Origin of the sequence: Dietzia sp. Alg238-R159 (genome assembly GCF_900537145.1) — a bacterium.
Lineage (GTDB): Bacteria > Actinomycetota > Actinomycetes > Mycobacteriales > Mycobacteriaceae > Dietzia > Dietzia kunjamensis.
This window is the reverse complement of sequence record NZ_UNRI01000006.1, coordinates 114,178-171,848: the sequence shown is the minus strand read 5'-3', so window position 1 is coordinate 171,848 and position 57,671 is coordinate 114,178. Positions and strand designations below refer to the sequence as shown.

At 69.7% G+C, this 57,671-nt stretch carries 49 protein-coding genes and 1 tRNA gene (2 of these 50 only partly in view); 29 read left to right on the top strand and 21 right to left on the bottom strand.

Going from position 1 to position 57,671, the window contains the following annotated elements:
• On the top strand, positions 1–3,339 hold the 3' portion of the coding sequence (cydC, locus tag G6R20_RS14305; protein ID WP_141763932.1) for a thiol reductant ABC exporter subunit CydC. The gene continues 66 nt to the left of window position 1, outside the view; the window shows 3,339 of its 3,405 coding nt (coding positions 67–3,405); its start codon lies off the left edge, out of view; the stop codon is at positions 3,337–3,339.
• Between the two features lie 33 nt (positions 3,340–3,372).
• Here the strand turns inward: cydC and G6R20_RS14300 are convergent, their stop codons facing one another.
• Both G6R20_RS14300 and G6R20_RS14295 read right to left on the bottom strand, forming a co-directional pair.
• Positions 3,373–4,206, bottom strand: a complete 834-nt coding sequence (locus G6R20_RS14300) for a M56 family metallopeptidase (protein ID WP_163376772.1) — start codon at positions 4,204–4,206, stop codon at positions 3,373–3,375.
• A 14-nt stretch (positions 4,207–4,220) separates the two neighbouring features.
• Entirely contained in the window at positions 4,221–4,580 is a 360-nt protein-coding gene (locus tag G6R20_RS14295) for a BlaI/MecI/CopY family transcriptional regulator (RefSeq protein WP_163376771.1), read from the bottom strand.
• Between the two features lie 143 nt (positions 4,581–4,723).
• Between G6R20_RS14295 and G6R20_RS14290 the strand changes: the two genes are divergently transcribed.
• Both G6R20_RS14290 and cydB read left to right on the top strand, forming a co-directional pair.
• A complete protein-coding gene (locus G6R20_RS14290) occupies positions 4,724–6,304 on the top strand; it encodes a cytochrome ubiquinol oxidase subunit I (protein WP_070719689.1) in 1,581 nt (526 codons plus the stop codon).
• Positions 6,305–6,324: 20 nt separating this feature from the next.
• Positions 6,325–7,380, top strand: coding sequence for a cytochrome d ubiquinol oxidase subunit II (gene cydB, locus G6R20_RS14285; protein WP_070719690.1), 1,056 nt, complete (start codon positions 6,325–6,327; stop codon positions 7,378–7,380).
• Between the two features lie 254 nt (positions 7,381–7,634).
• Here cydB and G6R20_RS14280 read toward each other — a convergent pair whose 3' ends face one another.
• The 3 genes from G6R20_RS14280 to G6R20_RS14270 form a co-directional block, all read right to left on the bottom strand.
• Positions 7,635–8,078 (bottom strand): hypothetical protein, encoded by a 444-nt coding sequence (locus tag G6R20_RS14280; RefSeq protein ID WP_163376770.1) that lies wholly within the window; start codon positions 8,076–8,078, stop codon positions 7,635–7,637.
• A gap of 235 nt (positions 8,079–8,313) precedes the next feature.
• The gene (locus G6R20_RS14275; protein ID WP_107749164.1) at positions 8,314–9,102 is read right to left on the bottom strand and encodes a recombinase family protein; all 789 of its coding nucleotides are present in this window, start codon (positions 9,100–9,102) and stop codon (positions 8,314–8,316) included.
• A 165-nt stretch (positions 9,103–9,267) separates the two neighbouring features.
• The gene (locus G6R20_RS14270) at positions 9,268–9,657 is read right to left on the bottom strand and encodes a heavy metal-responsive transcriptional regulator (RefSeq protein WP_007928756.1); all 390 of its coding nucleotides are present in this window, start codon (positions 9,655–9,657) and stop codon (positions 9,268–9,270) included.
• Positions 9,658–9,762: 105 nt separating this feature from the next.
• Between G6R20_RS14270 and merA the strand changes: the two genes are divergently transcribed.
• Positions 9,763–11,163 carry a mercury(II) reductase gene (merA, locus tag G6R20_RS14265; protein ID WP_069388808.1) on the top strand — a complete coding sequence of 467 codons (1,401 nt, stop codon included), beginning with the start codon at positions 9,763–9,765 and terminating at the stop codon, positions 11,161–11,163.
• 84 nt (positions 11,164–11,247) lie between these two features.
• Here the strand turns inward: merA and G6R20_RS14260 are convergent, their stop codons facing one another.
• Both G6R20_RS14260 and G6R20_RS14255 read right to left on the bottom strand, forming a co-directional pair.
• The gene (locus G6R20_RS14260) at positions 11,248–11,844 is read right to left on the bottom strand and encodes a cadmium resistance transporter (protein ID WP_069388809.1); all 597 of its coding nucleotides are present in this window, start codon (positions 11,842–11,844) and stop codon (positions 11,248–11,250) included.
• Positions 11,841–12,200, bottom strand: a complete 360-nt coding sequence (locus G6R20_RS14255) for a metalloregulator ArsR/SmtB family transcription factor (protein ID WP_069388823.1) — start codon at positions 12,198–12,200, stop codon at positions 11,841–11,843. Before G6R20_RS14255 ends, G6R20_RS14260 begins: the two co-directional genes overlap by 4 nt.
• Before the next feature lie 197 nt (positions 12,201–12,397).
• On the opposite strand from G6R20_RS14255, the gene G6R20_RS14250 reads away from it, so the two are divergent.
• The 3 genes from G6R20_RS14250 to G6R20_RS14240 are packed head-to-tail and all read left to right on the top strand — an operon-like array spanning position 12,398 to position 15,193.
• Positions 12,398–13,000 (top strand): recombinase family protein, encoded by a 603-nt coding sequence (locus tag G6R20_RS14250; protein WP_094364518.1) that lies wholly within the window; start codon positions 12,398–12,400, stop codon positions 12,998–13,000.
• Between the two features lies 1 nt (position 13,001).
• Positions 13,002–14,381 carry a Mu transposase C-terminal domain-containing protein gene (locus tag G6R20_RS14245; RefSeq protein WP_163376769.1) on the top strand — a complete coding sequence of 460 codons (1,380 nt, stop codon included), beginning with the start codon at positions 13,002–13,004 and terminating at the stop codon, positions 14,379–14,381.
• Between the two features lie 2 nt (positions 14,382–14,383).
• Entirely contained in the window at positions 14,384–15,193 is an 810-nt protein-coding gene (locus G6R20_RS14240; protein WP_163376768.1) for an AAA family ATPase, read from the top strand.
• Positions 15,194–15,460: 267 nt separating this feature from the next.
• On the opposite strand, the gene G6R20_RS14235 is transcribed toward G6R20_RS14240, so the two are convergent.
• The gene (locus G6R20_RS14235) at positions 15,461–16,420 is read right to left on the bottom strand and encodes a TIGR03620 family F420-dependent LLM class oxidoreductase (protein WP_163376767.1); all 960 of its coding nucleotides are present in this window, start codon (positions 16,418–16,420) and stop codon (positions 15,461–15,463) included.
• 147 nt (positions 16,421–16,567) lie between these two features.
• Between G6R20_RS14235 and G6R20_RS14230 the strand changes: the two genes are divergently transcribed.
• The 12 genes from G6R20_RS14230 to G6R20_RS14175 all read left to right on the top strand — a co-directional run bounded on the left by G6R20_RS14230 (position 16,568) and on the right by G6R20_RS14175 (position 30,401).
• Complete coding sequence (locus G6R20_RS14230) at positions 16,568–17,929, top strand: acyl-CoA dehydrogenase family protein (protein ID WP_163376766.1); 1,362 nt, start codon at positions 16,568–16,570, stop codon at positions 17,927–17,929.
• A gap of 55 nt (positions 17,930–17,984) precedes the next feature.
• Positions 17,985–18,461, top strand: a complete 477-nt coding sequence (locus tag G6R20_RS14225; protein WP_163376765.1) for a hypothetical protein — start codon at positions 17,985–17,987, stop codon at positions 18,459–18,461.
• 6 nt (positions 18,462–18,467) lie between these two features.
• On the top strand, positions 18,468–19,724 hold the full coding sequence (locus G6R20_RS14220) for a D-arabinono-1,4-lactone oxidase (protein ID WP_163376764.1): 1,257 nt from the start codon (positions 18,468–18,470) through the stop codon (positions 19,722–19,724).
• On the top strand, positions 19,721–20,104 hold the full coding sequence (locus G6R20_RS14215) for a sensory rhodopsin transducer (protein WP_163376763.1): 384 nt from the start codon (positions 19,721–19,723) through the stop codon (positions 20,102–20,104). The genes G6R20_RS14220 and G6R20_RS14215 overlap by 4 nt, the downstream gene beginning before the upstream one ends.
• On the top strand, positions 20,104–22,119 hold the full coding sequence (locus tag G6R20_RS19040; protein WP_163376762.1) for an SDR family oxidoreductase: 2,016 nt from the start codon (positions 20,104–20,106) through the stop codon (positions 22,117–22,119). The genes G6R20_RS14215 and G6R20_RS19040 overlap by 1 nt, the downstream gene beginning before the upstream one ends.
• Position 22,120: 1 nt before the next feature.
• Positions 22,121–24,037, top strand: coding sequence for a glycoside hydrolase family 15 protein (locus G6R20_RS14205; protein ID WP_163376761.1), 1,917 nt, complete (start codon positions 22,121–22,123; stop codon positions 24,035–24,037).
• 3 nt (positions 24,038–24,040) lie between these two features.
• Positions 24,041–25,003, top strand: a complete 963-nt coding sequence (locus G6R20_RS14200) for a TIGR03885 family FMN-dependent LLM class oxidoreductase (RefSeq protein ID WP_163376760.1) — start codon at positions 24,041–24,043, stop codon at positions 25,001–25,003.
• A gap of 165 nt (positions 25,004–25,168) precedes the next feature.
• Entirely contained in the window at positions 25,169–26,908 is a 1,740-nt protein-coding gene (gene atzF, locus G6R20_RS14195; protein ID WP_163376759.1) for an allophanate hydrolase, read from the top strand.
• Positions 26,902–27,858, top strand: a complete 957-nt coding sequence (locus tag G6R20_RS14190; protein ID WP_163376758.1) for an ABC transporter substrate-binding protein — start codon at positions 26,902–26,904, stop codon at positions 27,856–27,858. The genes atzF and G6R20_RS14190 overlap by 7 nt, the downstream gene beginning before the upstream one ends.
• 45 nt (positions 27,859–27,903) lie before the next feature.
• Positions 27,904–28,785, top strand: a complete 882-nt coding sequence (locus G6R20_RS14185; RefSeq protein WP_163376757.1) for an ABC transporter permease — start codon at positions 27,904–27,906, stop codon at positions 28,783–28,785.
• Between the two features lie 96 nt (positions 28,786–28,881).
• Complete coding sequence (locus tag G6R20_RS14180; RefSeq protein WP_240341482.1) at positions 28,882–29,709, top strand: ABC transporter ATP-binding protein; 828 nt, start codon at positions 28,882–28,884, stop codon at positions 29,707–29,709.
• Complete coding sequence (locus G6R20_RS14175; RefSeq protein ID WP_069389458.1) at positions 29,706–30,401, top strand: GntR family transcriptional regulator; 696 nt, start codon at positions 29,706–29,708, stop codon at positions 30,399–30,401. The genes G6R20_RS14180 and G6R20_RS14175 overlap by 4 nt, the downstream gene beginning before the upstream one ends.
• Positions 30,402–30,496: 95 nt before the next feature.
• On the opposite strand, the gene G6R20_RS14170 is transcribed toward G6R20_RS14175, so the two are convergent.
• The 7 genes from G6R20_RS14170 to glnT form a co-directional block, all read right to left on the bottom strand.
• Entirely contained in the window at positions 30,497–31,687 is a 1,191-nt protein-coding gene (locus G6R20_RS14170) for an FAD-binding oxidoreductase (protein ID WP_163376756.1), read from the bottom strand.
• A gap of 52 nt (positions 31,688–31,739) precedes the next feature.
• The gene (locus G6R20_RS14165; RefSeq protein ID WP_163376755.1) at positions 31,740–32,972 is read right to left on the bottom strand and encodes an allantoate amidohydrolase; all 1,233 of its coding nucleotides are present in this window, start codon (positions 32,970–32,972) and stop codon (positions 31,740–31,742) included.
• A gap of 187 nt (positions 32,973–33,159) precedes the next feature.
• Positions 33,160–33,816 carry an XRE family transcriptional regulator gene (locus G6R20_RS14160; RefSeq protein WP_069389466.1) on the bottom strand — a complete coding sequence of 219 codons (657 nt, stop codon included), beginning with the start codon at positions 33,814–33,816 and terminating at the stop codon, positions 33,160–33,162.
• Between the two features lie 52 nt (positions 33,817–33,868).
• The gene (locus tag G6R20_RS14155; protein ID WP_163376788.1) at positions 33,869–35,206 is read right to left on the bottom strand and encodes an FMN-binding glutamate synthase family protein; all 1,338 of its coding nucleotides are present in this window, start codon (positions 35,204–35,206) and stop codon (positions 33,869–33,871) included.
• Positions 35,207–35,293: 87 nt separating this feature from the next.
• Entirely contained in the window at positions 35,294–36,037 is a 744-nt protein-coding gene (locus G6R20_RS14150) for a protein glxC (RefSeq protein WP_163376754.1), read from the bottom strand.
• Positions 36,038–36,098: 61 nt separating this feature from the next.
• Positions 36,099–36,995, bottom strand: a complete 897-nt coding sequence (locus G6R20_RS14145) for a glutamine amidotransferase (protein ID WP_163376753.1) — start codon at positions 36,993–36,995, stop codon at positions 36,099–36,101.
• 58 nt (positions 36,996–37,053) lie between these two features.
• The gene (glnT, locus tag G6R20_RS14140) at positions 37,054–38,466 is read right to left on the bottom strand and encodes a type III glutamate--ammonia ligase (RefSeq protein WP_163376752.1); all 1,413 of its coding nucleotides are present in this window, start codon (positions 38,464–38,466) and stop codon (positions 37,054–37,056) included.
• Between the two features lie 274 nt (positions 38,467–38,740).
• Here glnT and G6R20_RS14135 point away from each other — a divergent pair, with 274 nt between their 5' ends.
• Positions 38,741–40,063, top strand: coding sequence for an ammonium transporter (locus G6R20_RS14135; protein ID WP_163376751.1), 1,323 nt, complete (start codon positions 38,741–38,743; stop codon positions 40,061–40,063).
• Positions 40,064–40,199: 136 nt separating this feature from the next.
• On the opposite strand, the gene G6R20_RS14130 is transcribed toward G6R20_RS14135, so the two are convergent.
• The 4 genes from G6R20_RS14130 to G6R20_RS14115 all read right to left on the bottom strand — a co-directional run bounded on the left by G6R20_RS14130 (position 40,200) and on the right by G6R20_RS14115 (position 45,410).
• Positions 40,200–41,657: an NAD-dependent succinate-semialdehyde dehydrogenase gene (locus G6R20_RS14130; RefSeq protein ID WP_163376750.1), complete on the bottom strand. Its 1,458-nt coding sequence runs from the start codon at positions 41,655–41,657 to the stop codon at positions 40,200–40,202.
• 225 nt (positions 41,658–41,882) lie between these two features.
• A complete protein-coding gene (gene pntB / locus G6R20_RS14125) occupies positions 41,883–43,304 on the bottom strand; it encodes a Re/Si-specific NAD(P)(+) transhydrogenase subunit beta (RefSeq protein ID WP_163376749.1) in 1,422 nt (473 codons plus the stop codon).
• Between the two features lie 4 nt (positions 43,305–43,308).
• Entirely contained in the window at positions 43,309–44,895 is a 1,587-nt protein-coding gene (locus tag G6R20_RS14120) for a Re/Si-specific NAD(P)(+) transhydrogenase subunit alpha (RefSeq protein WP_163376787.1), read from the bottom strand.
• Positions 44,896–45,327: 432 nt separating this feature from the next.
• Positions 45,328–45,410: transfer RNA gene (locus G6R20_RS14115), tRNA-Leu, on the bottom strand.
• Between the two features lie 189 nt (positions 45,411–45,599).
• Between G6R20_RS14115 and G6R20_RS19035 the strand changes: the two genes are divergently transcribed.
• From G6R20_RS19035 to pknB, 7 genes are all read left to right on the top strand, one after another.
• Positions 45,600–46,487, top strand: a complete 888-nt coding sequence (locus G6R20_RS19035; RefSeq protein WP_120285685.1) for a DUF3662 and FHA domain-containing protein — start codon at positions 45,600–45,602, stop codon at positions 46,485–46,487.
• Positions 46,488–46,572: 85 nt separating this feature from the next.
• Positions 46,573–47,031 carry an FHA domain-containing protein gene (locus tag G6R20_RS14105; protein ID WP_067716492.1) on the top strand — a complete coding sequence of 153 codons (459 nt, stop codon included), beginning with the start codon at positions 46,573–46,575 and terminating at the stop codon, positions 47,029–47,031.
• Positions 47,028–48,566: a PP2C family serine/threonine-protein phosphatase gene (locus G6R20_RS14100; protein ID WP_154830888.1), complete on the top strand. Its 1,539-nt coding sequence runs from the start codon at positions 47,028–47,030 to the stop codon at positions 48,564–48,566. Before G6R20_RS14105 ends, G6R20_RS14100 begins: the two co-directional genes overlap by 4 nt.
• A 3-nt stretch (positions 48,567–48,569) precedes the next feature.
• On the top strand, positions 48,570–50,051 hold the full coding sequence (locus G6R20_RS14095) for an FtsW/RodA/SpoVE family cell cycle protein (RefSeq protein WP_163376748.1): 1,482 nt from the start codon (positions 48,570–48,572) through the stop codon (positions 50,049–50,051).
• Between the two features lie 7 nt (positions 50,052–50,058).
• Positions 50,059–51,531: a penicillin-binding transpeptidase domain-containing protein gene (locus tag G6R20_RS14090; protein WP_163376747.1), complete on the top strand. Its 1,473-nt coding sequence runs from the start codon at positions 50,059–50,061 to the stop codon at positions 51,529–51,531.
• Positions 51,528–53,159: a serine/threonine-protein kinase gene (locus G6R20_RS14085; protein ID WP_163376746.1), complete on the top strand. Its 1,632-nt coding sequence runs from the start codon at positions 51,528–51,530 to the stop codon at positions 53,157–53,159. The genes G6R20_RS14090 and G6R20_RS14085 overlap by 4 nt, the downstream gene beginning before the upstream one ends.
• On the top strand, positions 53,156–55,243 hold the full coding sequence (gene pknB / locus G6R20_RS14080; RefSeq protein WP_163376745.1) for a Stk1 family PASTA domain-containing Ser/Thr kinase: 2,088 nt from the start codon (positions 53,156–53,158) through the stop codon (positions 55,241–55,243). Before G6R20_RS14085 ends, pknB begins: the two co-directional genes overlap by 4 nt.
• Positions 55,244–55,291: 48 nt before the next feature.
• On the opposite strand, the gene G6R20_RS14075 is transcribed toward pknB, so the two are convergent.
• Positions 55,292–55,972: an aminodeoxychorismate/anthranilate synthase component II gene (locus G6R20_RS14075; protein ID WP_163376744.1), complete on the bottom strand. Its 681-nt coding sequence runs from the start codon at positions 55,970–55,972 to the stop codon at positions 55,292–55,294.
• An 88-nt stretch (positions 55,973–56,060) separates the two neighbouring features.
• Here G6R20_RS14075 and crgA point away from each other — a divergent pair, with 88 nt between their 5' ends.
• Both crgA and G6R20_RS14065 read left to right on the top strand, forming a co-directional pair.
• Entirely contained in the window at positions 56,061–56,327 is a 267-nt protein-coding gene (gene crgA / locus G6R20_RS14070; protein WP_067716511.1) for a cell division protein CrgA, read from the top strand.
• A gap of 345 nt (positions 56,328–56,672) precedes the next feature.
• Complete coding sequence (locus tag G6R20_RS14065) at positions 56,673–57,140, top strand: PH domain-containing protein (RefSeq protein WP_163376743.1); 468 nt, start codon at positions 56,673–56,675, stop codon at positions 57,138–57,140.
• Positions 57,141–57,206: 66 nt separating this feature from the next.
• Here G6R20_RS14065 and G6R20_RS14060 read toward each other — a convergent pair whose 3' ends face one another.
• On the bottom strand, positions 57,207–57,671 hold the 3' portion of the coding sequence (locus G6R20_RS14060) for a rhomboid family intramembrane serine protease (RefSeq protein WP_163376742.1). 270 nt of this gene lie beyond the right edge of the window; only the last 465 of its 735 coding nucleotides appear in the window; its start codon lies off the right edge, out of view — the gene reads right to left on this strand; it ends in the stop codon at positions 57,207–57,209.

Sequence of the window (57,671 nt, the reverse complement as noted above, 5' to 3'; positions counted from 1 at the left end):
CGGACTGTGCAGCGGATTTCCACGCGCCCGGACCTCGGGCCCGCACCGAGATCCTCCCTCGTGGCGCTGGGGCTGTTGGCAGCCCTGCGGGCACTGGGCCTGGTGCTGGTGGCGGAGGCTGTCGCGCGAGGGATCGCGGGACTGGCGGTCGGCACCCTCTCGACCGGGTCGGTGCGGGCGATCCTGGTACTCGGTATGAGTGGTGTGCTGCTGCGGGCCGCTGCCGAATGGGCGACCGAGACGAGTGCACGCAGGGTCGCCATCGCCGTCAAGCAGAACCTGCGGGGTCGGCTGTGGCGCCACATGGTGCAAGCGCACGATCCCCGGGGCGGGACCGCGGTGCTCGCCACGGATGGCTTAGACGATCTGGACGAGTACTACCTGCAATCCGTGCCGGCCATAGTCGCGGCGATCGTGGTGCCCCCGCTACTGCTGGTACGCATCCTCGCCGCCGACTGGGTCAGTGCACTGGCGATTGTAGTGACGATCCCGCTGGTGCCACTGTTCATGGTCCTGATCGGCCGCCACACCGGTCAACGCACAGATGCGGCGTTGCGTGCTCTGGCCAGGCTGTCTGACCATCTGGCCGAACTGGCCCGCGGACTGCCAGTGCTGGTCGGGCTCGGCCGCGTCGAGGAGCAGACGGACTCGCTGGACACCATCCAGCGGATTTACGGGCGCCGCACGCAGGAGACGCTGAGGTGGGCGTTCCTATCCGCCCTGGCACTTGAGCTCATCGCGACGATCTCTGTGGCGGTAGTAGCGGTCTTCTTGGGTCTCCGCTTGCTTGGCGGGTCGATGGACCTACAGCCCGCACTGCTCGCGCTGCTGCTCGCGCCAGAGTGCTTTACCGTGTTTCGCCGGGTCGGGGTGGCATTCCATGCGTCACAGGATGGCCTCGCGGCTCTGCACCGAGTGCGCGAACATCTCGAGGTAGCACCCGGGACTGACCTGCGAGAAGCCCACGGGGCCACGGTCCGCGTCGCAGGGCTCGAGGTTCGCTATTCCGGTCGCGGGGCCGCGGCATTGACTGGTCTCGACGCAGAGCTGAGCGGCATTGTCGCCGTGACCGGGGCCAGTGGAGCCGGTAAGTCCACGTTCCTCTCGGCGCTGGTCGGGGCGCTGCCGGTCGATGCGATAGTGCATGGTCGAGTCACTGGAATCGAGGCTGACCTCGTGGGGTGGTCACCCCAGTCGCCGCGAGTATTCGGTGCCACCCCACGGGCGGAACTCGCGTTGTATGGCGCGGATCCCGCGGCCGCTCTGGCCGAGGTCGGACTATCCCGGGTCGCCGAGTCGGCTGCCGCCGAACTCAGCCCGGGGGAACTCCGACGCCTGTCTGTGGCGCGCGCACTGGCCCGCGTGGACGCCGGCGCCCGCCTGCTGGTGCTCGACGAGCCGACTGCCCACCTTGACCACCATGCCGCTGAGCTGGTCAGGGACGCGATCGTGCGCCGGGCCGAGCGTGCCACGATCGTGCTGGCGAGCCACGAACCGATGACACTTGATCTCGCCACGAGCACTATTCGGATCTCTGGGCAGGCCGGCCGCGCAGACGATGACGCATCCGCGCTCACCGAGGCCGCTCGGGACGGTGATCTCGGCGCCTCCCCGGTCCCCGCTGTGGACGGGAATGCCGATCAGGGTCGTTACGGGCGGGGACCAGAACAGGGAGTCTGCGCGGGGGCGGACGAGCAGGTGTCGGACGAGACAGGCGGCGCCCAGCGTCTGTCACTCGGTGCGCTGATTGGTGCCCACGGCAGGCTCTGGGCGGGGGCGGTAGGCATCTCGGTGCTCGCCACCTCGCTGGGCTTGGCGCTCACCGCGCTGTCGGGATGGTTGATCGTCCGATCGAGCGTCGAGGAGTACATCATGTATCTCCTGGTGGCGATCGTCGGAGTTCGAGCGTTTGGGATCGGACGCTCGGTGGCCACATACGCCGAACAATTACTCACCCATCACGCCGCCTTTCGAACCATCGATGACCTTCGGCTGCGGCTCTGGCGAGCGATCGCAGCACGAGGAACCGGATCCCGGCGGCTGCTCGAGGGTGGGGCGCCCCTGGACTACCTCGTGACCCAGGCCGATGAACTGCGGGACCAACTCCCCAGAGTCGTTACGCCCGTGATCTCCGGAGTCGCCGTACTGCTGGGAGCCACACTCACCACCTGGTTGGTCACCCCCGAGTTCACTGTGCAGGTGGGGGTGAGCCTGAGCGCGACCATGGCCCTCGGCGCGGTCCTAGTGGCAACGGTCGAACGTGGGGGCGATGTGGCCAGGGTTGCTGGTCGGTCCCACCTGATACGGGGGTCGGCCTCATTGAACGCGGCAGCGGCGGACCTACGCGGTAATGGAGTGGCAGCGGCGGCGGTCGACCAACTCGACGAGCTGAACCGGAAACAGGCCGCCGCCGAACGGCGCGCCACCCGCGGCACAGGGCTCGGAACGGCGGCGGTGACAGCAGGCACGGGCCTCCTAGCGGTGCTCGTGGCAGTGTCCGATCCGTCGGTGGGTGCAGAACGAGCCAGTGTGATTGCCCTCCTGTGCCTGGCGCTGGGTGAGTCTCTCGCCGCGTGGGTCTCGGCAGTGCACCGAGTGCCGTCCGTGCGATCACTGCTGCAGAGCCTCGGCTCCGTACTGGGCCCCTTCCCGCAGACCGCATGGGGCGTTGGCGCGCCGAACGGCCCCGTGAATTCGGTGACGCTGGAGAAGGTTACTGCTCGGTATCCGCACACTGCGCGACCGGCCGTGGCGGAGGTGGATGCTGTCGCGCGCACGGGGTGCTGGTTGTTCCTCGACGGGCCGTCCGGATCGGGTAAGTCCACGCTGCTATCCGCCGTGATGGGGGCACTGCCCCTCAGTGGCGGCACGATCTGGGCCGAGACCTCTCCGATCACGACGTTCGCCGAAAAGGAATGGCGATCCCGCGTGGCCTGGTGCCCGCAGGACGCCTACGTCTTTGACTCCACCCTGCGCGGCAATCTCCTCCTATCCAGGCCGGCCGCCCAGGCCCCCGATGACGCCGCACTGCGGCGGGTTCTCGAGCGGGTCGGTTTGACCGTTCTGCTCGACGCGCTCCCCGACGGTCTGGACACCCGGGTCGGGGCCGGCGGTCGGGCCCTATCAGGAGGGGAGCGTCAACGATTGGCGGTGGCACGGGCACTGCTCACGCGCGCCGACGTTCTCCTGCTCGACGAGCCGACTGCGCACCTAGACGCGCCGACAGCCGACGCCATGATGGAAGATCTCCGTACCGCCGCCCACGACAAGGTGGTGATCCTGGTTTCACACCGCCACAACGACCGGCGGCCCGAGGACCAGGTGGTCCGACTCAGCTGAACGAGCCGGAGCGAGCCGTCAGATCCGCATCGTTCACTCATGGCCGGGGGCCGGGGCACCGAGACGGCGGAGTCGATCGCTCATGCGGCCGCCGCGGCAGGAGGCCTGGTGGCCGCAGCCGCGCTCGTTCCTGCTGCTCCCGCTGCGGTCGTCGTCGCCGACGCTGTCGGTCTCACCGCTACCGTCGGCGGCACCGACCCGCAGGATCGCGCGGGCCACCACCTCGTCGCGTACTTCGCGGCGAGCTTGGTCGTCGGCCAACATCTCCACCATCGCGGCGACCTCCGTCTCCGCGAGGACCGCTGTGGGCAGCCCCGGTAACGCTGACCGCCAGGCCCGGAATGCCAGCTGCAAGATGTCGTGCCGCTGCTCCACGTGCGCGCGTTCGTGGGCGATCACGGCCTCGAGCTCATCTGGATCCAGGTTGTCGAGAAGTCCCTGGGAGAGCACCGTGACAGAACCGGCGCCACGGGGGATGCAATATGCCACTGGTGCGGCCTCATCGATAACCCGCGTTCGCGCGCGGGTCGGGTGGGGCGCTGTGAGTAGTTGGAGCAGCGTCAAATGTCGGCGCCGTTGCCGCGTGACCTGGACGACGGTCGCACCCAGGTGCGCGAGAAGGTAGCAGCCCAGCAGGATTGCGGGGACGACCGCGGCCAGGGGATGGATCGGCGCGACCGCGCGGCCGATCAGCGCGAGTGCCCCGATCATCGAGACCCCGCCGGCCAGGCCGATGGCCTGCCAGAGAAGGAGCGCGCGGGCCGGGGCGTGCATCGGCCAGCGTGCGCGAGCCAACAGGACCGGCACCGGCCAGGCCAGGGCCAGGGCGACCCCGGCCAACAGGAGCCCCACGGCGCCGGTGGACATCGCCGACTGGGGGATCAGCCGTTTCCCTTCAGTAGGGTGCGTAACGCCGCCGCCTCATCGTTGGAGACCCCGCCGACGAACCGTGCAAGTACCGCGTGCCGGTCCCGGGAGTCTCCAAGGACTTCGTGCATGAGTTCCGCGGTGTACTCCTCCCGCGTGGCCACAGCGCGGTAGCGGTGGGGGCGGGCGGTGCGATCCGAGACGACCAGACCTTTGCGTGCAAGGCGGCTCAAGACCGTGAGCAGGGTGGTCACGGCGGGTGGGCGCTCCCGGGAGCTGTCGAGCACGTCCTTGACGTCGTATGCCGTCACCAGCCCACTGTGGTCCCAGATTACGTCCATAACGGCACGCTCCAACTCGCCCAGGGTCGCCACGGTGATCCTCTCCTCCTGCTGTGTAGCCGGATTCTATCAGTGGCGAAAGAAATTCGACTCTCGGTAGAAATATTTCTACGCTATGTAGAATGCCGATGGCGGGTGAACACGACACCCGATCCGGTGAAAGGGGTTGGCGTCCTATGGACGTTGTCGAGATCGCACGCTGGCAGTTCGGCATCACGACCGTCTACCACTTCCTCATGGTCCCGCTCACTATCGGACTCGGGGCGATGGTTGCCGTGATGCACACCGCCTGGGTGCGCAGCGGCCAGGAGAAATTTCTCCGGATGACCAAATTCTGGGGAAAGCTCTACCTCATCAACTTCATCCTCGGCGTGGCCACGGGCCTGGTCCAGGAGTTCCAGTTCGGAATGGCCTGGAGCGAGTACTCCCGGTTCGTCGGGGACGTGTTCGGTGCCCCGCTCGCGCTCGAGGGTCTGCTCGCCTTCTTCCTCGAATCGACCTTCCTCGGTATCTGGATCTTCGGCTGGGGCAGGCTGCGCAAGGGCGTGCACCTCGCGGCCCTGTGGTGCGCGGTGATCGGATCCTGGGTCTCGGCGTACTTCATCATCGTCGCCAACTCGTGGATGCAGCACCCCGTGGGCGTCGAGCTCGGCGAGGACGGCCGGCCGGTCATGACTGACGTGTGGGCCGTGCTCACCAACAACACCGCACTGGCAGCGTTCACCCACGCCGTCTTTGGTGCGCTCGTGGTGGGAGGGATGTTCCTGCTCGGGATCGCCTGGTACCACCTGTGGCGCCGCCGGCATGACGGGATCGACACCGTCGACGAGCGCGGGCACGTGATCGTGGGGCAGGCCCAGGACATACCAGGACGCGACCGCACCGACCACGGCGTCTGGATCTGGTCCCTGCGATTCGGCGCGATAGTCGCCATGGTGGGGTTCCTCGGCACAGTCGTCACCGGCGACATCCAGGGCAAACTCATGTACGAGCAGCAGCCCATGAAGATGGCTGCCGCCGAGGCCGCCTGCCACTCCGGCTCCTCCTTCTCGGTGCTCTCGCTGGGCAACCCGGGATCCACGGACTGCCGCGACGTCACCACTCTCATCGAGGTCCCCGGCGTTCTCGGCTTCCTCGCCACCGGGGAGTGGGGCGTCGACATGCCGGGTATTCGCGACCTCGAACCCGAGTATGTGAACCGCTACGGCGAGACGATTCCGGACGACGCCCTGTACGGCGACCGGGCGGGCGCGCAGATCGAGTACGTCCCCGTCATGTGGGTGACCTACTGGGGCTTTCGCCTCATGATCGGCCTCGGCGGGATAGTCGCCGCCGCCGGAGCGGTTGCCCTGTGGCTCACCCGGCGCGGCACCGTCCCCGGATCCCGCGGGCTCATGCGACTCGCGCTCGCCGGAATCCTCGCACCGTTCGCCGCGAACATCGCCGGATGGATCTTCACCGAGATGGGCCGACAGCCGTTCGTCGTGGCCCCGAACCCCGCCGTGACCGGAGCCGACTCCGTGTACATGTACACCCAGGCCGCCGTATCTCCCGGTGTGACCGCCGGGGAGCTGCTGTTCTCCCTCATCTCCCTGGGCTCCGTCTACGGGGTTCTGCTGGTCGTCGAGGTGTACCTGCTGGTGCGGTATACGCGCGGTGGAGTCGCCAGTGCGATGCCCGAACTCGTTGGTCAGGACGACGACGACGTCGACGACCCGGACGGCGAGCACGACGACGTGCTGTCGTTTGCCTACTGACCACGAGACGAGGAACAACCATGGAACCCCTTGCAATCATCTGGTTTGTCGCCATCGCCCTCCTGTGGACCGGGTACCTCCTGCTCGAGGGATTCGATCTGGGCGTGGGCATGCACATGATCTTCTCGACCCGCAGCGAACGCGACCGCCGCGTCATGCTCAACACCATCGGCCCCGTCTGGGACGGCAACGAGGTGTGGCTCATCACCGCCGTCGCTGCCCTCTTCGCCGCGTTCTCGCCCTGGTACGCCGCGCTACTGTCCGCCCTCTACGTGCCGCTGACCCTCGCGTTGCTCGGACTCATCGTGCGGGCCGTCGGTATCGAGTACCGGGGCAAGGTCGGCACAAGGGTCTGGGCGACGTTCTGGACGTACATGATCGGCCTCGGTTCCGCGGCCGTCGCGTTCTTCATCGGCGCGCTGCTCGCGCTCACCTCGATCGGACTGCCTATCGACGGCAACGGCGACCGCGTCGGCGGTCCCTTTGCCTGGCTCTCGTGGCCCGCCCTCGTCGGTGGCCTCGCCGTGGTGGGATTTGCCCTGGCCCACTCCGCCACGTTCCTGGCGCTCAAGGCCGACGGCCCAGTGCGGCGGCGCGCATCCGGTTTCGCCGTCCGGTGGGCTCCCCTCTGCCTGCTGCCGCTGCTCGTCTGGATTGCGATGGTGCAATTCGAGCACGGTGCCGGACCGGCGGGGTGGACGGTCGCCCTTCTCGCCGTGGTCTCCGGTGGCGTCGGATGGGCTCAGGCACGCGCGGGCCGGGAAGGGCTCGCGTTTACCGGCTATGCCGGCACCGGCCTGTTCGGGCTGGCCGCGATCTTCCTGGCCATGTTCCCGGTTCTGCTGCCGTCCACTATCGACAGTGCCTTTGACATCACGGTGCAGTCCGCGGCGCACAGCACCTATACCCTCGGCGTACTGTCCGTCATCACGGTCGTGGCGCTGCCTGTGATCCTCTGTTACCAGGCATGGAGCTACTGGGTGTTCCGGCACCGCGTCACGCCCGGGATGATCCCCGAGCCACACGTGGTTCTGCCGGCGATTCTGCGGGCCGAAGACGCCGGGCGCCAGGTGTAACCACCCATCAGCCGACTGCGACCAACCTGATGGCCGGGTCCGTCGTAGACGGCAGGACCGCCTCGGCAGACTGGCCCCCATTGAATTCGAGACCATCATGACCGACGAGGCCCTTCAGACCGCGTGACTAACCCTGTCACCTAACCGTGCATCAGCTCCCGGCGCTCGGTGGCGGGTTTCTGCCAGTACTGGCTGGCGGTCCGGTGTCGTGCTGCAGTGCCTACCGCGAGCAAGATTCGCGGGAGGCGCTATTGCTACGACTGCGGGAGGTCGCGGGTCAGCGGGACTACTTCCCACTGGGTGTCGCTTCGCACCTCCTCGACCAGATCCGGCCTAGTCGAGTAGACCTCGATCCATCCTGTCTCGGGTTGAATCTCGAGGAACAGTGTCTCGTCGTCGGACCACAAGAAGGATGGTTCGGGGTGGAGGAACGGGTCCATGAGAGCCGCCGTGGAAGCTGATACCAGCTGGTAGTCGTAGGAGCTGCCATAGTCGCCGTCATAGACGATTGTGATAGTGCGTGCGGCGTCGGATGTTCCGATTGGATCGCCGTTCACTGTCCAGATCGCGGCTTTCCACTGCAGGACAGACGCGGTGCTGCAGTAGCGCTGCGCGATCTCGATGGCAGGGCCAGCGCTACACCCGACCAGGCGATCCACACCTATCGCCAGCTCCGGGGTGTTAGCGCTGTCGATCATCGATGTCAATCCACGGCGGGGCGGATACTGCGCACCTACACGCTCAGCGACCTCATGCCATGAGCTCCACCCGGCCACGTCGCGGCCCGTATGGAGCGTGATCGGACACAGGATCCGCACCCCGTAGGGAAAGAGATCTCGGACAGCACCCACGGTCCCGGTCTCGAGCAACGCTGCGATGCGCCCCTTGCCGCACACTGGCGACCACCCATCCATGTCGCTTCCCCTTCCTCGTCTACGTCGTATGTCGTTGGAGGGCGCGGTACAACGTTGACCGTCCGACTTCCAGATCGCGGGCGATCGCCGACGGCCCCTCCCCTGCCTCGATGCGGGCGCGGGCCTTGTCGATCTGCTCGTCAGTCAGGACGCGTTTGCGTCCCTTGTACTTGCCCTTCGCCTTGGCGATGGCGATGCCCTCGGCCTGGCGTTCACGGATGATGGCCCGCTCGAACTCGGCGAACGCACCGAGCAGCGAGAGCATCAGGTCTGCTCTAGGATCCTGGGCGCCGGCGGCGTAGGTGGCCCGCTCGTGGACGAACTCCACACTGGCGCCCTTGGCGGTGATCTCGCCGACGATCTGCTTGAGATCAACCAGAGAACGGGCGAGCCGGTCCATCGACGCAACAACCAGCTCGTCACCGTCCCGGAGATACCTGATGCACTCTTCTAGCTTCACGCGATCGGCACGCGAGCGAGCGGACTGTTTCTCGACGTAGACCCGGTCGCACTCCCCCACCGCTTCGAGCTGACGCGCCTCGTTCTGATCGGCCGCCGACACCCGCACGTACGCCACTCGCTGCCCACGAGGACGCGAGGCCCGGCGAGCCGGCTTCGGATCCGGCTTTGGCTTTCGTTTCGGGTTCCGCTCGATGATGTTCTCCGAGTCCGTCGACTCCACCCGAAAGCTCCAGCCCAACTCGTCCCGGCGCCGGAACCGAGTCCGCTCTTTCCCGCGGCTAACGATGAGCACCTCCTCGCCACCATCACCCGAACGGTTGAGCAACGTCCCGATCCGATCGGCCATCGAAGAGACCCTTTCGCCCGGAATCTGTATCAGTAGATATTAGACCCGACGGGAAGACGTTTCATAAACGCCGAAGTGGTGTGGCTTTCGCCGTTATATGGCGGGGTTCTGTCGACGCTCTGTGGCGGCATCTGCTCATGGCGATACACGCGAGCACCGGTCTGGTCACAGATAGCGGCAGACGGTCGTGGTGTCGCATTTGGTGGGGTCGCTGGTGGTGGCACTGTGGTGAAGGTGCGCGACGGTGTGTCGCAGTGCTTGCAGGTCGGCGATTTGGCGGTCCAGGTCGCCCAGGTGGGCTTCGAGCAGGGCGTGCACGTGCTGGCAGGGTGCGACTCCGGCGTCGCGGATGTCGAGGATCTCGCGAATCTGGGCCAGGGTGAGCCCAGCGGTGCGGCCGCGGCGAACGAAGTCCAGGCGCGCCAGGGCCGCAGGGGTGTAGTCGCGGTATCCGTTGGCGGTGCGCTCAGGCGCAGGTAGTAGGCCGGCTTCTTCGTAGAAGCGCAGCGTCTTGGTTGTGGTGCCGCTGGCCACGGCCAACTCACCGATGCGCACAGTGGCCCCTTTCTCGGCTCTCGTCCATGTTCGCCTTGACCTTCCCCTGCGCTGGAACGTCCACTATGGACGCTGAAGAGGGGTCACGCGAAGGAAGGTGGGCAAATGGGTGTGGACTACGACGTCGATCTGGCCGTGATCGGCTCAGGAGGCGCGGCGATGTCCGCCGCCATCGCGGCCAGCCAGGCCGGTAAGAGCGTCGTGCTGGTTGAGCGCGGTGTTCTGGGCGGGACGTGCGTGAACATCGGCTGCGTGCCGTCCAAGACGCTCCTGGCGGCCGCCGGGGCCCGGCACGCCGCGCTCACCAATCCCTTCAAAGGTGCCCCAACGTCAGCCGCACCGGTGAACCTCGGCGATCTGGTGGCCCAGAAGGACGCACTCATCGAGCGCCTGCGTGATGCGAAGTACGCCGATGTGGCCGCTGCCTACGGCTTCCAGGTCCGCCCAGGCCAGGCCAGCTTCCTGGACGGGGACACCCTGGCCGTCGACGGCCAGGCGCTGCGGGCCCGGGCCTATCTGGTCGCCACCGGTGCCACCCCCGCCATCCCGGAGGTGGTCGGTCTCGACTCTGTGGACCGGCTGACGTCCACCACCGCGATGCAGCTGACCGAGCTGCCTGAGTCCCTGGTCGTTATCGGTGGCGGGTACGTCGGGATGGAGCAGGCCCAGCTGTTCGCTCACCTCGGCACCCGGGTCTCTGTGGTCGGGCGTCTGGCGCCGCACGCCGAGCCGGAGCTGGCCCAGAGACTTCGGGAAGTCTTCACCGACGACGGCATCACCGTGGTCGAAGAGCGCGCGACCACTGTGGCCCGCGAACCAGGCCCCGCAGGAGAGGTGGTGGTGACCACGGACTCGGGCGAACAGGTGCGCGGCGCGCAGGTCCTGGTGGCCACCGGACGCCTGCCCCGCACCGACGGCCTGAACCTGGCCGCTGCCGGTGTGGACGTGGACGAGCGCGGCTTCGTCGTGGTCGACCAGACCCAGCGCACCTCCAACCCGCGCGTCTGGGCCGCCGGTGACGTCTCGGGGGCTCCCCAGTACGTCTACGCCGCCGCCGCCGGCGGTCGGGCCGCCGCGCTCAACGCCCTGACCGAGGACAGGTACCCGCCGGCAGCTCGGGTCGACTACGCCGGCTTTCCTGCGGTCGTGTTCACCCGGCCCCAGCTGGCCTCGGCGGGGTTGACCGAGGACGAGGCCCTCACCCGAGGGCACGCGTGCGACTGCCGCGTCCTGGACCTGTCCGATGTCCCCCGGGCGCTCGTCCAGCACGACACCCGCGGGGCGGTGAAGCTCGTCGCCGACGCCGTGAGCGGCAAGGTTCTGGGCGTGCACGCCCTGGCGGACGGTGCTGGGGAGATCATGCTGGCGGCCACCTACGCCATCAAAGCCGGGATGACCATCGACGATCTGGCCGACACCTGGGCGCCGTACCTGACCATGAGCGAAAGCCTGCGCATCGTGGCCGGCCTCTTCCGAAACCAGATGCCGACGTCATGCTGCGCCTGATACCCGCGGCCCCAGCCAGAGGGCGGCGACAGGACTAGACCGGGTCGGCGGCTCACGGGTGCGTGGGGGTCTGCCTCGGCCTTATCAGAGTCCGAATGCTCCGCCGTTGACCAGGATGAAGGCGCCCAGGCCGATCAGGACAATCGGGAACAGGATGTGCTCCCAGCGCTCCAGAACTTCGGCGATCGGTCGGCGGGTGGCGACGAACTTGGCCAGGCCCACCAGTCCCGCCACCAGCACCAGGAACACGACGCAGTAGGCGACTACGGCTCCCGGGCCCACGTTGAGAAAGACGGGGACGTAGACGCCGATGTTGTCTCCGCCGTTGGCGAAGGTCACGCCGGCCACGGTCCACACGGCGACGTTCTTGCCCTCGATCTTTGCGTCGTCGTCATCATCGTCCCCGCGCCAGGCCTGCCATGCGGCCCACAGTCCCAAGCCGAGTGGGATCAGCCCGAAGTAAGGGATGGCCTCCGGGGGCAGGAAGGCCCCCGCGCCCAGGGAGACGAGCACAGCGGCGCCGAGTATGCCGACGAACCCAAGATACTGGCCGACCAAGATGCGTGAGGTGGTTCCGCGTTGGCCGGCGCCGCGGGCGAAGAACAGCGACAGGACGATGATGTCGTCGATATTGGTGGCGATGAACAGACCGATCGCCTGCAGGGCTGAGGACAGGATCACGCCTGCACCTCCATGGCCTGACAACCCGGCACTGAGCAGTCGGGCTCCAAACAGAGGGCGTTTTCGTTGACCGCCAGGGTGACCTCGACCAAGGAGGATAGCGACCGCGCCAAGTGCGGATCGGAGATCTCATACCGGGTCTGACGGCCTTCGGGCATGGCGACAACGATCCCGCAGTCGCGCAGGCATGCCAGATGGTTCGACACGTTCGGCCGTGTCAGCTCCAAATCGCGGGCCAGCTCCGCCGGGTAGGCCGGCTGCTGCAGCAAGGTCAGCAGTATCCGGGACCGCGTCGGGTCGGTCATCGCCCGCCCTAACCGGTTCATCACATCCACACGAGAGACAAGAGTCAGCATTTGCTGAACTATACAGCGTCTGCTGAACTGTTGCGGCATCGCCTTAACAACCTACAGTCTTATGAGACACCAGGCGGGGACCGGACGCCGAGACCGCTTCATGGGCCGATGGGCACCTTCTGCCTCTCGCGAAGTCGTCTCACCGTGAACTGTCGCAGGGTGGTGCTCGGTAGGGGTTTGTGAGTCATAATCATGTCATGAGGCTCTTGGGGTACACCCGCGTGAGCACTGCGAGTCAGGACGCGCAGTTGCAGTTGGATGCACTCGTGGATTCCGGGGTGCAGAAGCGGGATGTGTTCGCGGATGTGACCTCGGGTAGCCGGACCGCGATCGAACGCCCGGGGATGAAGCGCCTGTTGGACTATGCCGAGTCCGGCGACACGGTCGTGGTGTGGCGCATCGACCGGCTCGGCCGATCCTTGATCGATGTCCTCAACACCGTGAACCTGATGCGCGACAAGGGCGTAAAGATCAAGTCGCTTTCGGACGGCATCGACCCGGAGACCACTTCCGGCCGGTTAATGCTGGGCATGCTGGCCACGCTGGCCGAGTACGAGCGCGAGCTGATCACCGAGCGAGTCAATGCCGGCATCGCTGCGGCGAAGCAGAGCGGTACCCGGTTCGGTCGGCCGCCTGTTGACCCGGCGGTGATTGCGGAGAAACTCGACATCGCTCGGGACGCCCGCGCCAAGGGTCGCACCGCCGAGGAAGCCGCCCGATTGGTCGGATGGTCTCGCGCCACGCTGTACCGGCACCAACAGGCTGCCCGCGACCGCGACATGGTCTCCCAGCAGGTGTGACATGGACGGGCCGCAGCGGTGGCGAATCCTCCGGCTTCACGTCGAGGACGGCATCTCGCTGACGACCCTGGCCCGTGACACCGGCACCGGGCTGCGGACACTGCAACGCTGGCACCAGCTTTACAAGACCGGCGGCATCGCGGCGTTGGAGCCGCGGCCACGACGCGACACGGGATCTCGACGCACTCCGGCGGAACTGGTCACGTTTCTCGAGCACCTCGCGCTGACCCGCCCACGCCCGAGCACCGCTGCATTGCACCGGCTCACCACGGCCGAAGCGGGTCGCTTGGGGCTGACGGCCCCGAGCTATGCCACGGTCCGCGCCATCGTCCACGCTTTGGACCCGGCCCTGGTGACGCTTGCTCTGGAGGGGCCGGCAGCATATCGGGACCGCTATGAACTGGTGTTCCGCCATCGCGCCGAACGGCCGAATGTGACGTGGCAAGCCGATCACACCGAACTCGACATCCTCATCACCGGCGCCAGCGGCACCCCCGACCGGCCCTGGCTGACGGTGGTGATGGACGACTACTCCCGCGCGGTCTGCGGGTACATGGTCTTCACCGGGGCGCCATCGGCGATGAACACCGCGCTGGTGCTACGACAGGCGATCTGGCGCAAGACCGAACCGGCCTGGGCGATGTGCGGACTACCCGACGTCCTCTATATCGATCACGGCAGCGACTTCACCAGCCGCCACCTCGAGTACACCGCGGTCTCACTGAAAATCCGCCTCATCTTCTCCACCGTCGGTCGCCCGCAAGGCCGAGGCAAGATCGAGCGGTTCTTCGGCACAGTCAACACCGAGCTCCTGGCCACCCTGCCCGGACATCTGGCACCAGGGGCCAAGACACCTCCATCTCTGGATCTACCTGCGCTCGATCAGGCGATCGCCGGTTTCATCGCCACCTACAACGAGCGGACCCACCGGGAGATCGGGACGAGCCCGAAGAAGGCGTGGATCGGTGACGGGTGGTTGCCACGCATGCCCGAATCCCTCGATGAACTCGACGGACTGCTGCTGACGGTGCCCAAGCACCGCACCGTGCAGCGTGACGGCATCCACTTCCAAGGCCGGCGCTACCTCGCGCCAACTCTGGCACCGTTCGTTGGCCGCCCGGTGACGATCCGCTACGACCCGCGTGACATCTCCGAGGTTCGCGTATACGACCGCGACACCTTCCTCTGCGTGGCCATCGATGAGGCGCACCCGAACCAACGGGTAAGCCTGCAAGAAGTCGAGACCGCACGCCGAGCCCGCCGGCGCCAACTGCGCAAAGACATCAACGACCGCATCCCGCGTATCGCCGATCGGGCCGAACCGCGCACCGCCGCCCCCGGAGCGCGGCCAACCAAGCTGCGCACCTACGAAGAGGACTAAGGATGGCCAAGGACTTCATCATCACCAAGGAACATCGCCGGTTCACCGAATTCGCCACCGCGGTACGCAAGGAACGCACCATCGGCATCTGTCACGGCGACGCCGGCATCGGCAAGACCCAATCGGCACGCCGATACGCCCACTGGGACACCGTGGAACCGTTCATCACCGAATGGGGGCCGCGCACCGAAGACGACGCCAAGCTTTATGCAACTGCGAACCGGTGCCGGACCGTGTTCTACACCCCCGAGGTGCTCCCCAGGCCCAAAATCCTCATGCACGAGATCGCGCACCTGCAGACAAAGCTCGGCATCTGCATCGACGAACACCAGCGCAACATCGGCAAAGTCACCGGCGCCCACTCAGGTCACACCAACAAGTGGGTCGAGCTGCTCATCATCGATGAAGCCGAACGACTGGCCCCGACCGCACTCGAACTCCTCCGTGATGAACACGACCGCTACGACCTGGCGATCATCCTCATCGGCATGCCTGGCATTGACCAGCGGTTTCGCCACTACCCTCAGCTCTACAGCCGCCTCGGATTTTCACACCGATACCGGGCACTAGGACGCGAGGAACTGCTCTTCGTCCTCGATCGCCATTGGAAACGCCTCGGCCGCACTCTTGACCCAGACGACTTCACCGACGCTCAAGCGATCGCCGCGATCGAACGCATCACCCGGGGCAACTTCCGCCTCCTCGAACGCCTCTTCCCTCAGATCGCCCGAGTGCTCAAGATCAACCAACTCGAGACCATCACCGACGACGTCATAGAATCCGCCGCCAGCATCCTCGTGATCGGAAACTAACGCCCCCAAGCGATCACAGAAAACCGCCGCAAAGCACTCAAACCCACACCGAAGTGGACCCTGTGACACAGCGGCGACGGTAGACCTCATATCGTCCCGCACGGGTGTACTCGACAAACCACATTGCTGCTAAGGAGTACTGGGGAGATCTACGAGCGTCGCCAGCGGTCAGTGGCGAGGATCAACCGGCTCTCCAAAAAACAGAGACTGACAAGCCCCTCTGGCAACCGACGCGTCTCCAGTCGGCAAAACCTGTCGGGCCAGGCGTCAGCCGAGCAGCCCCTCGGCCGCGATCCGCCAGTCCTCCACCGGCGGCGTCAGCACGTTCTCGCCGAGCACCTGCACCAGCACGGTCGAGGCCCCTGCGTCCAGGTGCTCCTGCACCCGCGCCCGCGTCGCCTCGACCCCGCGGGTGACCATCGCGTGCTTGAGCCGATCGCTGCCCCCGCGCACGTAGTCCGACTCGTCGAACCCCTGCCGGGTCCACGAGTTCCGATAGTTCGGCAGGCCTGTATAGACGTTGAGGTGATCGTGGGCCCGCGACCGCCACACCTCGTCGTCGTCGTCGACCCCCTCGGCCACCACCGCGGCGTGCTCCACGACCAGGGCCGGCCCGTCGTCGGCGGTCCCGCCGAGGATCTCGCGCGCCTGCGCGGTGTGCTCGGGCAACGTCAGATACGGGTGGGCGCCGGCGGTGCGGTCGCGCGACAACTCGAGCATCTTGGGGCCGAGCGCGGCGAGCACGACCGGCGGCATCGTGTCCTCGCCCGCCGCCATGGGTTGAGTCCGGTCGAGCGCGTCGAGGTACTCACGCATCGCCGACAGCGGCCGGCCGTAGTGGTGGCCGCGGTGGCGCTCGACCAGCGGCGCGTGCGAGACGCCGAGACCCAGGACGAACCGGCCCGGGTGCATGGCCTCGATCGTGCGGGCGGCCGCCCCCGCCGCCGAGGCGTCGCGGCCGTAGATGTTGGCGATGCCGGTGCCGATCGCCATCCGGCGCGTGGCGCCCAGGTACAACTGCGCGGCGGTGAAGGCCTCCCGGCCGACGGCCTCGCCGAACCACAGCGAGCCCCAGCCCTGGTCGTCGAGCTCGCCGAGCACGTCGGGGATCGCCGCCGGCGTCAGTCCCTCCAGCGAGCCGGTCCACAGGCCGATCCGGCCGAGCTGCTCGCGACCTGCTCCGCGCCCGCGGTCTCGGTTCGATGCGCTGTCCTGAAGAGCACTCATGTCCCCGAGTGTGCCCGACCATGTCGTCGCCGGGCCGGCCATTCGCCGCAAACGGCCGCGCCCGTCGCCCCGTCCGCGACACACTGACCTGACACGTGTTGCAGTGACACGCGGCACACCCCCGGGCACCGAGGAGACGAGACGCCGATGTACGAGTGGTCCGAGACCGACCTGATGATCCGCGACGCCGTGCGCGGCTTCATCGCCAAGGAGATCCGCCCCCAGCTCGACGCCCTGGAGAGCGGTGAGATCCCGCCGTACCCGATCATCCGGAAGCTGTTCGCCGAGTTCGGCATCGATGCCATGGCCCGCGACGGGGTCGAGAAGATGCTGGCGAAGGAGCGGGCGCGCGAGACGGTCGGCGCGGCCGCCGGGGGCGGGACCGCGGGGGGCGGGGCGGCGGGCGGCGGGGCTGCATCCGGTGACGCGCCGCGCGGCGACGGTGGGAGGGGGGACGACGACGAGGACGGCGATTCCGGCGGAGCCCCCGAGAACCGGGACTCCATGATGGCCGTGGTGACCAGTGAACTGGCCGGCGCGTGCATGGGGCTGGTCTCCGCGCTCGGCGTGAGCCTCGGGCTGGGCGCCACCACGATCATGTCCCGCGGGACGCTCGCGCAGAAGGAACGCTGGCTGCCGGGGATCGTGACCATGGAGAAGGTCGCGTCGTGGGCGATCACCGAGCCGGACTCCGGTTCCGACGCCTTCGGCGGCATGCGGACCTACGTGCGGCGTGACGGCGAGGACTACATCCTCAACGGCCAGAAGACCTTCATCACCAACGGGCCGTACGCGGACGTGATGATCGTCTACGCCAAGCTCGACGAGGGGTCGGGTGGAGCATCCGGCACCGGACCCGCCACGGACGCCGACAAGCGCGACCGCAAGGTGCTGACGTTCGTACTGGACAAGGGCATGGAGGGCCTCACGCAGGGTGCTCCGTTCAAGAAGATGGGCCTGCACAGTTCCCCGACCGGGGAACTGTTCTTCGACAACGTCCGCCTCGGCAGGGACCGGCTGCTCGGCGAGTCCGAGTCCGGTCGCGGGGGCGACGGCCGCGAGTCGGCGCGGTCGAGCTTCACCGCCGAGCGGATCGGGGTGGCCACCATGGCGCTGGGCATCATCGAAGAGTGCCACCGGCTGTGCGTCGACTACTCCCGCGAGCGCACCCTGTGGGGCCAGGAGATCGGGCGCTTCCAGCTGATCCAGCTCAAGCTGGCGAAGATGGAGGTGGCGCGGATGAACGTGCGCAACATGGTCTTCAACTCCATCGAGCGCGCGCGTGCCGGCAAGCCGCTCTCGCTCGCCGAGGCGTCGGCGATGAAGCTGTACTCGTCCGAGGCGGCCACCGAGGTGGCGATGGAGGCCGTGCAGTTGTTCGGCGGCAACGGGTACATGGCCGAGTACCGCGTCGAGCAGCTCGCCCGCGACGCCAAGTCGCTCATGATCTACGCGGGCAGCAACGAGATCCAGGTGACCCACATCGCGAAGGGACTCCTCGCGCGCTGAGATTCTAGGCCGTCCGATCGGTTGCCTCCGCCGCCCGCTCTCGTACCGTCAGTACATGGCCACCGAGATGTTGCACACGTACATGCAGGACCACCACGCCGGTGCCGCCGCCGGGATCGACCTGTTCCGCCGCGTGGCCGAGGACCACGACGACCCGGAGACCAGGAAGGTCGTCTCCCGCATCGGCGACGAGACCGTGGACGACCTCAAGAGCCTCGAGGAGCTCATGACGCTGGCGGGGACGTCACCCTCGATGCTCAAGGACCTGCCCGCCAAGGCCGCCGAGAAGTTCGGCCAGCTCAAACCCAATCGCCATGCCGCCGAACGTTCCCCGCTGAGCGACCTGCTCGAGCTCGAGGCACTGACCCTCGCCGTGACGGGCAAGACGCTCGGCTTCAAGGCGTTGCTCGACATCGACGACCCCCGGCTCCCCCGGCCCACGCTGGAGAAGCTGGTCGAGCGTGCGGAGCAGCACGGACGCGAATTGGAGCAGCTCCGTCTGCGGTGCACGGACGCGCTGAAGAAGAAGTGATCCGGCGTGGCGGAGACGTTCACCAACTGGTCCGGCAGCCTGAGCTGCTCCCCACGCCGAAGGGTCCGGGCTTCCACGTCTGAGGAGGTCGTCGAGACGATCCGTCGCGCTGCCGATGACGGGACGACGGTCCGCCCCCTCGGCTCGGGGCACTCATCGATGCCCATCATGACCACCGACGACGTCATGCTCTCCGCGGACGGCATGCGGGGAGTGGTCTCGGTGGACCGCGAGGCCGGGTTGGCGCGGGTCCTCCCCGGGACCGGGCTGGCGGATCTCGGCGCGGAGCTCGCCGGACACGACCTGGGGATGGAGAACCTCGGCGATGTGGACTACCAGTCCATCGCCGGCGCGATCGGCACCGGAACCCACGGCACGGGTGTGCGCCTGGGCAACTTGTCGTCCACGTTGGCCGGCGGCACGCTCGTGACGGGGACCGGCGAGGAGGTGCCGTTCGGGGTCGACGCCGGTGGCGAGGGACGTGGTGACGAGGGGCGTGCCGACGAGGACGACGACGAGGTGCTGCGCGCTGCCCAGGTCTCGTTGGGCGGCCTGGGGGTGCTCACGAGTCTCACCCTGCGGGTCCTGCCCGCCTATCAACTGCACCGCACCAACTGGATGACGCACGTCGACTGGGTGCTGGACAACCTCGACGAACTGATCGAACAGAACCGCCACCTGGACTTCTACTGGTATCCGCGAAGCGACCTCGCTCAGGTCAGGATCCTCAACCGGCCGGGTGAGGAGCCGGAGCTCCTGCCACCGGGCGAACTGCGCAAGGACGAGACCGGGCCGTCGTACGAGATTCTGCCCAACGACCGGGAGCTGTACTTCGACGAGATGGAGTACATGCTGCCGCTGGAGGTGGGTCCGTATGCGTTCCGGGAGGSCCGGGAGCGGATCAAGGAGCGCCACCGGCAGTACGTGGGTTGGCGAGTGCTGGTCCGGACCGTCGCGCCGGACCGGGCGATGCTCAGTCCGTCGTACCGGCGGCCCACCATGACGATCGCGCTGTTGCAGAACGCCTCACTGCCGTACGAGTCCTACTTCCGTGACATGGAACCGCTCATGCTCGACCACGGTGGCCGCCCCCACTGGGGCAAGAAGCACACCCGGACCGCGGAGCATCTCGCCGGCCTGTACCCCGAGTGGGACCACTTCGCCCGGATCCGCGAGCGATTCGACCCGGACGGGGTTCTGCTCAACGGCCACCTGCGCGAGCTCCTCGGTACCGACGCCGGCCGGGAGGGAGGCGCGCAGTGACGACAGAGACCGACGCCCACGGCAGCACCCGCTGGTTCTTCTCCGCGGGGTTCATCCCCGAGCACGGCACAGGTCACGAGCCGGAATACACCAGCCGCACCGAGTTGTGCCTGCTCAACACCGGCGCCGACGAGGCCTGCGTGCGTCTCACCGTCTACCACTCGGACCGCGACCCCGTCGGCCCCTACGAGATCCGGGTCGAGGGGCGACGCGTGCGCGAGCTGCGGGTCAACGACCTCATCGCCCCGGAGGCCGTCCCCCTGGGTCGGCCGCTGGGACTGGTACTCGAGTCCGACGTGCCCGTCGTCGCGCAGCTGCGGTACATCGACACCCGCCGCGGCGGACTGGCCGTCACGGCGGTCCCCGGGCTGCCCGGGTAGTGCTCTCCCGGGCGTTCGGTCGGCTGCGGGGTCACGCGCCCACCCTGCTGCTGGCCGCGGTCTCGGCCGGTCTCGCGTACCTGCTGGCCGGCCTGGTCTTCGGCCCCACCGAAGCGGTGTTCGCGCCGATCGCCGCGGTCGTGGCGACCGGTCTGTCGGCGGGGCAGCGGCGGCTGCGGGCAGTGGAGATCTCGATCGGAGTGGTGCTGGGGATCGCCGCCGCGGACCTGATGTCGCGGTGGCTGGGGATCGGGGCGTGGCAGCTCGGGGTGGCGGTGTTGCTCGCGACCTCCGCGGCGGTGGCGTTCCGGGCCAGCGGGCTGCTGAGCAATCAGGCCGCGGTGGCCGCCGTCGTCGTCATGACCCTCGTCCCCCTCCTCGACACCGGACCCTGGGTCCGCCTGGGGGACGCGCTGATCGGGGGCGTCGTCGCGGTGGTGCTGTCCACGGTCTTCTCGCCGGACACCTTCCGCACCCTGTCGACGGTGGCCGACCGCACCCTGACCGGGTACGAACGGGTGCTGTCCGGCCTGCGCCGGGACTTGGCCGAGGGATCGCTGTCCGGCGCCGAGGAGCGCCTCGAGCAGATGGAGTCGCTGGCCACGGCGCGGCAGGAGTTGGACGATGCCGCCGCGGCCGTCCGCGAAAGACTGGTGCTGGGCGGTCCCGCGACGCGTGCCGCGCGGCGCCGCACCCTGGACACCGGGGCGCTCCTCGGTCAGCGCATCGTGCTGCTGCTGACCTCCGGGCGCGCGCTGTGCCGCGCGGGCGCCAACCTCATCCGGCACGGCCGTCCGGTGGAACCGGCGTTGCTCGAGGCGCTCGACCAGCTGGTCGCGACCGTCACCGCCCTGCGCGAGTGGGTCTCGGGGGAGTACGACGACGACGAGGTCCGCCGCCTCGCCCTGGTCGCAGCGGCGACTGCTTCCGAACTGTACGAGGGGGGCCGTCCGCCGGCCGTGATCGTCGCGGTCGGACAGATCCGCTCGGCTGTGGTCGATATCCTGCGGATCACCGGCTCGACTCAGGCCGACGCGGTGGCGCAGCTCGAGACCGCGGCCGGTCGCGCCGACCGGTGTGCATCCCCCGATTCCTTCGTTACGTTCGGAGCCATGGGTACCACGAGCGACATCGCAGACAATGCGGAGCAGATGGTCAACGACTCCGGTGGCTTCCCGGCGCAGGAACAGGAGCCACCCGGCCTGACGTCGGAGATGACCCCGCTCCCCGACCACGGCGAGCACAGCTACCGGGGTTCCGGGCGACTGGAGGGCCTCAGGACGCTCATCACCGGCGGCGATTCGGGTATCGGCCGGGCCGCCGCGATCGCGTTCGCCCGCGAAGGCGCGGACGTGGCGATCTCGTACCTCCCGGTCGAGCAGCCGGACGCCGAGGAGACGGCCGCGTGGATCGAGAAGGCCGGACGACGSGCGGTCCTGCTGCCTGCGGACCTGCGGGACGAGCAGCAGTGCCGCAAGGTCGTCMGCGACGCCGCCGAGCAGCTCGGCGGGTTGGACGTCCTGGTCAACAACGCCGCGTACCAGCACGCCCGCGGTGAGGGCCTGGAGACGATCGACTCCGAGAACCTCGACCGGGTGATGAAGACGAACCTCTACGCCACGATCTGGGCCAGTCAGGAGGCGCTTCGGTTCCTCGGCCGCGGATCGTCCATCATCAACACCACGTCCGTGCAGGCGTACCAGCCGGCCCCGCCGCTGGTTGACTACGCCGCGACCAAGGCCGCCCTGAACAACCTCACCGTCAACCTCGCGAACGAGCTCGGCGAGCGCGGGATCCGCGTCAACGCGGTCGCGCCCGGCCCCATCTGGACGCCGCTGCAGCCCGCGACTCAAGAGGGCGACACGCTCCCCGAGTTCGGTGGGGACACACCGCTCGGGCGCGCCGGGCAGCCCGGCGAGTGTGCGGGCGCCTACGTCTTCCTCGCGTCGCCCTCGGACGCGAGCTACGTCTCCGGAACCGTGTTGGGGGTGACGGGCGGCAAGCCCATCTTCTGATATGTCGACTCCCCTAGAGGACTACGCGCTCCTGTCCGACCTGCGAACCGGCGCGCTGGTGTCCCGCGACGGCAGCATCGACTGGCTGTGCCTGCCCCGCTTCGACTCCCCCGCGGTGTTCTCCGCCCTGCTCGGCGATCCCGAGAACGGCCGCTGGCGACTGTCCGTCGTCGACGGTGAGGTCGAGGACCGCCGCTACCACCCGCTGACCTTCGTTCTGGAAACCACCTGGCGCTGCCCCGGCGGCGTCGCGCGGGTCACCGACTTTCTGCCGCGCAGCACCGACCAGGGCGACCTCATCCGCCGGGTGGAGTGCCTCGAGGGCGAGGTCGAGGTCGAACACGATCTGCGGCTGCGCTTCGACTACTCCCGCGCCACCCCGTGGACCCGCGAGGTCGCCCGCGCCGGGGGCGAGCGAGCGCTCCTCTCGCTCGCCGGCCCGGATGGCATCCTCGTGACCGGCCCGATGCTGCGCTGGCCCGACGAGGACCTGGACGCCTCGGCCGGCGGCGGGGAGGGTGAGAGCGGCGCCGGCGGGGGCGACGACACCCACACCGACGCCGCCGTCGACGACCCGGACTCCGGCGCCCGCGGTGGCCAGCGGGCCCGCCGCCTCGAGGGCCGGTTCCGGGTGACCGCCGGCGAGACGATGGCCTGGGACCTGACCTGGTTCCCGTCCCATCTCGAGCCCCCGGAGCCGCCGGAGGCCGAGGAGGCGCTGACGGCGACGGTGGACCTGTGGCACGAATGGGCGGACCAGCTCGACGTGCGCGGTCCGTACCGGGAGCACATCGTCCGGTCCCTGCTGGTCCTTCGCGCGCTGACGCACCTGGACACCGGCGGCATCGTGGCGGCCCCCACCACCTCTCTGCCCGAGGAGTTCGGTGGCAGCCGTAACTGGGATTACCGCTACACGTGGCTGCGCGACGCCGCCTTCACCATCGAGGTGGTGGTCGCGCACGGACTGACCGAGGGCGCGAAACTGTGGCGGGACTGGCTGCTGCGTTCGGTCGCCGGCGACGCCCGGGACATCCGCATCATGTACGGGCTCGCCGGCGAGCGGCAGCTGCGCGAGGAGGAACTGGACCATTTGACGGGGTACGAGGGCTCCCGCCCGGTGCGCATCGGCAACGGTGCGGCCGACCAATACCAGGCGGACGTCGTGGGCGAGGTGATGATCGCCCTGCACGAGCTCCGCCGGGCGGGGGTCCACGAGGACGAGTACACCTGGGGGCTGCAGAAGAGCCTCCTGCGCTACGCAGAGGAGAACTTCGACCGCGAGGACCACGGCATCTGGGAGATGCGCGGCGACACCCACCACTTCACCCACGGTCGGGCCATGATGTGGGCGGCCTTCGACCGCGGGATCCGTGCGGTCGAGGAATGCGGCCTGGACGGCCCGGTCGACCGCTGGCGAGGGCTGCGTGACCGGTTGGCCGAGGAGATCGAGGAGCACGGGTTCGATCCCGAACTGAACAGCTACACGCAGACCTATGACAATGACGAGGTCGACGCGTCCCTGCTGCAACTGCCCCACACCGGGTACCTGGCCTTCGACGACCCGCGAATGCTGGGCACCGTGGAGAAGATCGAGAAGGACCTGGTCAGCGATTTCGGACTGGTCCACCGCTACCGGACCTCCAGCGGCCTCGACGGGCTCGACGGTGCCGAGTACCCCTTCGTCATGTGCACGTTCTGGCTGGTGGAACAGTACGCCTGCAGCGGCCGGATCGATGACGCCGTGGAACTGATGGACAACATGGTGGATTGCGCCGGAGATCTGGGCCTGCTCGCCGAGGAGTACGACCCGGAAACCGGCCGGCTGGCGGGCAACTATCCCCAGGCGTTCAGCCACATGGGATTGATCCGCGCCGCCGACGCCATCGACGCCGCACGGGACTCCACGAGGAAGAGCTGAGCCATGGCCGACTACGGTTTCCACGCCTCCCACGAACAGATCTCCCCCGGACGGCTCCTGGACGACGTGCAGCGGGCCGAGCGCGCCGGATTCCGCATGGCGATGTGCTCAGACCACTTCGCACCCTGGTCGGTCCGGCAAGGCCACTCGGGTTTCGCCTGGTCCTGGCTGGGCGCGGCGCTCGCCACCACCGACCTGGAGTTCGGCACGGTGTGCGCGCCCGGCCAGCGCTACCACCCGGCCGTCGTGGCGCAGTCGGCGGCGACCCTCGCGCAGATGTTCCCGGGGCGGTTCTGGGTTGCCCTGGGTAGCGGACAGAACATGAACGAGCACATCACCGGCGACAAGTGGGTCGCGAAGGACCTTCGCCAGGAGCGGCTCGAGGAGTGCGTCGACGTGATCCGACGCCTGCACTCCGGCGAGGAGGTCACCCACCGGGGGCTCGTCGAGGTCGAGCGCGCGCGCATCTACTCGCTGCCCGACACCCCGCCGCCACTTCTCGGCCCGGCCCTGACCCCGGCGACGGCCGAGCGTGCGGCCGGCTGGGCGGACGGGCTCATCACCGTCAACGCCGACCTCGAGTCGATGGCGGAGATCGTGGGCGCCTACCGCGGGGCCGGTGGGCGGGGGCCGCTCGCCCTCCAGGTCCACCTCTCGATCGCCGACACCCTCGGTCAGGCCCGCGACCTCGCGCGGGACCAGTGGCAGAACAACGCGCTGGACTCTCCTCTCGACGCGGACCTGGCCACCCCGGAGGACCTCGACGTCGCCGGGCGTCACCTCCCCGACGAGAAGCTCGCCGACACGGTGATCGTCACCGACTCCGTCGACGAGCTCGTCGGTCGACTGCGCGAGTTCGAGAAGCTCGGTTTCGAGCGGATCTACCTGCACCACGTCGCGCGGGACCAGTCGCCGTTCCTCGAGCTGGCCGAACGCGAACTGCTGCCGGCGCTGCACGGCGCCTGACCGCCCCGAGGCGGCCGGCGACGTCGGAGACCGCGGCGTGAGCGGCACGGTGTTAACCCACGGGCGCCGCTCGAAACACGACGGTCACACAACGCTCCCAGAGCGGTAACGCGTACACACGAACGTATACAGCATCGTATCCCCCAGTTCAGAAGAGTATCTCCGATGCTGACGCCGCACTCCCCCAACTTCTCCAACCCCGTATGGATCCACCGTCGCTCCCCGGACGAGGTCGTCCGATCGGTAGCCGACACCCGCGAACGCGCCGCGTGCGGTGAGCCCCTCCCGTTGGCGGGCCTGACGTTCGCGGTCAAGGACAACATCGACGTGGCAGGCGTTCCGACCACCGCGGGCTGCCCCTCCTTCGCCACCGTGCCGCCCCGGAACGCGACGGTGGTGCAGCGGTTGGTCGACGCCGGTGCGACGTTCGTCGGCAAGACGAACATGGACCAGTTCGCCACCGGCCTGGTCGGCACCCGTAGCCCGTACGGCGCGGTGCACGCCTCGGGGATGCCGGAACGCATCGCGGGCGGGTCGAGTTCGGGCTCGGCCGTGGTCGTGGCCGACGGCGAGGTCGACTTCGCACTCGGCACCGACACCGCCGGTTCCGGCCGCGTTCCCGCGGCCTTCAACGGGATCGTCGGCCTCAAACCCAGCCCCGGGCTCGTTCCCGCCACCGGCGTCGTGCCCGCGTGCGCCGATTTCGACTGCGTGAGCGTGTTCGCGCGAACGGTGCCCGAGGCCACCCGGGTGATGGCCGTCATCGCCGGGCCGGACGGCGCGGATCCGCGCTGCGGCCCCAGACGGGACGATGTCCCGCTGGCGGCCCCGTCGCGAGCAGTACTCGCCGTCCCGCGGGAACGGGACCTGTCCGCCCTGGGTGCGGAGTACCGCGAGGCCTTCGACCACGCGGTACGCGACCTGAAGCGGTCGGGCGTCGAGATCGTCACAGTGGACATCTCCCCGCTCCTGGACGCCGCGCGGCTGCTCTACGACAGCGCCCTTGTCGCCGAGCGCTATGCGGCCGTCGGGGACGCCGTGTCCCGGGGCTCGGAGGACCTGGACCCGACCGTCGCCGCCATCATCCTCGGTGGCCGTGACGCCGGCGCCGTGGAGTTCGTCGGGGACCTGGAATGTCTCGCCCACGCCGGAGCCCACGCTTGCCGCCTCATGACGGGCATCGACGGTCTGCTCCTGCCGACGACCACCGACCACCCCACCCTCGCGGAGGTCGCCGCGGCCCCGTTCGAGGTGAGCAGACGTCTGGGCACGTTCACCAACTTCTGCAACCTCCTGGACATGTGCGGTGTCGCCGTCCCGGGACGGTCGATCGGCCCGGGACGTTTCGGCGTGATGGTGCTGGCCCCCCGGGACCACGACCAGGTGGCCGCGGACCTCGCCGCCCGCGTCCACTCCACCCTGCTCGGCACCAGCGCTGCGGAGGACCGGGGGCCGGTTCCCGAGATCTGGCCCGGATCGGACACGAGGCTCGCGGTCTTCGGCGCCCACCTCCGTGGCCAGCCGCTGCACCACCAACTCGAGTCACTCGGGGCACGGTTCGTGGGCGACATCCGCACCTCCGCCGACTACAGACTGTTCTCCCTGCCGACGGTGCCCCCGAAGCCCGGCCTCGTCCCGGCCCGCCCGGAGGAGACGGGCCGGTCGATCAACGGTGAGCTGTACCGCCTCCCGCACTCCGCTCTCGGGCGCCTGCTCGCCGAGCTCCCGGCCCCGATGAGCCTGACCCGCGTTTCGCTCGACGGCGGTGAGTCGATCGTCGGGTTCGGCTGCACGGCCGACGCCCTGGGCGGCGCCGAGGACATCACCGACCACACCGACTGGCGTCTCTACCTCGCCACCACCTCCACCACCCTCGACACCAGTAAGGACGACGCCCGATGCTGACCCCGTTTCGCCGAGTGCTCCTGGCGCTGGTCGCCGTGTTCTCGCTGTCCACGACCGCCTGCTCCACCATCGATTCCACGTTCACCACGCTCGGTAGCGAGAGCGACCTCAAGCGGGTCACCGTCGGCACCCTGCGGGGCCAACCACACCTGTTCGCGCCGTACTTCTATCAGCAGTTCGCTCCCGACCTGGCCATCGAGGTCGCCACGTTCGACTCCTCCCCCGACATCAAGAACGCTCTCGTCAGCGGGCAGATCGACTTCGGTGTGGTGGGCATTCCCGCTCTGCTCGCCGGCGCGGCGGCGGGCGAGGACCTGAGACTGCTGTCCGTCGCCGCGGACGGCGGGTCCGGGTTGGTCGGCACACCCGACATCCGCAGGGTCGAGGACCTCCGGGGCCGGACCGTCGGGTACCCGCGGGGATCGTCACAGGAGATCCTCCTGCGCCTGACGCTCGCCCGACACGGACTCGATGCCGACCGCGACGTCACCCTGGTCAATCTGCCCTTCTCCGACATGGCGACCTCGTTCGGCGGTGGTCGGATCGACGCCTTCCTCTCCGCGGAGCTCGGTCCGTCGACGGCCCGGCAGAACTCCGGGGCGGTGGAGATCGCCTCCCCGTACGACACGCCGGTCGGCAAGGTCAACATCGGCCTCGGGGTCACCCAACGGACCATCGACGCCGACCCGGACAAGGTCGGAAGGATCGCCGACGTCCACCGTCAGGCGGTCGAGTACATGGACGCCCACCGCACCGAGTGGCAGGACAGGGTGGTCGAGCAGTTCTCCCTCGACCCGGAGGTCACCGCCCTCGCCGTGGCCAACACATGGCCCAGATCAGAGATCGACGACGAGTTCCGCGCCCAGCTCGCCGCCCTCATCGAGCAGATGGTCCGCGTCGGCCACATCCCCTCGGCACCGGACGTCGATACGTTCGTCCACTCCGACTGACGCACCCCGATTCCCAGCCAGGCATTTCGACAAGGAGACCAGGACATGACCACTCTCGCTCCCCCGGCGATCGAGCGCCGGACCACCTCGACACCCCACGTCGTGCCCGCCACCGCCGTCAGGCGCGGCCGGGGCCGGACCCGCCGCATCCTGCTCGCCCTGCCGATCCCGCTCGCCATCCTCGCCCTGTGGTGGATCGCGGTCCGTCAGCAGTGGCAGCTGCCGTTCGGCATCGACATGCGGTTCCTCAGTGATCCCCTGACAGTGGCGCAGACCTGGATCGGGTTGGCGGTGGGAACCGGGTCCGATGCTCTGTCCGGTTCGCTGTGGCGGCACACGGCGGCGAGCGCGCTCCGGGTACTCAACGGGTTCCTGCTCGCCGCGGCCGTGGCGATCCCCCTCGGCATCCTCATGGGCCGCCTCCGTGTGATCCGCGAACTCCTCGATTCCACCATCGGCATCCTGCGCCCGATCCCCGTCACCGCATGGGCCCCGCTGAGTCTGCTGCTGATCGGGTACGGGGACCGATCCACCATCTTCCTGGTCTTCCTCGCCGCGTTCTTCCCCATCCTCCTCAACACCATCGCCGGCGCCCACGCCGTGCCGCCGCGCCTCCTCGAGGCCGCCCAGATGCTGGGCGTCGACCGCCTCCGGGTGCTGGTGGACGTGGTTCTCCCGTCGGCGATGCCCTCGATCAACTCGGGCCTGCGGGTCGCGCTCGGCCTGTCCTGGGTGGTCCTGGTGGTGGGCGAGACCGTCGGCATCACCACCGGCCTCGGGGCCCTGATCACCCAGGCCCGCGACATGAGCCGCACCGACGTGATCATCGCCGGGATGCTCACCATCGGCGTGGCCGGCCTCCTCTCGGACGCGCTGCTGCGCCGCGCGCTGTCCACGGTCACCCGGGGCCGCCCCGGGCTCACCTGACCTCCCCGGCCACGCCACCCGGTCGGGCGGCGACCCGCCCGCCGCTGCGACGCACCCCCCGTGCCACCCGCTCCCCGTCTCCCGAAAGGAACTCCCATGACCACCACACTCGAGTCCCGTCCCGTCCCCGCCTCGTCATCGACCACCTCGGCCCCCGGCGCCGCGATCTCCGTGCGAGGGGTGGAGATGCGATTCCCCGGCAAGGACTCCGACGTCCTCGCGCTCTCGGGCCTCGACCTCCACATCGAGGCGGGTCAGTTCGTCAGCATCGTCGGTGCCAGCGGCTGCGGGAAGTCGACCCTGCTTCGGCTCCTCGCCGGCTTCGAGACGGCCACCGACGGCGTCATCGAACTCGGTGGCGTCCCCGTCCGTGGCCCCGGTCCCGACCGTGGGGTCGTCTTCCAGGACTACGGGCTGTTCCCGTGGAGGACATCGATGGAGAACGTGGCGTACGGCCCCCGCCGCAACGGCATGTCGCGAAAGGAGGCCAGGGCGGTGGCCGGTGACGCGCTCGCGCTCGTCGGGTTGGAGACCGCGGCCGGCCGCTTCCCGGGTCAGTTGTCCGGTGGTATGCAGCAGCGCGTCGCGATCGCCCGGGCCCTCGCCAACCGGCCGAGCGTGCTCCTCATGGACGAGCCGTTCGGCGCATTGGACGCCATGACACGCAGCTCGCTGCAGGAGGAACTCACCCGCATCCACCGGGAGACCGGGACGACGACCGTGTTCATCACGCACAGCGTCGAGGAGGCGGTGAACCTCTCCGACAGGGTCATCGTGATGGCGGGGGGCGCCGGATCGGGCCTGTGCGGCCACGTGATCGCCGACATCGACATCGAACTCCCGCGCCCCCGAGACGTCAACGCCACCGAGTTCAACAGGTACGAACGGGCCATCTCCGGCCTCATCCACGGGGACGAGTCGTGACCTCGCGGGGTGAGGCGGGCCTCTCGCAGTCCGCCCGTGCGCTGCACGGTCTCCGCGAGCTCGTGACGACGGGTCGCTTCGCGCCCGGGGAGAGACTGGTCGAGGGCCGCCTGTGCGACCAACTGGAGGTGTCCCGCACGCCGCTTCGCGAGGCGCTCATCAGGTTGGACGCCGACGGCCTGCTCGAGCGCCGGGATGACGGTTACTTTCTGGCCCGTTACGACCTCCCCGCTCTGCGGGACCTCTACGAGCTGCGGGTCCTGTTGGAACTCAGCGGGCTACGGCGAATCGCGGAGAACCCCGACCTACGCCCGGACCTCCGATCGCTGAGCGAGTTGCGCCGGGCCTGGTCTCCGCTCCTCTCCACACCCCCCACCCCGGGACCGGATCTGGTGGAGCGGGACGAGGCGTTCCACGTGAAACTCTCCTCGGCCTGCGGGAACGCGGCCGTGACCGACCAACTCCGCGCCGTCAACGCCCGTATCCGCCCCATGAGGATGTACGACTACTCGACGGAGGAGCGGGTGCACGCGACGGTCTCCGAGCATCTGGAAGTACTCGACCGCGTCCTCGACGGTGACGTCACCACCGCGATCGACCTGCTGCGCGGCCACGTCGGATCCTCGCTCGCCGAGGTCGAGGACAAAGCTCGACGCTCGCTGACCAACCGTGCGCTCCACGCCGCCGGGTAGTCCCGTACCGGGCAGTCCGGTGCCGGGACGCCCCGAGCCGGGCCACCGGGTACGACGGCCACCCGCGGGGGCGGGTGCGTGCCCGGACCGCCGCATCAGCGCATCTCGCCTGCGCCCACGTACGGGTGGAGGCTCGTCGTGGGACGCCCTTCCGCGAACCGGGAGAACCGACAGTCGGCCGGGTCGACGCCCGACATCGTTGTCGTCCCCTCCGTGAGCAACTCGGCGACCAGCCGACCGACCGCGGGCGCCATCTTGAACCCGTGGCCGGAGAACCCCACCGCGAGGAACAGCCCCTCGATCGGCGACGGGCCGATGATCGGGTTGTAGTCCGGCGTCGTGTCATACGCCCCCACATAGCTGCCGGTGATCGACGGATCGGGCATGTCCGGCAGGCGGTGCATGAGCCGCTCGACGACCTTCTCCACGGTCGAGGAATCGGCCCTGTTGGCGTAGGCGTCGGGGTCGATGTACTGCGGCGCGGTGTGATCCGAGTTGCCGGCCAGGATCTCCCCGTTCGGTTCGCGGCACAGGTACTGCAGGCCCACCAGGTCGGACAGCGTGGGGACCTGCCCGAGCGGTTCACCCTGATCGACCATCACGAGCTGGGCGCGCTGCGCACGGACCGGGATGTCGATCCCGACCGTGGCGCCGAGCTGCGGGGCCCACACGCCGGTCGCGAGGATCACGTGCTCGGCGTAGACCTCCGTGCCGTCGGCGAACTCCGCGCCCACGACCCGGTCCCCGCACCCGCGGAGGAGCGAGACCACGCGGGTGCTCTGACGGACGCGCACGCCGCGGGCACGCGCGGCGGCCGCGAACGCCATCCCCGTCATGTACGCCTCGCCCCTGCCGCCCCGCGGTTCCCACGCCGCGGCCGCGACGTCCTCGACGTTGAGCCCCGGCCACAGTTCCGCCATCCGGTCCGCGGTGATGAGCTCCGTCTCGATCCCCAGACTCTGCTGCATCGCCACGTTCGCGCGCAGCGGGACCACATTCTCCTCGCCGACGATCACGGCGTACCCGCACTGGCGGAAACCCATGTCGTCGCCGAGCAACTCGCCGGCGTTCTCGAACACCGGGATGCTCTGCCAGCTCAGCGCCGCCATGGTCGGCGACCCGTAGTGGCAGCGCACGATACCGCTGGACTTGCCGGTCATGCCGGAGCACAGCGTGTCCTTCTCGACCACGAGCACGTCCGTCTCACCGCGCTCGGTGAGGTTCCAGGCGATCGACAGGCCCTCCAGGCCGCCGCCGATGATGAGGTACTGCGCCGTCTCGGTCATGGGGGGTTCTCCTTCTGTCGTGAGGGTGGTCGGTCGGCCGGGGTCGACCGGATCAGTCCGCGGCGAGCAGGTCGGCCAGGACGTCGGCCAGCGCCTCGGCGCCGCGCTCGGCGTCGGCGTCCTCGACGTGCTCGGCCGGCGAGTGCGAGACCCCGGAGGGATTGCGGACGAAGAGCATCGCGGTGGGCACGTGCGCGGCCAAGACACCGGCGTCGTGACCGGCACCGGTCGGCAGGATCGGCACCCCGGGCAGGTCCGCGCACAGTCGGTCACGCAGGACGGGGTCGAAGTCGACCGACCCGCTCAGCGACTCCTGCACGACGGCGACCTCGCACCCCTCGAGCAGCGCCGCTTCCGACGCCACCTCGGAGATCTCGTGGACGATCCGCGCGGTGACCGCGTCGTCGGGATGGCGGACGTCGAGCCACAGGTCCACCCGGGAGGCGATGACGTTGGTCCCGCCGGGCGTGGGCACCAGACGCCCGACCGTGGCCCGTGCCCCCCGGTGCAGGCCCGCGATCCGGCGGACGTCGAGGACGGTCCGCGAGGCCGGGATCATGGGGTCGCGGCGGTCGGCGAGCACGGTGGTGCCCGCGTGGTTGCCCTGACCGGTGAAGGTCACCCGCCAGCGACCGTGACCGATGATCGACGAGGCGACGGCGACCGGGCTGCCCATGTCGATCAGGCCCCGCCCCTGCTCGACGTGCAGTTCCACGAACCGACCGATCCTCCCCAGTGCCTCCTCGTCGCGACCCATGCGGGCAGGATCGAGTCCGTGCAGGGCGCACAACTCCCCGAACGTCGTGCCGTCGTCGTCGGTCAGGGCGGCGGCCACCGCCGGGTCCATGGCCCCGGTGAGCAGCAACGAGCCCAGACAGGCGCGGCCGAAACGCGAACCCTCCTCCTCCGGGAAGACGGTCAGTGCCAGCGCCCGGCGCGGATGGATGCCGCGGGCGGCCAGGTGGTCGACGGCCACGAGCGCGGAGGCCACCCCGAGCGGCCCGTCGAACGCCCCTCCCCCGGGCACGGAATCCAGGTGACTGCCGGTCACCACCGCGTCGGTGAGCGGATGCCCGGCCGGGTTCCACCAGGCCCAGATGATGCCGTTGCGGTCCGTCTCGCAGTCCAGCCCCCGGGCGGCGGCCTCGGCGAGGAACCACTCGCGCAGGTCCAGCTCGGGCGTGGAGAACACGGGCCGGCTGTACCCGCCGCGGGTGGGGTCGGTGCCGACGTCGCGGATCGCGGACATCAGCGAGGTGACGGTGGGAGCGGTCGGGGCCGTCATGGCGGGATCCTCGGGATTCGGGGACGACGGGGCGTCCCGGGAACGGGCAGTGGGTGCGGGCAGGCGGGTGCGGGCAGGGGGGTGCGGGAATGCAGCGGCCCGCGTCGGGTGGGGGAAGGCGCATCGGCGCGCGAGCGCCCGCGCGGTCAGCGGTGGACGGGACGGGCGGGCGGTCCGGGGGTCCGGATCAGCCCTCAACGCCGTCCGGGTAGGCGGTCACCGAGAGGAATCGGATGGGCAGCTCGAGCATCGCCACCGGGCCGTGGACCCCCTCGCCGTCGAGAAGCAACGAGTCCCCGGGCCGGAGCCGGTACTCCGACTCGGCGTGGTGATAGATCATGTCGCCGGCCAGCATGTACAGCAGCTCGGTGCCCGGGTGCTGGAAGCGGGGATGCGCCTCCGACTCGGCGGTCAGGGTGACCAGGACCGGCTCGATGCGCTTGTTCGGGCCCCGCAGCGCGCCGAGCAGCTCGTAGACGTGGCCGGCCGCCGTGCCGCGGCCCACGATCGTGGCGCCCTGACCGTCGGCGGTGAACACCGCGTCCCTCCGGGTGTCCGCGCCACGCAGCAGCGAGGTGACAGGGACGTCGAGCCCCGAGGCGAGCTTGGCCAGCATGCTCAACGAGCACGAGGTCTGGGCGTTCTCGATCTTGGACAGCATCGCCTTGGAGATGCCGATCCGCTGCGCCATCTCCGCCACCCCCAGCCCCTCGGAGAGGCGGAGTCGGCGGACGTGGAACCCGATGATCCGCTCGAGATCGCCGCCGGTGGGGACGTCCACCGGCAGCTCGCGGGGGGCGGCCTGGTGGACGATCCTGCGCGCGGCCTCCGGCTCGGTCCCCATGGCGTCGACGATAGTCTCCGGCGCGGCGGCGACCTCCGGGGCGACGGTCATCTCACAGGCCCCGCCCGGCCTGGCCGGGGATCCAGTCGGTCCCGGCGAGCGGCACCCGGGCCATCGCGGCGGCCTCCATCGTCAGCGCGACCAGATCCTCCGGCTCCAGGTGCGTGAGGTGGGACTTACCGCAGGCCCGGGCGATGGTCTGCGCCTCCATCGTGAGCACGTGCAGGTAGTTGGCCAGGCGCCTTCCCGCGGCGACCGGGTCCAGCCTGGCGGCCAGCTCCGGGTCCTGGGTGGAGATGCCGGCCGGGTCCCGCCCCTCCTGGAAGTCGTCGTAGAAGCCGGCCGCCGAGCCCAGCTCGCGGTACTCCTGCTCGTAGCGGGGGTCGTTGTCGCCCAGGGCGATGAGCGCGGCGGTCCCTATCGCGACCGCGTCCGCCCCGAGCGCCATCGCCTTGGCCACGTCCGCACCCGACCGGATTCCGCCGGAGACGATGAGCTGCACCTCGCGGTGCAGGTCCATCTCCTGCAACGCCTGCACGGCCTGCGGGATCGCCGCGAGGGTGGGGATGCCGACGTGCTCGATGAACACGTCCTGGGTGGCGGCCGTGCCCCCCTGCATGCCGTCCACCACCACGACGTCGGCGCCGGCCTTCACCGCCAGCTTCACGTCGTAGTAGGTGCGGGTGGCGCCCACCTTGACGTAGATCGGCTTCTCCCACCCGGTGATCTCCCGCAACTCGAGGATCTTGATGGCCAGATCGTCCGGCCCCGTCCAGTCCGGGTGCCGGCATGCCGAGCGCTGGTCGATGCCCCTGGGCAGGGTGCGCATCTGCGCGACCCGGTCGGAGATCTTCTGCCCGAGCAGCATCCCTCCCCCACCGGGTTTGGCCCCCTGTCCCAACACCACCTCGATCGCATCCGCCTTGCGCAGGTCGACCGGGTTCATGCCGTATCGCGACGGCAGGTACTGGTAGACGAGCTTGGAGCTCTGGCCGCGCTCCTCGGCCGTCATCCCCCCGTCGCCGGTGGTCGTGGAGGTCCCGGCGGCGCTGGCGCCCCGGCCGAGCGCGTCCTTCGCCTGCGCGGACAGGGCGCCGAAGCTCATGCCCGCGATCGTCACCGGGATGTCCAGATGGATGGGCTTCGAGGCGTGCCGGGCACCCAGGGTGATGTCGGTGTCGCAGCGCTCGCGGTAGCCCTCGAGCGGGTACCGGGACATCGATGCGCCGAGGAAGAGCAGGTCGTCGAAGTGGGGCAGTCGACGCTTGGCGCCCCAGCCGCGGATGTCGTAGATCCCGGTGTCGGCGGCTCGCTGGATCTCGTGGATGACCGCCCGCGGGAAGGTCGCGGATTCGCGCAGGGTCGGGTCGTCGGCGCCCGGCGGCCGCATGGCGGTGGTGGCGTATCGGGTCGGTCCGTCGAAGGGCATGGTGGACTCCTCTGGTGCGGGTCGTCGGAGGCGAGCGGATGGGGTGGTTCAGTACGCCGAGGCGTTGTCGACGTCGAAGTTGTAGAGCGTGCGGGCGGACCCGTACCGGCGGAACCCGGCTGTCGGAACGTCGGCGTACCCCGCACGGTCGAGTAGGTCGGCGAGCTCGTCGTGGTGCTCGGACCGCATCGGTTTCTCCACGCAGTCGGCGCCGAGAGAGGTGACCGACCCCCGGACGTAGATGTGGACCTCGTAGAGCGAGTCCCCCAGGGCGTCCCCGGCGTCACCGAGCACGACCAGCCGACCGGCCTGACCCATGAAGCAGCTCATGTGCCCGATCGACCCGCCCACGACGATGTCGACGCCCTTCATCGAGATGCCGCACCGGGCGCCGGCATCACCGGTGATCACGAGCAGGCCGCCATGCGCGGTGGCGCCGGCCGACTGGGAGGCCGAACCGTGGACGCGGACCGTCCCGGACATCATGTTCTCCGCGACGCCGACGCCCACGTTGCCGTTGACGGTCACGTGGGCGCCGTCGTTCATCCCGGCCGTGTAATACCCGGTCGGACCGTCGATGATCACCTCATCGGGGCTGTCGAGGCCGACGGCCAGGGCGTGCGCCCCCCTCGGGTCCGTGACGAGGAACCGGCCGGTCCCGTCGGACTCCTGCAGCATCCGGTTGACCTCGCGCAGGGAGGCATCGTGCAGGTTGATCACGCGGGATGCGGTCGTGGGCTCGGCCGCGGAGGTCTGGTCGGGGGTGAGGTCCTGATCGGCGATGACGGTCATGGTGGGTCCTTCGGGTGCGGGGCTGGGGCGGTGACGGGGTCCGACTGTCGGCGGTGCGCGCTCAGCGGTGCCAGTGGTAGATGCGGCCGGGTTCGGGCTCGTAGAGGTGGGCGCTCTCGATACCCGGCAGGTGCGCCATCGCCCGGTATTCCGACGCCATCGCCACGTACTGGTCGGTCTCGGCGATCACCGCGGGTTTGCAGGCGATGGGGTCGCGCACCACGGCGAAGTCGTCCGCGGTGGAGACCAGCAGCGTGTAGAAGCCGTCCAGCACTCCGGCCATCTCCTCGAGCGCCTGGTCGATGCCGGCGCCCTGCGCGATCTGGGCGGCGACGAACCGGGCGGCGACCTCGGTGTCGTTGAGCGTGTCGCAGCGGATGTCGCGTCGGGCGAGCTGCCGTCGGACCGAGGCGTGGTTGGAGAAGGACCCGTTGTGGACGATGCACTGGTCCGGTCCGACGGAGAAGGGGTGCGACCCGGCGGGCGTCACCGCCGACTCGGTGGCCATCCGGGTGTGGCCGACCCCCTGCCAGCCGCTGGCTCCGGCCAGGCCGAAACCGGCGGCCAGGTCGAGCGGCAGGCCGGTCCCCTTGAGCACGGCCAGCTCGCGACCCATTCCCACCAGGACCACCTCGGGGGCGGCGGTGCGGACGGCGGCCGCCAGCGAGTCGACGTCGGTGACGGCACTGAGCAATGTGGTGGCGCCGAGCTCCTGTCCGTCGACCGGGCGGCCGAGTTCGGCGCCCACGCGCTGGGTGAGCGTGTCGACGCCGACGCCGTCGGCAAGCACGGTGACCGTGGCGGAACCGGCGGGGTTCCAGTCGGGGTTGCCGTACATGGCGACTCCCGCGGAGTCGGATCCCCGGTCGGTCATCTCACCGAGCATGGTGGTGAGCAGTTCGCCGAGCCGGGGCTCGAGGCCGGGGTCGCGGAGGTGGAGTCCGACGATGCCGCACATGGATTCTCCTGAGGTGTAGTGAGAGCGGGTGGGTGGGTGACGCAGGGTCGTGGGCGGCTCACAACGCCGTGAGGTACTCGTCGATCTCCCACTGGGTGACGGTGTTGTGCCAGGCGGTGAACTCGTCGCGCTTGAGGCCGGCGTAGTAGTCCGCGACGCCGTCTCCACAGGTGTCGAGGGCCGCGCGCACGACGTCGTCGGCGACCATCGCCTCCACGGCGTGCAGGAGCGTCGGTGGCAGGGTGTGGGTGGCGTCGGTGACGGCGGCGGGCGGTCCCGGGTCGAGGTCGCGTCGGATGCCGTCGAGTCCGGCAGCCAGCTGTACCGCTATCGCGAGGTAGGGGTTCGCGGATCCGTCGCCGCCGCGCAGCTCGACCCGGTTCGCGTCGGGGACGCGGAGGTAGTGGGTCCGGTCGTTGCCGCCGTAGGTCGCGTCGGTCGGCGACCAGGTCGCACCGGAGGTCGTGGTGCGTGCACCGATGCGCTTGTAGGAGTTGATCGTCGGACACAGGACCGCGTGCATACCGGAGGCGTGGGTGAGGATGCCGCCGATGAAGGCGTAGGCGGTGGGCGAGAGCCCCAGCCCGTACCGGTCCGGGCCCTCGGAGGGGAACACCGCGTCGCCCCCGCGCCAGAGTGACATGTGCAGGTGCATCCCCGAGCCGGTCCGGTCGGAGAACGGCTTGGGCATGAAGGTGGCGATCATGTCCCGTTGTTCGGCCAGCATCGAGATGATGTAGCGCAGGGTCATGACCCGGTCGGCGGTGACCATGGCCTCGTCGTAGGCGAAGTTCTGCTCGAACTGCCCGTTGCCGTCCTCGTGGTCGTTGGCGTAGTTGGACCACCCGAGGGTGTTCATCGCCTCCGAGACCCCGGCGAGGTGCTCGTACATGCGGGTGACGCCGCGGGCGTCGTAGCAGGGGTGGGACTCGTCATCCTTCGGGTCGGCGGTGCGCAGCGTGCCGTCGGCGTTCCGGCGGACCAGGAAGTACTCGACCTCGGCGCCCACCTTGAGCTCGAGGCCGTTGGTGGCGGCGTCGGCGAGCACCCGGCCGAGGATGACGCGTGGCGCGAAGCGCCACGGTCGCCCGCCCACCCAGGGGTCACAGTGCACGAGGGCCAACCCGGGTTTGATGAAGTCCAACGAGGTGAAGGACCGCGCGTCGGGGACGACGACGAGGTCGGGGTCTTCCGGTTGTTGGCCCATCGCGTCGGCCGCGTAACCGGCGAAGCCGAGCACTCCGGCTTCGAGTTGGTCGACGGCCGAGGCCGGCACGAGCTTGGCGCAGGGTTTGCCACGGAGGTTGGTGAAGACGGCGAGGACGAATCGCGTCCCGGTCTCGGCAACGACCCTGGCGAGGGGGCCCGGCCCCTGGTCGGCCCCCGTCCTGATCGGCGCGACCGGAGGGTGGACGGCCGAGCCGTTCCGGGAAGCGGCGACCCCGACGGTGGGATCTGCGGTCACTGTCATGGGCCCTCCTGGGCTTGTTTCTGCGTGGTGTTCATAACCTACTGAGCGGAAACCCCGTGGTGGTTACCGCCGTGTTACGGCTTCGCGGAGCATCGCGTCCGGCGCTCACCTGCGGCGAAGGGACGAACCGCTGAGCGGGGTGTTCCTCCGCCGAATCCGGTAACCAGATGGAAACCATCGCGATACGCGGCGGTGAGCACCACGGGATCACACTGTGAAACGTTCGTTTATCCCGACAGCCGCCACCGGTGGCCTGCAGAGAAAAGAGAGACAGATGGACGTAGCCATCGCGGCGGCGGACACCGCCTGGGTGCTCGCGGCCATGGTCGCAGTGGCACTGATGGTGCCCGGTCTCGCCCTGTTCTACGGCGGCATGGTCAGCATCCGCAGCACGCTCAACATGATGATGATGACGATCGGTGCGGTCGCGGTGATGGCCGTGCTGTGGGTCGTCGTCGGATACTCCCTCACCTTCGGCAACTCGCTCGGCGGGCTCGGACTCCTCGGGGACCCCCTGGAGTACCTGGGGCTGAGGGGGATCATGGCCGAGCCTGAGACACCGGGACTTCCGCCCGCCCTGTTCGCCGGATTCCTCCTGCTGTTCGCGGGCATCACGGTCGCACTGGTGGCCGGCGGCGTCGCCGACCGGATGAAGTTCTCCACCTGGCTGGTCTTCGCCCTGGTGTGGCCTCTGCTCGTCTTCTTCCCCGTCGCCCACTGGGTGTTCGCGTTCGATTCCGAGGACGGTTCGGTCGTGGGCGGGTGGATCGCCAACGGCCTGGGCGCGATCGATCTCGCCGGCGGCACCGCCATCCACATCAACGCCGGCATCGCCACACTCGCCCTGGTGCTCGTACTGGGTCGCCGCGCCGGGTTCCCCACGGTGAGCCGGCCGCACAGTGTCCCCCTGACCTTCCTCGGCGCCGGGATGCTGTTCGCGGGCTGGATCGGCTTCAATGCCGGCTCGGCGGTCGCCGCGGGCAACACGGCCGGCGTCGCCGCCCTGAACACCGTCGTCGCCGCCCTGTGCGGGGCCCTGGCGTGGATGATCACCGAACAGGTCCGGGCCAAGCACCCCACCACCCTGGGTGTCGCGTCCGGGCTGGTCGCCGGCATGGTCGGCATCACCCCGGCCGCCTCGTCGGTGAGCCCGCTCGGCGCCATCGCGATCGGCCTGATCTGCGGCGTGGTGTGCCACTACGCGGTGGGCCTGAAGTTCCGCCTGGGATACGACGACTCCCTCGACGTGGCCGGGCTGCACCTCGTCGCCGGCGTCATCGGCACGATGCTCATCGGCGTCATCGCCGATCCCGCCTCGCCCGTCGGTGAGGCCGGGTTGCTGTACGGCGGCGGGTTCGGGCAGCTCGGGGCGCAGACCCTCGCCACGGTGGCCGTGGTCGCCTACTCGTTCCTGGTCACGCTGCTCATCGCGGTCGTCCTCGACAAGACGATGGGGCTGCGCGTCACCGAGGAGGCAGAGCTCGAGGGCCTCGACAAGGCCTACCACCGCGAGATGGCGTACTTCCAGGACGGTCTCGGAACGGCCGCGGCCGTGGAGGACTCACCGGAGGAGGTGGCGAACACGACGAAGAACTGACGCCTCACGCGACTGCATGACCCCGGGGTCTGCCGCCGGTTCGATCCGACTCGGCTGCGGGCCCCGGGGTTCGTCGTGTCCCGGTTCGTCGTGTCCCGGTTCGTCGTGCCCCGGGTTCGTCGTGCCCGACGGCGGGTCAGACGTTCCGGATCGCGATCGACCGGGTGTTGAGGTAGCACTCCATGGCCTCGGGACCGCCCTCGGAGCCGTAGCCCGAGTCCTTCACCCCGCCGAACGGCAGCTCGGCGGACGGCATCGACGGCATGTTGACCCACAGCATCCCCACCTCGACCCTGCGGGTGAGGAGGTCCGCGTTCGCGAGCGACCCGGTGAACGCGTAACCGGCCAACCCGTAGGGCAGGCGGTTGGCCTCGGCGATCGCCTCGTCGAGGTGATCGAACCCCCGGATGGCGGCGACGGGCCCGAACGGCTCGTCGTTGAACAACCGCGCCTCGGTCGGCACCTCGTTGAACACGGTGGGAGCCCAGTAGTTACCCGCGTCGCCGATCCGGTGACCGCCGGTGAGGACCTCCGCACCCCGGTCGACGGCGTCGGAGTGGAACTCACTCATCGCCGCGAGTCGACGATCGTTGGCGAGGGGACCCATGGTGGTGCCGTCCTCGAGTCCGCTGCCGACCCGGATCTGCCCGGCGTGCCGGGCCAGTTCGCGGGCGAACTCGTCGCGGATGCCGTTCTGCACCAGGAACCGCGTCGGGGAGATGCACACCTGACCGGCGTTGCGGAACGTCATGGGGCCCATGGCGTCGAGGACCAGCCGGAGGTCGGCGTCGTCGCAGACGATGACCGGCGCGTGGCCGCCGAGCTCCATCGAGCTGCGCTTCATGTGCTGTCCCGCCATCGCGGCCAAATGCTTGCCGACGGCCGTCGAGCCGGTGAACGTGATCTTCCAGATCACGGGGTGCGGGATGAGATACCCGGAGATCTCGGCAGGGTCCCCGTAGACCAGACCCAACACCCCGGCCGGCAGGCCCGCATCGGCGAAGGCCCGGATGAGCTCGGCGGGACTGGCCGGGGTCTCCTCCGGCGCCTTGACGATCAGGGAACACCCCGCCGCCAGCCCGGCCGCGATCTTGCGGACCACCTGGTTGACGGGGAAGTTCCAGGGCGTGAACGCCGCCACCGGGCCGACCGGGTCCTTCACGACCATCTGGCGGATCGTGAGGTCGCTGCGGTGGGGTACGAGCCTGCCATAGACGCGGAGTCCCTCATCGGCGAACCAGTCGACGATGGTGGCCGCCGCGAGGATCTCGCCCTTCGCCTCCCGCAGCGGTTTGCCCTGCTCCAGCGTCATCATGCGGGCGACGGAATCGGCCCGTTCCCGCAACAGCTGCGCCGCCGCGCGCATGATCGAGCCGCGCTTGGCCGGGGTCGTGTCCCGCCACACGGCGAAGCCCCGGTCGGCGGCGTCGAGGGCGCGGTCCAGGTCCGCGGTGGAGGCGTGGGCGACCGTGCCGATCACCTGCCCGTCGGCCGGGTTGCGCACGTCGATGGTGCGGCCGTCGGCGGAGTCGGTCCACTGGTCGTCGATGAACAGGCGGGTGTCCGGATAGGCGCTGGTGGGTGCGTGGCTCATGCCTCACTTCTACCCGCCCCGCCCGCAGGGGCGCCGTCGTATCCACCACCGGGGCCCCGCCGCCCGACGCCCGCCATCCGGACGACAAACAACAGACCACAGACCACAAACCACAAACGACCACATCCGCTACTCCCCCTCGGGATCCGCTACTCCAATCGGAATAGCGGATCCGTAGGGCGAGTAGCGGATGTGGTCGAACGGTCGAACGGGCGGGTCGCCGCGTCAGGCCCTGGCGCCCTGCTGGTCCTTCACCGCGGCCAGGATGTCGTCGACGCGGTCCTTGGCGTCGCCGAACAGCATCTGGGTGTTGTCGCGGAAGAACAGCGGGTTCTGGACGCCGGCGTAACCGGCGGCCATCGACCGCTTGAACACGATGACGTTCTCGGCCTCCCAGACGTGGAGCACGGGCATACCCGCGATCGGGCTACCCGGGTCCTCGGCGGCATCCGGGTTGACCGTGTCGTTGGCACCGATGACCAGCACCACGTCGGTGTCCGCGAAGTCGTCGTTGATCTCGTCGAGCTCGAGCACGATGTCGTAGGGCACCTTGGCCTCGGCCAACAGGACGTTCATGTGGCCGGGCAGGCGGCCGGCGACCGGGTGGACGGCGAAGCGCACATCGACACCGCGCTCACGCAGGGTGCGCGTGAGGTCGGCGACCGGATACTGCGCCTGTGCCACGGCCATGCCGTAACCGGGGGCGATGATCACCCTCGAGGCATCCGCCAGCATCTCGGCCGCACCGGTTACATCGATCTCGGTGTGCTCGCCGTGGTCCTTGCCCTCGCCCGACGAGGCCTCGATACCGAAGCCGCCCATGATGACGGAGAAGAACGAGCGGTTCATCGCCTTGCACATGATGTAGGACAGGTACGCACCGGAGGAGCCGACCAGCGCGCCGGTCACGATGAGCAGATCGTTGCCCAACAGGAAGCCCGTGGCCGCGGCGGCCCAGCCGGAGTACGAGTTGAGCATCGACACCACGACCGGCATGTCGCCGCCACCGATGCTGGCGACCAGGTGCCAGCCCAGGGCCAGCGCCAGGGCGGTGACCACGATGAGCATCCACAGCGCGGGGGAGATGACGAACCACACGGTCAGCGCGACGAACGCCACGAGGATGCCGAGGTTGATCAGGTTCTTGCCCGGCAGCACCAGCGGTGCGGACTTCATCTTCCCCGACAGCTTGAGGTAGGCGACGATCGAACCGGTGAAGGTGACGGCACCGATGAACACGCCGATGAACACCTCGGCGTGGTGGATGCCGAGCAGCGAACCGGTGAGCTCACCGTGCAGCTCGGGCTCGAGGTAACCGTTCCACCCGACCAGCACGGCGGCCAGGCCGACGAACGAGTGCAGCAGGGCGATGAGTTCGGGCATCTCGGTCATCTGCACGCTACGCGCGCGCATCAGACCGATGACGGCGCCGATGGCGACGGCCACCACCATCAACACGATGCCGATGGTGGCCGGCTGGTGGTCGATGACCAGGGCAACGGTGGCGACCAGGGCCAGCGCCATGCCGGAGATCCCGAACGTCAGGCCCCGGCGAGCGGTCTCGTGCTTGGACAGCCCGGCGAGCGACAGGATGAACAGCAGTGCGGCGACCAGGTAGGCCGCATTGGCGGCGGTCTCAACAGACATCTGCTCAGGCTCCCTTCGAGAACATGCCGAGCATGCGACGCGTCACGGCGAAACCGCCGAAGACGTTGATGGACGCGACGAGGATCGCGACGGCGGCGAGCGCCAGGCCGAGGGTGTTGTCGATCCCGACCTGCAGCAACGCACCCACGACGATCACTCCGGAGATCGCGTTGGTCACCGACATCAACGGGGTGTGCAGCGCGTGGTGCACGTTGCCGATGACGTAGTAGCCGATCACGATCGCCAGCACGAACACCGTGATGTGGCGCGGGATGTCCCCCGGCGCGACCGCGGTGAGCAGCAGCAGCAACGCCATGCCAGCGGCGATCAGGCCGAGCTTCGCGCCGGCCGACATCTTCTTCTTCTCAGGCTTGGGCTCGACCGGTTCGGGGGCAGCGGCCGCCGCGGGGGCGGCACTGACCTGCACCGGCGGGGGCGGCCACATGATCTCGCCGCCCCGTGTCACCGTCACGCTGCGCTGGACCACATCGTCCATGTCCAGCGCCCACGCGCCGTCCTTGTCCGGGGTGACCAGCTTGGTCAGGTTGACCAGGTTGGTGCCGTACAGCTGCGAGGCCTGGGCGGGTAGCCGCCCGGCCAGGTCGGTGTAACCGATGATCGTCACACCGCCCTCGGTGACGACGACCTGGTCGGGGACGCTGCCCTCGACGTTGCCGCCCTGCGCGGCGGCCATGTCCACGATCACCGAGCCACGCTTCATCGTCGCGATGTCGGCGGCCGTGATCAAGCGCGGTGCCTGCCGGCCCGGGATCAGCGCGGTGGTGATGATGATGTCCACGTCGGCTGCCTGCTCCGAGTAGAGTTTCGCCGCGGCCCGGTCGTAGGCCTCACTGGTCGCCTTGGCATAGCCGTCGGTGGAGACGACCTTCTCCTCCTCGGGCACCTCCACGGGCAGATACTCGCCACCGATGGACCCCACCTGGTCGGCCACCTCGGGGCGCGGATCGGTCGCGCGGACGATCGCGCCCAGGCTCGAGGCGGCCCCGATCGCGGCGAGACCCGCCACGCCGGCGCCCGCGACGAGGACCTTGGCCGGCGGGACCTTGCCCGCCGCGGTGACCTGGCCGGTGAAGAACCGCCCGAAGTGGTGCGCCGCCTCGATCACGGCGCGGTAGCCGGCGATGTTCGCCATCGACGACAACACGTCCATCGACTGCGCCCGCGAGATACGCGGGACCGCATCCATCGCCAGCGCGGTCACGCCGCGCTCGGCGAGCACACCGAGAAGGTGCTCGTTCTGCGCCGGGGCCAACAGGCCCACCAGCGTCGCGCCCGACCGGACCCGCGCCACCTCTGCCTCGGTGGGCACGGCGACCTTCATCACCACGTCCGCCGACCACGCGGCGTCACCATCGGCCAGCTCGGCACCGGCCTCGGCGTATGCGGCATCCGCGAACTCCGCGCGGGTACCGGCGCCGTGCTCCACCACGACCCGGTATCCCAGGCCGATCAGCTTCGCCACTGTCTCGGGCGTCGCCGCCACGCGGTTCTCCGCCGGGTTGGACTCGGCGACCACACCGATCACCGACGGCGCGACACCGGCATCCCGGACATCGGAGTCCGGCTTCATATCAGGGATCTCTTCAAGGCTCGAAGCCATAGGGCATCCTTTTACTGCGTTGTGAGCGAGCCGACGCGTGTGCGCCGGCTCTGACGTCTCGAGTTTTGGCGTGTTCTACGTATTCTCCACAGGCCCGGCACGTGTGTGCCCGGGGTGCGCTCCAGTCACCGATCCGAGATCAGAGCTCACGAAGCGGCTCGGGGTGGGATGGTTACCCCTGCTTCGTCCACCGTTACGGCGTCGTCCTCCGGCGCGGGCAGGGTGGCGCCACGTCCACCGGAAGAACTTCCGGCAGAGCCTACGGGACACTGTGGACCGCGAACGAGCCGGTGGGACCGTTTTCGAGAGCCTTGTGACGTAAACCATACGGCTTGGTGCTTAGTGGCATGAAACAAAAAGCACCCCGGACCGTCAGAGACGATCCGGGGTGCTCCCGATATGTGGGCGAAGGGGGACTTGAACCCCCACGTCCCGAAGGACACTGGCACCTGAAGCCAGCGCGTCTGCCATTCCGCCACTCGCCCGAGTAACGCCCGAATATGTTAACACGCGGCGTTCCGACCGCACTAATCGGCTGGTGAGGGCTTCCCTGCGGCTGGAAGCGTGCTTCCCACCGCCACCGCCTCTATGATCGACCGGATGCCGCCGCGGGCGGCGCGAGGACAGCCGAGCCGGCCGATGGCCGCGGCCCACCACGAGGAAGGAGGCGAGGTATGGGGATCGTCGGGAAGTTCGAGCGCACCCTTCAGGGCGCGGTCGGCGACGCGTTCGCCCGTCTCTTCGGCGGGAAAGTCGTGGCGGCCGAGGTGGAGTCGCAGCTCCGCAAGCAGGCGGAGGCCTCCCTCAAGGTGGTCGACGGGCACCTGTTGGTGTCCAACAGCTACACCATCACCCTGGCCCGGTCTGACTACGCCTCTTTCACCGAGGACGAGGCCCTGGCCGTCAAGACCTTCTCCCGCCACCTGTCGGATCACATCTCCGAGCAGGGCTGGGAGACCTACGGCCCCGTCACCGTGACCTTCGTGGAGCGCGATGACCTCCACACCGGACAGATGCGTATCGACGGGGTCGTGGACCCCGACGCCGTCCCGTTCCACATCTCGGCCGCCGCACCGGCGCCGGCGCCGGATCATCCCGCGCCGTCGTCGCCGGGTGGGGACCGACGGGGCGTGGACGGGCCGAGTGCGAGCAAGGAGAACAGCGACATGCAGGCACCCGCTTCCAACTACCCGGTCTCGACCGGCCCCGGAGCCCGGAGCGCGGGCTGGGGTGGCCCGTCGGACGCCCCGACCCAGATCACCCAGGGCCGGGCCTCGCTGACGGTCACGCTGCACCTCGAGGACGGCTCGGGGCGCACGTTCCGCCTCCAACGGGGCTCCAACCTGCTGGGACGCGGGCAGGACGCCGCTTTCCGCCTTCCCGACACCGGGGTGTCACGCCAGCACGCGGACATCCATTTCGATGGTCGGGAAGCGGTTCTCACCGACCTCGGCTCGACCAACGGCACCACGGTGAACGACGGGCCGATCCAGGACTGGCAACTCGCCGACGGCGACGTCATCAGGGTCGGACACTCGGAGATCACCGTCCGGTTCGACTAGCCTCGACACGGATGACCCCCGGAACCACCGGGGGCGGCCACACGTTGTCCGAGGTGAATCGGCGGGCGAGGGGAGGACGGCACCAGTGCAGGGACTCGTTCTGCAGCTCTCGCGCGGCCTGTTGCTGGCGCTGTTGTGGCTGTTCATCTACCTCACCCTGCGGGCGCTGAAGACCGACGTCTTCGGCAACGTGGGGATGAGGTCGTCCGGCCGCGGTGAGCGCCGGGGCGGCGTGTTCGGCCGCGGCTCCCGGGCGATCCGGCATCTCGTGGTCACCCAGGGCGCCCTCGCAGGTACCCGGATCACCCTGTCCGAGCAGCCGGTCCTGGTGGGCCGGGCCGACTCGTGCACCCTGGTGATCGACGACGACTACGCCTCCAACCAGCACGCCCGCCTGTCCCCGCACGGCCCCGACTGGTTCCTCGAGGACCTCGGCTCGACCAACGGCACCTATCTGGACAGATCGCGGGTGACGACCCCGGTCAAGGTGGACGCCGGCACGCCGATCCGGATCGGCAAGACCGTGATCGAGCTGCGCACGTGACCCCGGCGCTCGTCTACACCGCGCGCTCACATCTGGGCATGGTGCGGGAGAACAACGAGGACTCGGCCTACGCCGGCCCCCGCCTGTTGGCCCTCGCCGACGGCATGGGCGGCCACGCCGCGGGTGAGATCGCCAGCCAGTTCGTCGTGGCGGCGCTGGCGAGGCTCGACGAGGACGAACCGGGGCAGGATCTCACCGGGGCCCTGACCCGCGCGCTGACGGTCGGCAACGAGGCGATCGCCTCCCACGTCGAGGCGTACCCGGAGACCGACGGCATGGGGTGCACGGCCACCGCGCTGCTGTTCGACGGCCGCCGCATGGGCCTGCTCCACGTGGGTGATTCCCGGGCCTATCTGCTGCGTGACGGGACGCTGACCCAGATCACCAAGGACGACACCTTCGTCCAGTCCCTCGTCGACCGCGGGGAGCTCTCCGCCGACGAGGCCCACACCCATCCGCGGCGCTCGCTCATCCTCAAGGCGCTGACCGGGGAGCCGGTGGAGCCGACCGCCGTCATCCGCGAGGCGCGGGTCGGCGACCGCTACCTGCTCTGCTCCGACGGCCTGTCCGACCCGGTGAGCACCGAGACGATCGCCGAGACGCTGGCCACCGGCACCGTCGAGGAGGCCGCGGACCGGCTGGTCCAGCTGGCGTTGCGCTCGGGCGGGCCGGACAACATCACGGTCGTCCTGGCCGACGTCCTGGACTCCCCGCGCGACGCGCCGGTCATCCCCGTGGTGGTGGGCGCGGCGTCGGGCGACGAGCCGGGCCAGATCGACCCCGCCGCCGACCCCTACTCCGACACCGCGGCCGGTAAGGCCGCCGCGTTCTCACGCGCCCAGGTCGCCTCACGCGGGGGAGCCGCCGGAACGTCCGGTGCCGCCGGGGAGTCGGGTGCCGGGCGTGGGAACGGATCCGACGACGACGAGGTCGACGCCGCCCCACCGCGCGGCAGCAGATGGCGTTTCGCCCTGAGCGTCGTCGGGGTGCTCGTACTGCTGGCCGGGATCGTGGGCGTGTCCGCGCTGCTCGTCCGCAGCAACTACTTCGTCACCGAGTCGGACAGCCAGGTCGTGGTGAAGAGGGGCATCTCCGGGGAGGTCTTCGGCATCTCGTTGGCCTCGGTCATCCAGGTGGGGTGCCTGACCCGCGAGGGCGACCTGACCATGCACTCCCCCGATGCCATCCCCGCCGGATGCGACGTGTTCACCCTGGGGGACCTCCGCGAACCCGCCCGGGAGACCGTTCGCGCCGGACTGCCGTCGGGGAGCCTCGCCGAGGCGGGCGCCCAGGTCTCCCGGCTCACGGAGGACAACCTCCTGCCGCCGTGCGACCCCCGTGAGCAGCAGGAGCGCCCGCGCGAGCAGACCTCGTCGTCGTCCTCTCCCACCGAGTCGCCCTCTCCCACGGGTTCCCCCGCACCCACCGGGTCGCCGTCGCCCGGCGAGCCCGCCCCCACGGACGAACCGGCGACTCCCCCCTCCCCCACGACCCCCGCACCTGTGCCCGGGGAGACCTGCCGGGCGGTGAGCTGACCCATGTCCTCTCCCGCATCTGCCTCACCATCGTCGGCCTCACCCGCATCCGATCCCCGCGGCCGGGCGGTGCCCGACAGCCCGCGCCGGGGCAAGGAACTGGTCCTGCTCGTCGCCGCCGCGGTGATCGTCGGGTTCTCGCTGCTGCTGGTCCAACTCGCCCAGGAGCAGGAACTGTCCCTGGCGCTGCTGTGGATCACCCTGGCGTTCCTCGGCCTCGCCGGCGGCGCCCACCTGCTCATCCGCTGGCTCGCGCCCTACGCCGATCCGGTGTTGCTACCGGGCGTCGCGCTGCTCAACGGGCTGGGGCTGGTGCTCATCTACCGGCTCGACCTGTCGTACGCGGCCAACGCCGCGGCGAGCGGCAACGACCCGCCGGGGATGGACGTCACCCGGCAGCTGCTGTGGACGTTCCTCGGCCTGGCCGTGATGGCGGTCGTGCTGTACTTCCTGCGCGACCACCGCGTCCTGGCCCGGTACGGCTACACGATGGGGTTCGCCGGCCTCGCACTGCTGGCGATCCCGGCGGTGCTCCCCTCCCGGTTCTCCGAGATCAACGGCGCCAAGAACTGGATCATCCTGCCCGGGTTCACCATCCAGCCGGGCGAGTTCGCCAAGATCCTGCTCATCATCTTCTTCGCCTCGATCCTGGTGGAGAAGCGCGAGCTGTTCACCACCGCCGGCAAGCGCGTGCTGGGCGTGGACCTGCCGCGCGCCCGCGACCTCGGGCCGATCATCGTGGCCTGGTTCCTGTCCCTGGGCGTGCTGGTGTTCAACACCGACCTCGGCATGGCGCTCCTGCTGTTCGCCACCGTGCTCACGCTGCTGTACGTGGCCACCGAGCGGGTGAGCTGGCTGCTCATCGGCGTGGTCCTGGTCGCCGTGGGCGGCGTGCTGGCCTACGCCCTGTTCGGGCACGTGCGTGTGCGGTTCCAGATCTGGCAGGACCCCTTCGCGTTCTTCGACACCGGCGGCTACCAGAGTTCGCAGGCCCTGTTCGGCCTCGCCTCCGGCGGCATGGGCGGCACCGGTCTCGGCAACGGGCGACCCGACCAGGTGCCGTTCGCGAACACCGACTTCATCACCTCCACCATCGGCGAGGAACTGGGCCTGATCGGCCTCGCCGCGGTGCTGATGGTCTACGCGATCCTCATCCTCCGCGGCATCCGGGTGGGGCTGACCATCCGCGACAGCTTCGGCAAGCTCGTCGCCGTGGGCCTGGCGTCCACCATGGCCATCCAGATGTTCGTCGTGGTCGGCGGCGTCTCCACCCTCATCCCCCTCACCGGCCTGACCCTGCCGTTCATGGCATACGGGGGCTCCAGCCTGTTGGCCAACTACGCACTGGTCGCCATCCTGCTGCGCCTGTCCCACGACGCGCGCCGGCCGCTGCCCACCCCACGTCAGGCACCGGCGCTGGCAGAGGCCGCCACCGGCATGATGCGGGCGCCCAAGCTGCGCGCGCCGGGCCGGAGGAACGGGTGAGCGCCGCGTGAACACCGCCATCCGACGGGTCGCGATCGCCGCCATGGTCATGGTGGTGGCGCTGCTGTTGCAACTGACCTGGGTCCAGGTCTTCCGCGCCGACGAGCTCCGTGCCGACCCCCGCAACACGCGGATGCTCCTCGACGAGTACTCCCGCCAGCGCGGCCAGATCACCGCCGGCGGACGGGTGCTGGCCATGTCCCTGCCGTCGGAAGGACGCTTCGAGTTCCAGCGCACCTACCCCACCGACCCTGTCGTCTTCGGCCCCACCGTCGGCTACTACTCGCTGCAGTTCGCCACCGCCGGGGTCGAGCAGACCCAGGACGCCTTCCTCAACGGCTCCGACCCGAGACTGCTGTCCCAACGGATCACCGGTCTGATCTCGGGCCGCACCCCGCAGGGCGGCTCGGTGGAGCTCACCCTGGACCCCACGGGCCAGGAGGTCGCCTACGAGGCCCTGCGGCGCGGCGCGGGCCAGGGGCCGTTCGTGGGCTCCGTCGCCGCCGTCCGCCCCTCCACCGGTGAGGTGCTCGCACTGGCCTCCAGCCCGTCCTTCGACCCGGGCGCCCTGTCCAGCCTGGACCCGGAGGTCCGCGCGCAGGAGATGGCGCGCATCGAGCAGAGCTCGGACCGGCCGCTGCTCAACCACGCCACCCAGCAGTCCCTCCCGCCCGGCTCCACGATGAAGGTCATCACCACCGCCGCCGCGCTCGAGCAGGGCATGGGGCCCGAGACCCCCGTCTCCGGCGCCGACCGCACCCTGCTGCCGGGCACGTCCACCTACCTGGAGAACTACGCCGGCCAGACCTGTGGCGGCAGCACCGTCACCCTGCGCACGGCCCTCGAGAGGTCCTGCAACGTGCCCTTCGTCGAGCTGAGCCAGGAGATCGGCGCGGAGGCCTTCACCGAGATGGCGGAGAAGTTCGGCGTCGACGGCACCGCCCCGGATGACTTCGGCATCCCGGTCGCACCGTCGGGCCTGGGGCAGATGGAGGACGACGCCCAGCTGGCCATGAGTTCCATCGGGCAGAGCGACGTCCGGATGACGACCCTGCAGAACGCCATGGTGGCCGCGACCGTCTCCAACGGCGGGGTCCGCATGGAACCGCAACTCATCAAGACCCTGACGGCGCCCGATCTCTCCGTCGTCCAGGGCTTCACGCCCCGCGACGCCGCCCGCGCCCTCACCGACGAGCAGGCCGGCACACTCACCGAGATGATGGTCGCCGCCGAACAGGGCGCCGGGGGCGGCTTGCCCGGGGTCACCGTGGCCTCCAAGACCGGCACCGCCGAGCACGGCGTGGACTCCTCCGAGTCCATCCCCTACACCTGGTACATCGCGTTCGTCCCCGGCCGTGACGTGGCGGTGGCCGTGGCGATCGAGTCCGGGCCCGGGGTCGATCGCAGCACCGTCGGGTCCACCTACGCCGCACCCATCGGTCGCGAGGTCCTGGGCGCGCTGCTGGGAGGGACGCCGTGAGTCTGAACTCCGGCGCGGTCCTGTCCGGCCGCTATCGCCTCCTGCGCCTCATCGCCACCGGCGGTATGGGGCAGGTGTGGGAGGCCGACGACGGCGTCCTCGACCGCCACGTCGCCGTGAAGGTGCTCAAGGCCGAGTACTCCTCCGACCCCGAGTTCGTCGAGCGCTTCCGGTCCGAGGCCAAGGTCACCGCGAGGATCTCCCACCCCGGGATCGCCACCGTCTACGACTACGGGCAGATCGACGACCCCGCCTCCGGGAACCCGCTGTCCTACCTGGTCATGGAACTCGTGGTGGGCGAACCGCTATCGGACGTCCTGGCCCGCGAGGGCACGCTGCCGATGCGGCACACCCTCGACATGCTCGAGCAGACCGGCCGCGCCCTCAACGCCGCCCACGCCATCGGCCTGGTCCACCGCGACGTCAAGCCGGGCAACATCCTCATCACGCCCGCCGGGCAGGTGAAGCTCACCGACTTCGGGATCGCCAAGTCCATGGGCGCGTCCGCCGTCACACAGACCGGGATGGTCGTGGGCACCGCCCAGTACATCGCGCCCGAGCAGGCCATGGGGAACGACACGTCCCCGGCCGGGGACGTGTACTCGCTCGGCGTGGTGGGTTACGAGTGCCTGGCCGGTCGACGGCCGTTCGTCGCCGACTCGCCGGTCTCCGTGGCGATGATGCACGTCCGCGACACCCCGCCGCCGCTCCCGGACTCGGTGCCCGGACCGGTCCGACGCGTCCTCGCCGAGGCCATGGCCAAGGACCCCGGCCGGCGCTACCCGGACGGCGAGGCCTTCGCCGAGGCGATCGCCGACCTCCGGGCCGGTCGCGATCCCCGTCTCCCGGGCGCGTTCCTCGCCGCCGGCGCCGCGGCGGGGGCTGCCGCAGCGGCCGCCGGCGCCACCGCCGCGACCACGGTCCTGCCCGATGAGGACCCGGGCGGCGTGTACCGGGCCGGGGGTTCGCCCGACCCGACGCGCGCGTACACCCGCACCCACCCGGGCACCGCCGGACAGCCGCGCACCGACGGGCCGCGGCCGGCACGACCGGCGCACCCGTCCCGGCCCCAGCCGGCGCCCGCCGCGACCCGGCGTCAGCCCGCCCCACCGGTCACCTCACGGCCCCCCCGCCGCGGCCGCGGCGGCTCCGGCTGCGTGGGCTGGTTCCTCGTGGTGTTCGTCCTGGTGGCGGCGCTGGCGGTCGCGGCCGTCATCGCCCTGTCCAACGTCGGGGTCTTCGGCCCGGGCGGGATCTTCGGCCGGACCACCCCCACGACGCCGCCGTCCACCGCCCCGGTGACGACCACCACCACGCAGGCACCAGCCCCGGCACCCGAGCCGCCGCCGACTCCGACGCCGACCCCCGAACCCGCGCCGTCACCGACCGCGGTTCCGCCGGCCCCCGACCTGCAGGACATGCTGGACTCCCTCACCTCGGAGTTCAGCTCGCTGATCCCGCCCGAGGGGCAGCCCGGTGGGGGCCAGGGGCAAGGTCAGGACGAGGCGCAGGGCCAGGACGAGGGGCAGGGACAGGGCCGAGGCCAGGACCAGGCGCAGGGCCAGGCCCGGGGCGCGGCCGGTGACGCCGTGCCCGTTCCCGCCCGGTGGGCAGGTGTCGACGGATGACCACACCATCCGTCCTGGCCGGGCGCTACGAGATCGGTGAGCCCCTCGGATACGGCGGCATGTCCGAGGTCCGTCGCGGGCGCGACACGGTCCTCGGCCGGGACGTGGCCGTCAAGATCATGCGCCCGGAACTGGCCCGCGACGAGACCTTCTACCAGCGCTTCCGTCGGGAGGCCCAGAACTCGGCGTCGCTGAACCATCCGTCGATCGTGGCGATCTACGACCAGGGGGAGGAGCACACCGCCGACGGTTCGCTGCCCTACATCGTGATGGAGGTGGTCGAGGGCGACACCCTCCGCGACATCGTCAGAATGGACGGCCCCATGGAGGTCGAGCGTGCCCTCGGCGTGATGGCCGATGTCTGCGGTGCGCTGGACTTCTCCCACAAGAAGGGCATCGTCCACCGCGACGTCAAGCCGGCGAACATCATGATCTCGCGCGACGGCGCGGTCAAGGTCATGGACTTCGGCATCGCGCGCGCCCTCAGTGACTCCAGCTCGACCCTCACCAACACCTCGTCCGTCCTCGGCACCGCCCAGTACCTCAGCCCCGAGCAGGCGCGCGGCGAGACCGTGGACGCCCGCTCCGATCTGTACTCCGCGGGCTGCGTGCTGTACGAGATGGTCGCCGGCGTACCGCCGTTCACCGGCGAGTCCCCCGTGGCGGTGGCCTATCAGCACGTCCGCGAATCCCCCGCGCCGCCGTCCGCGGTCAACCCGGAGGTGAGCCGCTACGTCGACGCGGTGGTCATGCAGGCGATGGCCAAGAACCCCGAGAACAGGTACACCTCCGCGGGGGAGATGCGCACCGACCTGCTCACGGTGCTCACCGGCGGCCGCCCGGCGGCGCCCCTGGTGCTGACCGACGACGAGCTCGACGACGACCAGCGCCCCGACGCCCCCCACGGGTTCACCGGCGCGGGATACGGAACCGGCGCGTCCCGCTGGTCACCCGGTGATGCGCCCACCGAGGCACACGACCTGCCGGAGCTGGCCGGTCGTGCCGCCGGCGCGGGTGCTCCTGCTGGCGCAGCCGGTGCCGGTGCCGGTGCCGGTGCCGGTGCCGGTGCCGCGCGTCCCGCCTCCCATCGCGGAGACGCCCGACGCCGCGACGCCCGACCCGACGACGCTCGTCGCGGGCCACGCGGGGTGGCCATCGCGCTCGCCGCCCTGCTGGTGCTGGGAGGGATCGCGACGGTGTCGATCCTGGCGACCTCGGGCGACCGCGGCGGTGTCGCGCAGCAGCAGGAGGTCACCGTCCCCGAGGTCGCCCAGCGGCCGGTCGCCGAGGTGGTCGAGGAACTCACCTCGATCGGGCTCGAACCCGTGCAGACCCCGGCGCCGCACCCCCAGATCCCCGAGGGGCACGTCATCTCGTCCGACCCCATCGCCGGCAAGCGCCTCGCCGTGGGCTCGGAGATCAGCCTGGTGGTCTCGACCGGCAAACCCATCCTCTCGGTGCCCAACGTGATGGGGATGTCCCCCGCCGATGCCCGACTGGCCCTCGAGGAGGCCGGGTTCCAGGTGGCCCCGGAGAACGAGGCCCGGCCGTCGACACCCGAGGACCAGGACAAGGTCGTCGACACCGAGCCCGGACCGGGTGCACAGGTGCCCTCCGACCGGCCGGTCCGGCTGACGGTGGGCTCCGGCCCCGAACAGCTCGCCGTGCCCGATGTCGTGGGGCAGTCCGCAGACCCCGCGCGCGCGACCCTCGAGGCGGCGGGCTTCCGCGTGGACACCCAGCGGGTCGACGGCACCGCGCCCGAGGGCCAGGTCGTGGGCCAGTCCACGGCCGCTGGTCAGACCCAGCTCAAGGGCGCGACCATCACGCTCCAGGTCTCCGCCGGGAACCGGTTCGTGATGCCCAACCTCGTCGGCGACACCGTGGAGGAGGCCCTCGGCAAGCTCGAGCGGGCCGGCTGGCGTGGCGACCGCGGGCAGCTGGTGGAGCTCCCGCAGAACGACCCCGACCTCAGCCGGGTGGGCCAGATCTGGTCGCAGCAGCCGCCCGTGGGCGAAGCCGGCGTCAACGACCAGGTCGTCGTCCGGGTGATCCGGTTCGGGCTGGTGCCCGGCCCCGGCTGACCGGGCGAGCTGCCCGGCCCGGACTGACCGGGCGAGCTGACCGGCCGGTCAGGCCAGGGCGGCGCCGCGGGTCCGGTCGAGCTCGGATTCCAGCCGCACGACCAGCGTCTCCGAGGGCCGCTCGCCGCACATTCCCAGCCAGTTCGCGAGCATCCGGTGCCCCCCGTCGCTCATCACCGATTCGGGGTGGAACTGCACCCCGTGGACGGGCATCTCGCGGTGACGCATCGCCATGACCAGACCCGAACCGGTCCACGCGGTGGGAACCAGTTCGTGCGGGATCGTCTCCGGCAGGACCGTCAACGAGTGGTAGCGCGTCGCCGTGAACGGGCTGGGGATACCGGCGAGGACTCCCGAGTCGTCGTGCGTGACCTGACTGGTCTTCCCGTGCATGAGCTCGGCGGCCCGGTCGACCGTCGCGCCGAAGGCCTCCCCGATCGCCTGGTGGCCCAGGCACACTCCCAGCACCGGGACGCCCGCGCGTCCACAGACCCCGATCAGCGGGATCGTGGCCCCCGCCCTGTCCGGCGTTCCGGGACCCGGGCTGAGCAGGACTCCGTCGTACCCGCTGACCACGCTCTCCAGCCCGGCCACGTCATAGCGGCCGTCCGGGCCGGCGAGCCTGTGGTCGTCGTTCCGCCACACGTCGCACTCCGCGCCCAACTGGCCCAGGTACTGGACGAGGTTGTAGACGAAGCTGTCGTAGTTGTCGACGACGAGGATGCGCATAGATGCAGCGTACTGCCGTCGCACGGGTGAGCGTCGGGGGCGGGCTTGGTAGAGTGGCCCCGACATCCCCCACCAGTTCGAGGACTCCATGCCCAAGTCAAAGGTCCGGTCCAAGACCGAGTACACCGACGCGGCCGTCAGCCGCACCCCCGTCAAGGTCAAGGGGACCCCGACCGCGCGGTGGTACCTGGTGCTCATGCTCGCGCTGATGATCCTGGGCCTGCTCTGGCTGGTGACGTACTACATCGCCGGTGAGCGGATCCCGTTCATGGCCTCGCTCGAGACGTGGCAGAACTTCGCGATCGGTTTCGGTCTCGCGGTCGTGGGACTCCTCATGACCATGAACTGGCGCTAGCCGGCCCGCCCGGCCGCTCTCCCCGGGCACGTTCCGCCTGTTCCACAGGTTTATCCACAGGTCACCCCCCGCCCGACGCGGGGGGTGACCTGCATTTTCTCTGAGAACGGTGCATCTATGCAGGTCACAGGGGCGGCGGCGCCCAATGAGGGGACCCGACCGGCCTGATCCACACCCCTCACACGCTGTGGAGAACTTCCTCCACACTGGGGATAACGTCTGTGTGTTGACGATGCCGACGACGCCGCAGGTCGGGACCGCGTCGACTCGAACGGCAGTCGAACTCCACCCGTGTTATTCATCCACAGTGTGGATAACGCCTGTGGATAGGGGAGGATGTGCGGCATGAGTGGTGACACCGTGTCGGGAGCCGGGCCGCGGGCGGCGTCGTGGTCACCCGGGGCCCTGTGGCCGGGCGTGCAGATCCTGCTCGGGGTGGCCCTGGTGGTGATCGGCCTGCAGCGGCGGGATCCGCTCGCACTGCTGCTCACCGGTCCGGCGGCGCTGTTCCTCACCCTGTCGGGTGTGTCCCACCTGGTCCGGCGGCCCCGACTCGAGGTGGTGGACGGGCAGTTGGCGATCAAGAGGCTCCGCCGCGTGGACTTCGTCCCGCGGTCCGAGGTGGTGGAGGTGCGCCCGCTGGGGGTCTCCCGATGGGGGGCGCGGCAGCACCTGCTGCGACTCGAGTACACGGACGAGCGGGGTCGCGAACGACTGGACGTGTTCACCCGGCTCGATCTGGGGACGGATCCACGGGACGTGGTCGACGCGCTGCACCGTCTGGGATTCGGGGCGGTCGGCGACGGCCGGTGAGGGTCAGACCGCTCCCGGCGGCCGACGCGGGGGTCGGCCGACGCGGGGGTCAGACGCCGGTGGGAATCAGCGGGCGACGAGGAATCCGAACGTCATGGTGTCGGCCGCGAACCACCCGGCGGCACCGACCGACCCGACCACGACGAGGAAGCCGGCCCACGAGACGACCTCGCGGCCCGTGCGGCCCACACGCCGCGGCATCCGGCGTGGCACCACCACCAGAGCGAACGCGGCGACGGCGCCGGCCGCGAGCCCGCCCAGATGGGCCGCGAGCGAGATGCCGGGCACGAGGAAGCTCACGCCGACGTTGAGGACGAGCAACACCCCGATCCCCCTGACGTCGAGGCGCATCGACATCGCCACGATCGCGTACGCGCCCATCAGGCCGAAGATCGCCCCGGAGGCGCCGGCCGTGAGGGCGCCCTGGCCGTAGAACATCACGGCCACCGACCCGCCCAGCGCCGAGCCCAGGTAGAGGGCGAGGAAGCGGACGTGCCCGATGCTGCGCTCGATCCCCAGTCCGAGGATCCA

Excerpts from the sequence above, each read along its gene's own strand:
- G6R20_RS14300 (WP_163376772.1), bottom strand. The coding sequence starts at position 4,206 with ATGTCCACCGGCGCCGTGGGGCTCCTGTTGGCCGGGGTCGCCCTGGCC.
- G6R20_RS14290 (WP_070719689.1), top strand. The coding sequence starts at position 4,724 with ATGGACGTTGTCGAGATCGCACGCTGGCAGTTCGGCATCACGACCGTC.
- cydB (WP_070719690.1), top strand. The coding sequence starts at position 6,325 with ATGGAACCCCTTGCAATCATCTGGTTTGTCGCCATCGCCCTCCTGTGG.
- G6R20_RS14280 (WP_163376770.1), bottom strand. The coding sequence starts at position 8,078 with ATGATCGACAGCGCTAACACCCCGGAGCTGGCGATAGGTGTGGATCGC.
- G6R20_RS14275 (WP_107749164.1), bottom strand. The coding sequence starts at position 9,102 with ATGGCCGATCGGATCGGGACGTTGCTCAACCGTTCGGGTGATGGTGGC.
- merA (WP_069388808.1), top strand. The coding sequence starts at position 9,763 with ATGGGTGTGGACTACGACGTCGATCTGGCCGTGATCGGCTCAGGAGGC.
- G6R20_RS14255 (WP_069388823.1), bottom strand. The coding sequence starts at position 12,200 with ATGCTGACTCTTGTCTCTCGTGTGGATGTGATGAACCGGTTAGGGCGG.
- G6R20_RS14250 (WP_094364518.1), top strand. The coding sequence starts at position 12,398 with ATGAGGCTCTTGGGGTACACCCGCGTGAGCACTGCGAGTCAGGACGCG.
- G6R20_RS14245 (WP_163376769.1), top strand. The coding sequence starts at position 13,002 with ATGGACGGGCCGCAGCGGTGGCGAATCCTCCGGCTTCACGTCGAGGAC.
- G6R20_RS14240 (WP_163376768.1), top strand. The coding sequence starts at position 14,384 with ATGGCCAAGGACTTCATCATCACCAAGGAACATCGCCGGTTCACCGAA.
- G6R20_RS14235 (WP_163376767.1), bottom strand. The coding sequence starts at position 16,420 with ATGAGTGCTCTTCAGGACAGCGCATCGAACCGAGACCGCGGGCGCGGA.
- G6R20_RS14230 (WP_163376766.1), top strand. The coding sequence starts at position 16,568 with ATGTACGAGTGGTCCGAGACCGACCTGATGATCCGCGACGCCGTGCGC.
- G6R20_RS14225 (WP_163376765.1), top strand. The coding sequence starts at position 17,985 with ATGGCCACCGAGATGTTGCACACGTACATGCAGGACCACCACGCCGGT.
- G6R20_RS14205 (WP_163376761.1), top strand. The coding sequence starts at position 22,121 with ATGTCGACTCCCCTAGAGGACTACGCGCTCCTGTCCGACCTGCGAACC.
- G6R20_RS14200 (WP_163376760.1), top strand. The coding sequence starts at position 24,041 with ATGGCCGACTACGGTTTCCACGCCTCCCACGAACAGATCTCCCCCGGA.
- atzF (WP_163376759.1), top strand. The coding sequence starts at position 25,169 with ATGCTGACGCCGCACTCCCCCAACTTCTCCAACCCCGTATGGATCCAC.
- G6R20_RS14190 (WP_163376758.1), top strand. The coding sequence starts at position 26,902 with ATGCTGACCCCGTTTCGCCGAGTGCTCCTGGCGCTGGTCGCCGTGTTC.
- G6R20_RS14185 (WP_163376757.1), top strand. The coding sequence starts at position 27,904 with ATGACCACTCTCGCTCCCCCGGCGATCGAGCGCCGGACCACCTCGACA.
- G6R20_RS14180 (WP_240341482.1), top strand. The coding sequence starts at position 28,882 with ATGACCACCACACTCGAGTCCCGTCCCGTCCCCGCCTCGTCATCGACC.
- G6R20_RS14170 (WP_163376756.1), bottom strand. The coding sequence starts at position 31,687 with ATGACCGAGACGGCGCAGTACCTCATCATCGGCGGCGGCCTGGAGGGC.
- G6R20_RS14165 (WP_163376755.1), bottom strand. The coding sequence starts at position 32,972 with ATGACGGCCCCGACCGCTCCCACCGTCACCTCGCTGATGTCCGCGATC.
- G6R20_RS14160 (WP_069389466.1), bottom strand. The coding sequence starts at position 33,816 with ATGGGGACCGAGCCGGAGGCCGCGCGCAGGATCGTCCACCAGGCCGCC.
- G6R20_RS14155 (WP_163376788.1), bottom strand. The coding sequence starts at position 35,206 with ATGCGGCCGCCGGGCGCCGACGACCCGACCCTGCGCGAATCCGCGACC.
- G6R20_RS14150 (WP_163376754.1), bottom strand. The coding sequence starts at position 36,037 with ATGACCGTCATCGCCGATCAGGACCTCACCCCCGACCAGACCTCCGCG.
- G6R20_RS14145 (WP_163376753.1), bottom strand. The coding sequence starts at position 36,995 with ATGTGCGGCATCGTCGGACTCCACCTCCGCGACCCCGGCCTCGAGCCC.
- glnT (WP_163376752.1), bottom strand. The coding sequence starts at position 38,466 with ATGACAGTGACCGCAGATCCCACCGTCGGGGTCGCCGCTTCCCGGAAC.
- G6R20_RS14135 (WP_163376751.1), top strand. The coding sequence starts at position 38,741 with ATGGACGTAGCCATCGCGGCGGCGGACACCGCCTGGGTGCTCGCGGCC.
- G6R20_RS14130 (WP_163376750.1), bottom strand. The coding sequence starts at position 41,657 with ATGAGCCACGCACCCACCAGCGCCTATCCGGACACCCGCCTGTTCATC.
- pntB (WP_163376749.1), bottom strand. The coding sequence starts at position 43,304 with ATGTCTGTTGAGACCGCCGCCAATGCGGCCTACCTGGTCGCCGCACTG.
- G6R20_RS14120 (WP_163376787.1), bottom strand. The coding sequence starts at position 44,895 with ATGAAGCCGGACTCCGATGTCCGGGATGCCGGTGTCGCGCCGTCGGTG.
- G6R20_RS19035 (WP_120285685.1), top strand. The coding sequence starts at position 45,600 with ATGGGGATCGTCGGGAAGTTCGAGCGCACCCTTCAGGGCGCGGTCGGC.
- G6R20_RS14095 (WP_163376748.1), top strand. The coding sequence starts at position 48,570 with ATGTCCTCTCCCGCATCTGCCTCACCATCGTCGGCCTCACCCGCATCC.
- pknB (WP_163376745.1), top strand. The coding sequence starts at position 53,156 with ATGACCACACCATCCGTCCTGGCCGGGCGCTACGAGATCGGTGAGCCC.
- G6R20_RS14075 (WP_163376744.1), bottom strand. The coding sequence starts at position 55,972 with ATGCGCATCCTCGTCGTCGACAACTACGACAGCTTCGTCTACAACCTC.
- crgA (WP_067716511.1), top strand. The coding sequence starts at position 56,061 with ATGCCCAAGTCAAAGGTCCGGTCCAAGACCGAGTACACCGACGCGGCC.
- G6R20_RS14065 (WP_163376743.1), top strand. The coding sequence starts at position 56,673 with ATGAGTGGTGACACCGTGTCGGGAGCCGGGCCGCGGGCGGCGTCGTGG.